Below are 57671 nucleotides of genomic sequence, written 5' to 3'. Positions count from 1 at the left end.
GAGAGCGGGATCCTCGGAATAACCTTCGTACGTCCGTCCCCAACGGATATCTTGAGGCGCGCACAGGCAAGGCGCGAAATCCCACTGGATGCCGGTCGTCCTTATTTCCTTGGCCGTCGCCGCCCCGATCCGGCGCACGAGCGACTCGTCTCCAGTCGCTCCGAGTCCGACATTATGCGGGAATATCGTGGCTCCGTACACGTTGTTATGGCCATGGACCGCATCGACGCCGTACAGGATCGGGATGCCGAGACGCGTGCCTAGCGCAGCGGATTGGTAGCCGTCGACCATGGCCGCCCATGCCTCCTTCGTATTGGGGGAAGGGTTGGACCCTCCCCCGCTCAATACGGAGCCGATGAAATGTTGGCCGACCTGGGCCGGCGTCGCCGCGAGCCGTTCCACTTGCAGCATCTGGCCGATCTTCTCCTGCAGCGTCATGCGTCCGAGCAGGTCCGATACCCTTTGTTCGACGGGCAAGGACGGATTCTGGTAATCGTTCGCATAGGCCGCGCCCGGAAACGCGGCTAACGTCGCCAGCAAAGCCGCCGCCAGCGCGGCCGAAACCCATTTTCGAAACATCGTTCCGCTCATCGCTTCCGTCCTCCCTACTCGAACACTCGGAAGTCGCTAATCGACCACCAGCTCGGTGACGCTTCCTTGAGCGTGACCCTGATATAGCGGGCTTCCGTAATCGGGAAATTCGCGGCGATCGCAGCCGAAGCGCCTTCTCCGCTTGCCACGGTTCTCCAGCTAGTGCCGTTCGAGGATACCTCGATCACGTACCCTCTTGCATAATCGCCCGTGCTTGCGCCCGAATCCATGACGATATGGTTGAACCAACGGCTTGCGCCCATGTCGACCTGGAACGTCTGGCCGCTTGCCTGCGGAACTCCGCCGCTCCATCTTGTCGACGCGCTAGCGTCGAGCGCATTGCCCGCGCTGCTTCCCGCTTCCGTCTGCGAAGCCGACGCCGTCCAGCCCGCTCGCGCCAGTTCCTTCTCTCCGTACACCTGCAGATCGGCGATCGACCACCAGCTGCTTGCCGTTCCGGTCTGCACGACCCGGATGTGGCGAGCCGTCTGTACCGGGAATTGCACAAGTAGGGCAGCATTCGCGTTCGTCCCCGAAGCGACGGTAGACCAGCTCGTTCCGTCGTTCGACACTTGAATCTGGTAGCCGCGCGGATAATCGCCAGCGGAAGCCGCCGTATCGAGCAGCAGCCGGTTAAACGTCTGAGCCTTGCCCATATCGACCGCGTAAAATTGGCCGTTCGCCTGCGCGGCTCCATTGCTCCAGCGCGTAGTCAAGCTGCCGTCAATCGCCCCGCCGACGGAATCTCCCGCGTCCGTCGAAGACGCGCTGGCCGTCCAGCCGCTCCGAACGAGCGAAGGCTCGGAATACACGTGAAATTCCGAGATCGACCACCACTCGTGCGCGTTCCCGGTCTGCGCGACGCGGACGTACTGCGCGTACTGAGGCCCGAGGACGATCGATTGCTTCCAGCCGAAGCCTTGGCCGCTTGCGACCGTCGTCCAGCTTGCGCCGTCGTTCGATATCTGCACCTGGTAGCCCCGCGGATAATCCCACTTGTTCGCCGTGCCCGTCTCGAACGAAATTTGGTCGAATGTTTTTTTCGCGCCCATGTTCACCTGGAACCATTGTCCGTTCGCCTGGGATACGCCGCTGCTCCAGCGCGTCGAGACGTTCCAGTCGATCGCGTTCGCCGCGGATCCGCTGGATTCGGTGGAGGAAGCAGTTGCCGTCCAGCCGGACATATCGATCGGAACGGTCGCCATCCATGGCTCTCCGGAAGCAAACCGGCTCACGACGTTAATGAATCTCGAGTTCGGCGAGAACTGCGACGTCCCGAATGCCCCGAGCTTGGAGGCGATCGTCGCGGAAGCGTCGTTATTGATCACCGGAAGCGGATTGGGATTCGAATTGTAGAAGCCCCAATAACCTCCCGCACCTTGGTAATGGTCTTGCCGCACCTTGTACGACCAGTTCGTCCACGAAATATTCATCGCGTTCAGCCCCGACATGAACTTGGCCCAAACATCGTCATTATGGTACAGCGAGTATTCGCCGAGCAGAATCGGCACGTTCCAATTCGGATCGTTCTGGATCGATCCGACCGACGCCAAGGTCGTCTCGACGAGCGCGTTCTGCGCGTCGACGTCCTTGCCGCCGGGCATGTCGTACGGATGCACCTCGTAAACGACGTTCTGCCAGCCGTAGACGCTTGGCGCATAGATGCTGTTAAAGTTGAAGAACGCCGCGATATAAATCGTATGGTCCGGATCGATCGCCCTGACGGCATCATACAGGCGGTCGTAATACGCGCTCTTCTGCGCGACGTCGTCCGCGTCCTCTGCATAATCGATCAGCGGCTCGTTGATCAGGTCGTAGCCCGCGACCGCCGGGTTGCCCTCATAGCGGGTCGCGATCGCCTCCCAAATATCGACGACCATATCCTGATAAGCAGTCGTCGTCCAGAAGGCGTTCGGATTCGGGCCTACGCGTCCGCAGCTCCCCCATGGACAGCCGCCTCCCGGCACCGTATGGAGATCAAGCAGGACATACATGTCCCTCTCCGCCGCTTCGGCTATGAGCCAGTCGATGTTCGTCCACGCGCCCGGCTTGACAGCGCCGCTTTCGTCCACGATTTCGAACCAAGCGATCGGAAGGCGGATCAGGTTCATGCCCATCGCCTTGATGTTATCGATGTCGCTTTCCACGATCCAGGTATTCTGATGCGTTGTATAGAGACTCTCCCTCGTCGTTGCTCCAAAACGTTCCCCAAGCGTGGAATACAAGGAATAATCGTCGTTGTTGAGACTGATGCTCAGTTCGCCGATCGACCACCAGTTGCCGGCGCTGCCCGTTTGGTTAATACGGATATATCTCGCGCCCACCGCCGGGAAGTTGATCGGCGTCGCCTTGCGGAGGCCCTGTCCGCTGGCTACGGTCGTCCAAGCGGTGCCGTTCTGGGACACTTGCACCGTATACCCGCGCGGGTAGTCTTGCTCGTAACCCGTGTTTTTGGCCGTGTCGAGCACGATTTGGTTAAATGTGATTTTGGCGCCGAGATCGACCTGGAACCATTGACCGCTCGTCTGCGCCGCGCCAGTGCTCCAGACCGTGCCCGCATTGCCGTCCCTCACGTTGCCCGGCGACGTGCCGGCTGCGCTTGAAGAAGCGCTCAGCGTCCAGCCCGAACGCTCCAGGCTGCCGCCGGAGAATACAGACACGTCCGCGATCGACCACCAGCTCGAGCTGCTTCCGGTCTGGACGATCCGGATTTCCGTCATCCAGTACGACCACCAGAATTCCGCATGGATGAACCGCGACGCGCCCGCACCGCTCGCGTATTTGGTCCAGACGCCGTCCGTCAAACCCCAGACCTCGTAGCCGCGGGCATAATCGCCGGCGGAGGCCGGTCCCGCATCGATCAGAATCCGGCTCACTTCCTTGTTCCCGCCAAGGTTGATCGTAAACGTCTGTCCGCCCGTCTGCGCCGTTCCGCTTGTCCATCTTGTATTCACGTTGCCATCGAGCGCATTGGCCGCCGAGCTTCCGGAACCGGTCGATGAAGCGGTGGCCGTAAAGCCGCCGTTATTCAGCACGGGGTCGTTAAAAAGGTTAAACTCCGCTACCGACCACCAATTCGATGCAGTTCCCGTCTGATTGATACGGACGTATTGCGCGACCTGCGGCGTCGTTCTGACGACCGTATTCGCGCTCGTAGAAGCTCCGCTCGCGATATCCCTCCACGTCGTCCCGTCATCGGACGCTTGAATCTGATACCCGCGCGGATAGTCGCCCGGTCTGCCCGCAGCGTCCACGTACAAACGGTTGAACAGCGTCGGCGCGCCAAGATTGACCTGGAGCCACTGGCCGCTCGCCTGGTTCGCTCCCGTGTCCCAATAGCTGGTGCCGCTGCCGTCCAGCGTGTTGCCCGCGTTTGCTCCGTTCGCCGAAGCCGACGCCGTCCAGCCTGTCCGATCCGCCGCGAATTCGCCGAGCGGCGACATCCAATCCTCCTGCGCGAGCCAGCCGCCCGCGTTTGTTCCTCTCAGCGTAACGATCTCCCCTGTGCCGCTGTTGTTTTTAATAAACCTCCCGTCCGTCTTCAAAAAATCGCCCGATCCGATGGCCGCCCCCGTCTGCTGCGCCGGACCCGCAAACAACGCGGCTTGTGCCAGCATGGCCAGAATTAGCAGCCTGACCAATTGCGGTTTGGCGGCGGCCCGAATCCCCGTGTTACCCATCTTGCATCATCTCCTCTTCTTTTTGGGTTGTCTCAAAGTATTTATGATAACGCTTTCATTTCCAACTATAGTATACTGCAAGAGCCGGTCCCGCTCATTCGATTCTTTTAACCTCGCCCATTGCATTTTATTGATGACAAGCGACTATTCCTCTATTACTCCGACTAGCGGCGCTGCGGTCCGTTAAAGATGGAATACGGGCGATGCGGATGTTACGATTGGAGGGGACGATAGTAGAATATGTACACAGCAGCAGCCGGTCATCACGACCGGCTGCACAGTTAAGTAATCCAGGTATGTTAATGCTTTCAACTTCTAACTGGGCATGCTATCGTTACTTCGAATTTTTTTGTACTCTGCTTTTTCCTTGATCATTCGGGTCGTTAGAGCGGGACGTGGTATGCTTTGGATTGGTTTTATCTGGTTTTGCTTTAGTGCTCAAGTTATCGTTCACCTCCCGTCTTATTCCGTAAAAAGTATTTCTCCAAACCGCTAGCCTTATTAGAAAATGTTTGTAGCACAGTTCCGAAAGTGGTGAACATGATTGACGGATTTAGAATACCGTATCATCGACGATTGGAATGAAGCACGGTGGAGCGCGGTCGAGCGAATCTACGAACAATCGTTTCCTCTTGACGGCAAAAAAAGCCGCGATATTATTCGCCGCATGTTTGAAAAACGGATGTGCCAACTACACACGATTGCCCAGGGCTCAGATATTGTAGGGATGGCGTTGACCGGAATTGATCAACAAGCTGGAGCTTTGCTAATTGATTATATAGCGATTCATAAGGATCTTCGCGGCAGCGGATACGGCCGACAATTGCTTGACCGTATCAAAGAATGGACTCGCACAGTTGCGAATTGCAAAGGGATCATCGTCGAAGTGGAATCCGAACCAACCGAGGAAAACTGCCGGCGAATCCATTTTTGGCAAAGAAACGGTTTCCATCTCGCTGCTTATGTTCATCAGTACATTTGGGTGCCGGAACCTTATCAAGCGATGTATTTGAACTTCGAAGAGAGTAATCGGTTGCCGGACGACGGGAAGTTGTTGTTTCGCAGCATTACTAAATTCCATGAAAAAGCGTATCGTCGTTCTAATAGGGAGTGAGCGCCATGAGAAAAACTCCTATCGAAGTACTTCGGGGATGTGCGACCGCGTTTAAGCGGAGGTTTTTATCGCCAATCAGAATGATCTTCTTTACGCTTTATCGCTGTAAAGCACTTAAACATTCTGATGTGGTAAAAAAAGAAGCGGCATGTCGCGATTCCCATGCCGCTTCTTCTTGTCAGGCTTTGCCCGTTTCGCCCGCGAACGCCCGATTGTAGCACTTCCGGCAGACCGGCTTGTAATCCTCGTTGCCGCCGATCTGGATCTGCTCGCCCGAATTAACGGGCTCTCCGTCGCGGAACCGGATCACCATCGTCGCCTTGCGGTCGCAATACCAGCAGATCGTTTTGATCTCTTCGATCTTGTCGGCATGGACCAGCAGGTTGTAGCTGCCTTCGAACAAATGGTTCTGGAAGTCGTTCTTCAGCCCGAACGCCATGACGGGCACGTTCAGCCCGTCTACCACGCGCGTAAGCTCCAGAATGTGATGCCGCTTCAGGAACTGCGCTTCGTCGATCAGAACGCAATAGATTCTGCCCGACGACGCCATTCGTTCCTTGACGCTCTCGTACATGTCCATGTCTTCGGCGACGGGAATCGCTTCCCGCTCGAAGCCGACGCGGGAGCCGACCCGATCGACGCTGCCCCTGGCGCTGACGGCCGGGGAATAGATCAGGACCGGCTTCCCTTGTTCTTCGTAATTATGGGCTACTTTAATGATTTCGAACGACTTGCCGCTGTTCATCGTGCCGTATTTGTAGTAAAGCTGTGCCAACCGCAATCTCCTCCACTGTCTTAACGAGGTTGTTCAAAAAGTCCACTTTTGATCACGATGTATTTTTTTGAACTCGAATTTATCGTGGATTTATTATACCGCTTTGACCGCTTTTTTGTCTTTACCCTCTTTGCTGCCGGACATGAACCAGCCGCAAGCCGCGATCAGCACGAGCACCGCGTAGAAGGTCAGCTTCCAAGCCGTCGATTCGGCAAAATCATGCGGGATGACATGCAGCGAAGGATGCGCGAGCGTGTGGACCGCCAGCTTGACTCCTACCCAGCCGACGATGCAGAACGCCGCAATTTCCAGGCTCGGCCTGCTCTCCAGCAGCTTCACGAACAACGACGCCGCGAAACGCATGATCAACAGTCCGACGAAACCGCCGATGAAAATAACCGCGAAATGTCCGCCGTCCATACCGCCGATCTTCGGCAAGCCCGATGCCGGCAACGCTACCGCAAGTGCCACGGCCGCCAGGATGGAGTCGATCGCGAACGCGATGTCCGCGACTTCGACTTTGAAGACCGTCATCCAGAAGCCGCTTTTTTTCTTCTCCTTGCCGGCCTCTTTATCGGCCGACTCCTCGCCTTTCTTGACGACGACCTTTCGGAAAATATGATTTAACGCGATGAAGAGCAAATACAAGGCGCCGATTGCTTGCACTTGCCATACGTCGACCAGGAACGAAATGACGAACAACGACAGGAATCGGAACACGAACGCTCCCGCCAACCCGTAGAACAACGCCCGCTTGCGCTGATCATCCGGCAAGTGCTTCACCATGATCGCCAGCACGAGCGCGTTGTCCGCCGCCAGCAGCCCTTCCAGCGCCACAAGTACCAGCAGCACCCAACCATACTCAAGCAATAAACCCAAATCCATTTTCATGCCCCCCAATTGGTTTAATGATTCCCGCTCACGAGCCCCTATCCACGCAAAAAAGACCTTTGCCTCTATGTCGTCATAGAAGGCAAAGGTCTCGCTAACAATGCCGTATAGACATTGCCGATAAAGCCGGAGAATTCGACATTCTCGTAATGACGACTTTATCGTGGCAGCTACTCCCCTTTGGAGGGTAATCATCGGTTTTCGTGTTGCACAGGGTTCTATACGCGCAGCGTTTCGATCGGTTTCAAAAAAATTTTTATTTTTTTGCGGCCCCTTTGATATGATGGATGCATGACCGCCGCGAAAGGAGGCGAAACCAAACATGCCGCTAAAAGAATTGGATGAACGGCAATTGGCGCTGTTGGCCGCGGCCGACGTCGGAAGAACGGCCGTCCTGTTCACGACGCCGTTATGCGGGACCTGCAAAGTCGCCGAACGGATGCTCGAAGTCGCCGAAGCCGCTGGAATCGACTATCCACTCTACAAGACGAACATCAACTTCTCGCCCCGTCTGCGCGACGAGTGGCGGATCGAGAGCGTGCCGTGCCTGGTTCTTCTTAAGAATGGACAATTGGCGCAAAAAGAATACGCGATGCGTTCCGTCGATTATCTTTTCGGACTATTAAAGAGCTAATGCCCGGCAATGGCTCACTCCGGCTTCTCATCCCCGTTCGGCGGCCGGAAACCGCGTCGGAGCTCGGAAATCGAATAACCGAAGTCCATTTGGAGATGGGGATAGTCCTTGAAGCTCTTCCAATCGCCGCCCCAGCTAAAGCCCAGCTTCTTGGCCGCGTCGACGACCTCGAGCCAATCCGGCTTCCCGTTCCGGTTGCCGTCATGCTCCATATCCCATACGATCCGGCCGCCTTTCGTGCGCAAAGCAAAATCGATAGCGAGGCCGTAATTGTGATACGAACCTCCGCCGCGCACTTGCGTCACGATCGGTCCTTTCTGCGTCCGGCCCTGCTCGTACAGCGCATTCTGATCTTCATGGCTGCGGAAGTCGTCGGTGATAACCACCGATATTCCGAGACGTTTCGCCTCTTCGATCAGCAAGTCCGTCTTCTCCATGACGATGGGATGCAATTCCGTGATCGGCGGAACTTCTTTGCGCAGGAAAGGCAGCAGCCTCTCGAGCCGATCCGAATATTCCATCATGACGGACGTCACGATCGTCAGGATGAATAAGATCAGCAATGCCGCGCGCAGCCGGCGGTTTCGCCGGGACGGGCCCCGCTCCGGCCACCCGGATGAAGGCTGAGGTCGCGGCAGCGGCTGGAATGGTGGCATGTCCCCTTCGTCCTCCTTCGAATAGATGAATTCGATCTGCAAACCCTATAGGGGGTGTTCAAATGACGCAAGTTCTATTTAAATAGTAATAGAGCTCGCCGCCGAAAGCAACGCAATCGGCAAGAGCGATACATTGGAGGAAAAACGATGAGCGAAACAAAGGCGCACGAAATAGCGGCTTGGATGTTTAATGAAATGAAACATGCCGGCATGTTGTACCAGGCCGACGCGGTGGAGCATATTCGGAAGCGGTACGGGGAGACCTATATTTACGTTAACGAGAGCGGACATGCTTCCATCGACAAGGAAGTCAAAAAAGCGTTCAAAAAAATGCACGGCGGCAAGGCTGCCTGGGATCGCGACTCGTTTTTCTGGGGATGGACCTCTGCGATCAAGGAGTAGCAAGCTGCTTGCATACCAAACAAGGTGAAACGGCTGTCGCCGTCCTTTGCGGCGCGGCGCGTTTCATTCCGAGAAATATAAGCCCAGTATAGAGAAAACTTATACTTTCTTATATTTAAATAAATCGGGAGGAGCGCCAGGATGCGTCCTTCCCGATTCTTTTTCACCGCAATATAGGTATTCTCACAGCCCCGCGATAATCTCGTAAGAACGTACGCGCGCCGCATGGTCGTAAATGTGGGCAGCGACCATGATTTCGTCGGCGCCGGTCGCTTCGATATATTGCTCGAGCTTTGCCTTCACCGTTGCGGGACTGCCCGCGATCGAAGAGCCAAGCTGTTGCTGCAGCATGTATTTCTCTTGCTGCGTCCACAATGCTTCCATGTCACGTACCGGCGGCGGCAGCGGCCCCGGGCGGCCCCGGACAAAGCCAAGGAAAAGCTGCTGCATGGAGGTCGCAAGATAGGCGGCTTCCTCGTCGGTATCCGCCGCCACGACGTTGACGGCCACCATGCCGTACGGTTCGTCCAGCACGGCTGAAGGCTGGAAGACGCTGCGGTACAGCTTCATTGCGGGAACCGTGTACGTCGGGGAGAAGTGGCCCGCGAAGGCAAAAGGCAGACCAAGCTTGCCCGCGAGCTGCGCGCTGAAATCGCTGGAGCCCAGCAGCCAGATCGGGATGTCCGCGCCTTCGCCCGGAATCGCCCTCACCGCCATCGCTTTATCGGCTCCTTCCGGATCGATGAATGCCCGGAGCTGCTCCAGCTGTTCCGGGAAGTTGCCGCCGTTCGTGCCCCGCTCGCCGCGAAGCGCGGTCGCCGTCAGCTGATCCGTGCCGGGAGCTCGCCCTAGCCCGAGATCGATCCGGCCCGGGAACAAAGCCTCTAGCGTCCCGAATTGCTCGGCGATGACAAGCGGTGCGTGGTTCGGCAGCATGATGCCGCCTGCGCCGACGCGGATATGCGAAGTGCCCGCGGCCACATGGCCGATGACGACCGACGTGGCGGAGCTTGCGATGCTAGGCGAATTATGATGTTCCGCGAGCCAATAACGATTGTATCCCCAGCTCTCGGCATGTTGTGCCAAATCAAGCGAGTTGCGGAGCGATTCCGCTACCGTCCCGCCTTGGATGATCGGTGCGACGTCCAGCACGGATAACGGAATGCCGAATGAGGAATGCAGCTTGTTCGGCTGCCGTTGCGGTTCTTTTTTTGCCATTATCATCACCTGCTGACTTTAAGATACTGTAATTTTATTATATACAGTTTCCGAAGTCAAACCCGTGCCGCAAAAGTTTTCGTTTGGCCGTTACTGAAGCGGTACATCGAAAGCAGCAACGACGGCACGCATTTCGTTCAAGCACCGGCGTTCTTCCCCCGCCAAATAATCGAACGCTTCGCCCACCGTCGCGAAGTCGAGGAACGGCTCCGCGAGCGGATAGTCAAGATGCCGTTCCGTCGCGTCGAGAATGTCGTCCTTCTGGATGCGAAGCCTTCGAAGCAATTCATCGAGAGAAGGAGGCATGACCGTCCAATTGCCCGGACTGCTCCCTTCCGGAAATAAAGTATGGTAATGCGGGGGCAGCCTCCACGAATCGCCCACTTTCGGGAAGAGGCCATGATCCCACACGACGAGCACATGCCCGATCAACCATCTCAGGCTGGCGGCCCGCCCGGCGGGAATGTCGTTCAGCCGTTCCTCCGGCGCATGCTCCGCAAGAACGATTGTCTCGTGGCGAAGCTTCATGAACGATCGTATCGAAGCAGGCAGTCCGCGATCGGCCAAATCCCTTGCCGTTCCATCTTCGCCCACCCGTTCCCGTTCATCGAACGTTGCCATTTGCCCTTCCTCCTCTTTGCCGTCCGGATGTACTATAATAATATTGACCGTAGTTTAACGTTTGTTCGGAAAAATTTCAAATCATTGCCAAAAGGAGATCAAGATGCCCGTTTCACTGACCCGCCGACAGATCATCCAGCTTTGCGGCCAAACCAACTACGACAGGGGAGCCGCTTACGTGCTTGACGGCAAAGTATCCATCGTGTTGTCCGGCGACGACCGTTACACGGCTACCGTGCAAGCCAATCGGCCATATGCGGTGCATGTCCGTCTAAGAAACGATGGACTCGTCGAACCGGAATGCGGATGTCTGTCCTTTCTAGCGGAAGACTTGTTCTGCAAACATTCGGCAGCCGCGCTGATCGCCATCGAAGAGCGAATGAACAGCGGATTGCTGCGTTCGCATCATCTTGAAAGCAAGGGCAAAGTTTATTTGAACAGCTCGCCGGATCGCGAAATCGTCGAAAATCTATTCGGTTTATTCGGCGATCAACCAAGAAGAGCGGGCGTCAGCCGAGCTCTTAGGGACGATCGGACGGCGCTGACAGCCGAATTCGGCTGCCATCTCATTCCTTCCGCAGACGGCCAACACAGAATCGGACTGGAGCTGAGAGTCGGACTACAAAAGCCGTATATCGTCCAGCGACTGCCGGAATTTCTAATGCATATCGACCAAAGAAGAGACTATCCGCTCGCGAAGCTTTTCCGCTACGATCCGAAGCAGCACCGATTCCTTCCCGAGGATGAACTTGTCATTCATAAGCTGATCACCGTCATCCGGCAAGACGAGCAGTATAAAACAACCGTGCTTCACGGCAAACTTCCTCCTTCCCATACGGTGCAAGATCAACGTTTGCTTATCGTTCCGCCACATGGTTGGGAGGAGCTCCTTTCCGCATTGCTGGCCGCGCGGGAGTTGAAGACGGAAGTGCATCAGGAGGCCAACCGGAGTCGTTCGAAACCCGCTTCTTACGGCAAGCCGCTCGTAAACCGGCCGGAGGAACGATTGCCCGTTAGCTTCGGACTGGACCGTTCGGAACAACAGGAAGGTTATGCGCTGACGTCTTCCGGCATAAAAGATTTGATCCTGCTCGAAGCTTACGGCATGGCGTTCCTGCGCGGAACGTTCTATCGAATGCCTAGCGCCCGGCTGATCCAACTCGCCAAGCTGAAGGAGCTTCTTTTCTCGGATCTGCGCGACACCTTGGAGGAGGAGACCGTCTGCATCGCCCCCGAACAAATGGAACGTTTCATGGAGAGGGTCGTTCCGAGCCTGATGAAGCTTGGGGAGCTTAAGCTGGCGGCGGCGATTTCGGATCGGATCTGGGTCCAGCCGCTCAAAGCCCGCATGTACTTGGACCGCATCCGTGGGCGACTGCTTGCAGGATTGGAATTCCAATACGGCGATATCGTGATCAATCCGCTTGAACAGGCGGATAAGCCGCGGGGGGCCGAACGCATTCTGATGCGCGACGCCGAGAAGGAATCGAACATTTTGAATTTGTTCGAGCAGGAAGGTTTCGTCAGGACGGAAGGCGGTTTCGTGATGGAGGGGGACGACGACGAGTTTCTGTTCCTCCACGAAATCGTGCCGCGGCTGGAGGAGCTGTTGACGGTCTACGCGACCGCAGCCGTGAAGCTTCGAATCGTCGCGGACCCGATTCCGCCGAAGATCTCGCTCTCGTGGGACGAGAGAACCGATTGGCTGGAGTTCAAATTCAACATGGACGGCATCGCCGAGAAAGAAATCAAGGCCGTCGTGCAAGCGGTCGAGGCCAAAAAGCCGTATTACAAGTTGGCAACCGGAGCGTTGTTGCCGCTGAAGACGGAAGCTTTCGAAGCGATGCTGCGCGTCATGAACGGTGTCGGCTTGCATCATCTTGCGCTTCACGGCGACATGGCCCGAGTTCCCATCGGCAAAGCGGCTGCGCTCCTGGACATGCCGCACGCGGGCTCGGTAAAGCTGAACCGTCCCCTGAAGGAGCTGCTGGACAGCCTGCGCGATCCCGAACGGCTCGATTTTCCTCTGCCGGCATCGCTCGGTCCCGTGCTCCGCGATTATCAGAAGACTGGCTTCCAATGGATGAAGACGCTCGCCGCCTATCGGTTCGGCGGCATTCTCGCCGACGAGATGGGGCTCGGCAAGACTGTCCAAAGCATCGCGTTTCTTTTGTCGGTCGTGCAGGATATTCGCGCTTCCGGAAAACCCGCTCTGATCGTTTCCCCCGCTTCCCTAATGTACAACTGGAGGGGCGAGCTAGAACGATTCGCCCCCGGGCTGGTTGCGGTCATCGCCGACGGCAGCAAGGAGGAACGGGAGGATGCGCTCGACTGGACGGCAGGCGGCCAAACGCCGGATGTCGTCATCGTATCGTATCCGCTGCTTCGCCGGGACAGGGATCTGTACGCCGCACAGCGTTTCCATACGCTTATTCTGGACGAAGCCCAGGCGTTCAAAAACGCGAACACGCAGACGGCTGAAGCGGTCAGGGCGCTGCAAGCCGAGTTTCGGTTCGCCTTGACCGGCACGCCGATCGAGAACCGGCTTGATGAGCTGTGGTCCATCTTCCGGGCGGTATTCCCGGGGCTGTTCCCCGATCTACGGCAATTCGGAGAGCTGACGCGCGAGGAAGTCGCGAGACGCAGCCGGCCCTTCCTGCTGCGCAGGTTGAAGTCGGACGTGCTCAAAGAGCTGCCCGAGAAGATCGAGACGCTGCAATCGAGCGAGCTGCTGCCGGAGCAGAAGACGTTATATGCCGCCTACTTGGCCAAGCTGCGCCAAGATTCGCTTAAGCATCTGGACAGCGACGACTTCGGCAAGGCGAGGATCAAAATTTTGGCGGGTATCACGCGTCTCAGGCAGCTGTGCTGCCATCCTGCTTTGTTCGTCGAAGGATACCAAGGAAGCTCGGCCAAGTTCGAGCAGCTGCTCGAGCTGGTCGAGGAATGCCGCAGCACCGGCAAACGCGCGCTTGTCTTCTCCCAGTTCACGGAGATGTTAGGCCTCATTGGCCGCGAGCTCGGCTTCCGGGGCGTGCCGTACTTCTACTTGGACGGCAGCACGCCTGCGGCCGAGCGAGTCGAGTTATGCAATCGATTCAACGACGGGGAGCGCGAGCTGTTCCTGCTGTCGCTCAAGGCCGGAGGCACCGGCCTCAACTTGACCGGAGCGGACACGGTCATCCTCTACGACTTGTGGTGGAATCCCGCGGTGGAGCAGCAAGCCGCCGACCGCGCCCACCGGATCGGACAACGCAACGTCGTGCAAATTATTCGCCTCGTATCCGAGGGTACCGTCGAAGACAAGATGGTCGAGCTGCAGCAGCGAAAAATGAGTCTCATCGACGAGGTGCTCTCTCCGGACGGCAACGCTTCGTCTTCGCTGACCGAAGCCGATCTTCGGGAGCTGCTTTCGATCGGAATTTAGCGAATCCAAGCGCCGGATGCGCAACCTCGTCCAGCAACCGCAGCGTCGATTCCGGCTAACAAAAACAAATGCAAAAAAGCCGCAGCATACACTGCGGCTAAGCGAGCGTCGCCTGGCAAAGCTCCGAGAACAACCCCGCCAGCTCCTTATAGCCCGCGACGATATGATGCGGACGGTCGTCCGTCTCGGGTACCGTTCCCCGATGGTTGAACCAGACGACGGTCCAATCGGCCGCCAAAGCGCCGATGACGTCGTTGCGCCAGGAGTCGCCGATGTAGACGCAGTCTTCCGGCTTCGTGCCCGTCACTTCGTTGATATAACGGAATATCCGCGCATCCGGTTTGTCCCAGCCCACTTCGCCCGATACGAAGATGTTCTCGGGGGCAATCAGCCCCTCCAGGCGCATGGCCTCGATCTTGCGCCGCTGATGGGGACCGGCGCCGTTGGTAACCAATCCGACGATCGTCCCCGTCGCCGCCAGCTCCGCCATCAACTCCCTGGCGCCCGGGAACATCTCGATGTCATACTGGCAGCCGATATAAGCCGCCTGTACTTCGGCCGACTCTTCTTCGGAGAGTTCAATCCCGAATTCTGCGAGTGTCAACTGAAATCGCCGTCTTCTCATGCCCTCCGTCGCATCCCCGGCTTCCATCATGCCCGCTCCCCCGAGCTCAAGCGAAAGGATGTCGCTATAATACCTAAGCCGGTGGTAAGCTTTCTCGTAAGGAAAGTCCGGCACGCGGGAAACCCACTTCGACACCGCCTTGCGGAAGGGGAGCAGATGGTCGTACAACGTATCGTCCACGTCAAAAAAAACCGCTTTGTTCATCGTCACAAATCCTATCTTTGCAGTATTCTGATATGGTAACAAAATTTCAGGCCGACATGCGAAGCGAATACGCGGATTGCGGATTCTGCCACGCCGGCTGCATGGCCGCTTGCCCCATCCGTCCCACGACGTGGAGACCATCCGCGGCCGCAGCATTCGAATAGAACAAGCTGATCAGATCGTCTACCCGGCCCTCGATATAGGCTTCGCGGACTTTGCGCGCCAGCTCTTCCGCGGCCCCGCCTATGCCCCCGGCCGAATCGTCTCCGTCCCGCTCCCGGATCAACTCGTCTCTTACGGCGGTTAACGCTTGACGCGCCCGATGCAGCGCCGCCTTCGCCGCGCCTTCGCTCGTCCCGAGCAGATCCGCCGTCTCGGCGGCCGAATACCCGAGCGTATCGCGCAGCATAAAAACCGTGCGCTGAATCGGAGACAGATGGCGATATAACGCCGAGATCGCCCGCTCGGCATCCGAAGCGTCAACCGCCGCACGCTCGTTAGGCTGCCGGAGGCGATCCAATCGATCCCGAAGCATCCGTCTCCGGCGGCATTCGTCAATCCACGTATTTTTGGCTACCCGTAGCAAGAACGCTTCCGGATTGGCATGCCCCCGCTTCTCCAGACGTACTATCGTCTTCTCCCATGTTTGTTGAACCAAATCCTCCGCGTCCTGAACGGTGCCCGTCAGCGACAGGCAATACCGTTGCAGCTTTCCCTGCAGAACGTCAACCTCCAAGCCTCTATCTTCCGTATTCAATCCCGCACCCCGTTCATGTGTCTTCATTGATTCGCCTCCTTCGCCCGCGACGGAGCGGATTCCGTAGCCAAAACATGATCGTGCTCTAGGGGTAAACGAATGAACAACTGTAAAAGTTACGCGATTTCCGCAAATTCATTATATGTTTTTTGCGGCGTATCTTTCCACTCTTCGGAATCGTTTACCCAGCGCAACCCATTCCAAACGTATTGGAGGCCAAACCTATGAACATCCCTATCCCCTATGTCGTGGAACAAACGAATCGCGGCGAACGATCGTACGATATTTATTCGCGCCTGCTCAAGGATCGTATTATTTTCGTCGGCTCGGAGATCGACGACGGAATCGCGAACAGCGTTATCGCGCAGCTGCTCTTCCTCGCGGCGGAAGATCCCGACAAGGACATCCACATGTATATCAACAGCCCTGGCGGTTCGGTGACGGCCGGCCTTGCCATCTTCGACACGATGCAGTACATCAAACCGGAGATCAGCACGATCTGCACCGGATTCGCGGCTTCCTTCGGCGCCATCCTGCTGCTAGCGGGAGAGAAGGGCAAACGGTTCGCGCTGCCGAACAGCGAAATCATGATTCATCAGCCCCACGGCGGCGCCCGCGGGCAGGCGAGCGACATCGCCATCACGGCCAAACACATTCTGAGCACGCGAGCGAAGCTGAACCGGATTACGGCCGAACGGACGGGGCAGCCGCTGGAGAAGATCGAACGGGACATGGACCGCGATTATTTCATGTCCGCCGAGGAAGCGCTCGAATACGGGATCATCGACAAAGTCATTACGCAGCGGTAATCTCGTTTCGAGCTCTATCGTGACACTCACCTTCGGGGCAAAAGTACAAGCAAATGCTATAACGCTTTCATAGCATGTAGTACTTTTAACAAGAAGAAGGTGTGAATATGGCCAAAAACAAATCGTTGTACAGCACGCCCGCCGAAGGCGTATCGCTTCGCCCCGGCACCGGCAGGGTGTTGACGCAGAACGACCACCACCATCATGATAGTGACGGTGACCATGAACATCATCATCATCACCACCATCACCATGATCCGGGCATCGACGTCCGCGAATACGCTACGCTTCGCCTTTTGGCGACGAACCGCGGCACTTCCGTCTCCAACGTTTATGTGACTCTACTAAGTACGCGGAACGGCGAAACCTCCTATACGCTTGGGAGAGTCAGGCTCGCTCCGGGAGAGTCGTACACGAACACGTACTCCGTTCCGGGCGATTACGTGAACATAAGAGTCTACGCGGCAAGATACGAGGGCGGATGCCGCCGAAGAGTCGACACTATTGACGTCCAATTGTACGGGCACAAATAAATCTGCAAACTTCATAATAGACAAAGGCCAAGCAGGGGAGCATTCCCCCGCTTGGCCTTTCATTCGTTAAACCTTTATTTGGACCAAAGCTCTACGCGATCCTTAACCATTTGCGAAAATTCTTCGTTCAGCTTGGCCACGCCAGCGTCCTCCAGATCCTTCAGGAACGCATCGTATACCTTGTCGAAGTCCGCCGGCTTCGCCAGAATTGCTTCCGGGATCCGTTTCTTCATGATGTCTTGCGTCTTCTGGAAAATAACGTTCGCTTCCGAGCCCGTCTCGAACGGCAGCGTCCATGCCGCGCCGTATTTGCGCTCAGGGAACGCGTCTTTCGCCGGCCACAGATCTCTGTAGGTCGTCGCGCCGTAAGCCGCGAGCGTCTTCTTGTCGGCTTCGGAGTAGCTGGTCACGATTTGCTCAGGGAAGTTCGTCGTGTAGTAGTTGCCACTAGGATCCTGAACGCCGTCGCCGTAACGCGCGGAGATCAGGTAGTTGCCGATGCCTGTCGTTTTCTTGAAGTTATTGTTGTCGTTCGACTTCTTCTCTTGCACGTCGGCAGGAATAACGCGTTTGTCGTTCTCGACGTTGTAATGTTTGCCTTCGATGCCCCAGTTCACGAGCACTTGGCCTTCGTCGGAAGCCAGGTAATCCAGGAATTTGATGGCGCGTACCGGATCCTTGGCATCCTTCGTGATGGCGATGCCGTAACCGGACAGGTACCCCGTTCCTTGGAAGGAATGGTCTTGATACTTTTCGTCAAGCGTGACAGGGAAGCGGGCGTACGTCGAATCGAATTTGCCTTCGGCTTTCAGCGCGTTCTCGGCGTCCGCGTAGTCCCATTGCTGGTCGACCAGGCCAAGGACGCGGCCGGAAGCGATTTTTGCCTTGTATTGGTCATATTTCTGAACGAAGCTTTCCGGATCCAGCAGGCCGATGTCATTCATGTGGTTCAGCCAGCGGAAGTATTCGCGCTCTTCCGGACGTTGGTAGTGCATGATGGCTTCGTGCGTTTCTTGGTTGATAAAGAACTCGCCGTCGTCCGGAGTGCCAGTCGCGTAGAATGCCGGATTCGTTACGGATATCAGAATCTGCCATTCGCCACCGTTCAGCGACATGCCGATCGTCGGTTGTCCGTCTTCTGTCGTCGGATTTTTTTCGATGTAGGCTTTAATCGCGTTCTCGTAGTCTTGAACCGTTTTGATTTCCGGGAAGCCGGCCGCTTCGAGCACCTTGTGCTGCAGCTGGAAGCCGCCGCCCGCTTCGAAGTACGTGTGACCGACGCCGTCTTGCGGCAAGACGTAGATAGCGTCGTCTTCTTCGCTCCAGCGCAGGCGGTTGAAGTAATCGCCGTATACTTTTTTCAGGTTTGGAGCATGCTCTTCGATCAAGGGACGAAGGTCGATCAAGGCGCCGGCGTCAACCAGCTTGCCAGCATTGCCCTTCGGCATGACGAGATCCGGATATTCGTCGCTTGCTACCATGAGGGCGAACATGTCGGCGTCGCTGCCGCCAACCGGGAATTCCTGCTTGAGGGTAACGCCTGTCTTGGCCTGAATTTCTTTGCCGACTTCGCTTTGCATGTCGTCCCAGTTGGCGTTGACGTCGCCCGAAGCCAGACGGATCGTAATCGGTTCAAGCGACTCCTCGCCTGCATTGCCGGCATTGCCGGAATTGCCAGCATTGCCGCCGTTCGCCGCGCCGTTATTGCCGGCGTTTCCGCCATTGTTGCCGGAACAAGCCGCGAGGAAGATAAAGATGAGGACAAGCAGCGTGCTGAACATCATTTTTGCGTTCTTTTTCATCTCTGGTATTGCCTCCCTTTTATAATGTGTCTAACTATATAGAACAGGATACCTGTTGCTATCGAAGGTAGTTCAAAAAGTCCGCTTGCTGTTGACTTTTTGTGTAACGGTTGCCACAGCGTCTAGTTGGTCACTTTCGCCGACTTTCTACATGTAACGGTTGTGAGCACGCCTATTTCTTGGAGTTCGTTCCGATTGAGCGCCTTTTGTGTTCGATAAGCTCCAAGGCAACCGTTAGCCGGTAAAAGCGAGCCCATTAAGCCGTTTAGGCGCTGTGACAACCGTAAGAATTCGCAGCAGCAAAAGCGGAGATTTCACAAATACGTATTCCATTTGGACAAGCCGCTTTACGCAACAGCCCGGTTGCGCTGCTCAACTCGGCGACCGCCCTTCAAATCAACTCTTTACCGCGCCGAGCGTCATGCCCTTCACGAAATAACGCTGCAGGAACGGATACACCATCAGGATCGGCACCGTGACGACGATGGTGATCGCCATCTTGATGGATTCCGGCGATACCGAGGCGATCGCTTGCTGCGCGTTCGGATCCCGGTAGTTGTTGCCCGATTGAGTCGACTGCAGCACCTTCATCAGCTCGTACTGCAATGTCGTATTCTCCGCTTTCATGTTGTTGAACAAATACGTATCGAACCAAGCGTTCCAGTGGCCGACGGCCACGAATAAAGCGATGGTCGCCAGCACAGGCTGACAGAGCGGCAGAATGACCCGCCAGAATATTGTCCAGTCGTTCGCACCGTCGATCTTGGCCGATTCTTGCAAAGCGATCGGCAGATTGTCGATATAGGAGCGCACGACGAACACGTTCCATACGCTCAGAATGGCCGGGATAATGTAGACCTCGAACGTGCCGATCAGTCCCAGATGCCTCATGAGCATGTACCCCGGAATGAGTCCGCCGGAGAAATACATCGTCATCGTGAACAGCACGGACATCCATTTTCTCGCCTGGAAGTCGCGGCGGCTTAACGTGTAAGCCAGCATAGAAGCGGCCAGAACGCCGATGACTGTGCCGACCACCGTCCGGATGACGGAGTTTTTGAAGCCGGTGAGCAAGCCATCGAAAGCAAATATCGTCGCATAGTTGTCGAACGTGAACTCCCGGGGGAAGATCGTGATGCCGCCTCGTACGGTGTCGATGGAATCGTTGAACGAGATGGCAAGCACGTTCAGGAATGGATATAACGTGACGATCGCGGCGATGATCATTACCAGATAGAGGCCGGTGTCGAACAACTTGTCGCCGTATCTGCGCCTCGTAATGCTATTCATGCATAGGCCTCCTTAAATAATCGATTCTTTCGTAACTCGTTTGTAGATGTGGTTCGCCGCGAATACCAGGATGATGCTGACGACGGAGTTGAAGATACCGATTGCCGTGCCGTATGAGTAGCGGCTTAGGTTAATGCCGTAGTTCAGCGCGTACAAATCGAGTACCTCGGAATAGTCGCTGACAAGCGGATTGCCCAGCAGGAACTGCTTCTCGAAGCCGATGCTGATCAGATGCCCGATCGATAGGATGAACAACACCATGAACGTTGTGCGGATACCCGGCAGCGTAATGTGCCACATTTTGCGGAACCGTCCGGCGCCGTCCACCGTCGCCGCTTCGTATTGCTCTTGATCGATGCCCGCCATGGCGGCTAGGAAGATGATCGAGTTCCAGCCCGTTTCCTTCCACGCGTCCGACGCGGTGACAATCGACCAGAACCACTCGCCTTTGGCCAAAAATTGAATCGGCTGGTCAATCAGGTTGAGTGACACCAGCAGCTGGTTGACCGCTCCGCCGTCCGTGGACAACATCTTGGATACGAGACCTGCGACGACGACCCAGGAGACGAAATGCGGCAGGTACGAGATCGTTTGGATGGATCGTTTGAAGAACTGATTTTTGATTTCGTTGATGAACAAGGCAAAAATAATCGGAATCGTGAAGCTCACGATAAGCCCCATGACGCTCATGCCGAGCGTGTTGCGAAGAACGAGATAGAACCGATCGTCCGAGAACAGTTCAACGAAGTTGTCGAATCCGACCCACTTCTGGTTCAAGATCGAGAACCGGGGCTTGTAATTTTGGAACGCCATAAGCCAGCCCCAGATCGGGACGTAGCTGAACACGATAATCCACACGACGAACGGGAGCGACATCAAGTATAAGTACCGGTGCTCGACCATCCGTCCGAGAAACCGCTTACGTTTGGCGGCAGCGGTGACGCGCCCCGCTTCTGCTGACAGGTTTGATTTCATCTGACTTGTTTCCCCCTCTGCTCACGCCATGACTGACCTGCTGTATTTGCTGTCCTAATCGTAACGGATAACCGCCTTCTTCCGACACCCGCCAAATCCGACATAAAATCATGTCAAAAATAGCGCTTCTACCACTAACCATATACCCCTAACTCCTCATCGAAGACATTGGGAGCAGCATACTAGCCGCGCAGCAATCTCACATAAGGAGCAGCACGAATGCTAATTTTTTTGCTCATACGAGAAAACGAATGGGAAAACCTCCAACTAATCTGCAAAGGTGAAGGTAACTCGACCGTTAGCTGGAATAACTCCAGCTAATTACGGGGCTGCGGCTTGATTGAGCGCTCATCCGAGACATTAGAGGGCATTTTTCCAACTAAATCGCATCTGTACGACGGTCGGATCTATTTAGAGGGAGGTTTTCCCATTAAAATCAAACAGGGTTCCCCTTTAGGCGCTGTTGATCAAGGCACATCAGCCGTCAGCCGGCTTGCGACCGTCTGCGAAAAGCGGGCTTAAACGCAAAAAGAGCTTGTCATCCGATACGGATGGCAAGCTCTCTCACGCAAGAACGAGAACGCAGACTTCGTCCCTTGCCGCTTTCATTATCGGGAAAAGGGCAACGCTACTAGATGCCGCTCCCCCCGCTCTTGTACGAGGATGGCGACACGCCCTTATACTTTTTGAACTTGCCGTGGAAATAATCGACGTTCGCGTAACCGACCCGTTCCGCGACTTGATGTACCTTGTGTCCCTCGCGAAGCAGCTTGATCGCCTGCTCGATGCGCACCTTGTCGAGATACGTGTTGAAGCTCTCGCCGGTGTGGCTCTTGAACAGCTTGCCAAGGTACCCGCTGTTGTAATTAAACAGCTCCGCCAGCGTCTCGAGCCTGAGCGGCTCGCTATAGTGGCGCTCGATGAAATCCGTTACGCGCTTCATCGTGACGCTGCCGTCCGCGCCCCCGATCTTCGCCGTCAGCTCGAGCAGCCTCGTCTTCAGCTCATCCATCATCTCGCCGTAATGATGGGCCATATACAGTCTCGTCACCATGTACAAATCCTCCTTCAGCGACAGCTGGGGATGGATTGCGGCCGCTTTGTTAAGCAGAAGGGTAAGCAGCTGCGCCCAGTTGCTCTTCAGCGCCTGCTCGGAGTCGCCGAGCCGAATCAGATCCGCTGCGAACTCGTCCACCTGTTGGAGCACATCGTTGCCGTTGCCGAGATCGACACGGTAGAACAGCAGCTGTGCCATGTCCTCGACGGACAGCGGCTCGCTCTCAGGTCGTTCAGCTCCCGAAGAAGCTTCCGCAGCCGCATCGTAGATGCAGCCTCCGGAGAGCAGAAACCGCCGCTTCAGCCGCGACTTCGCATTCGAGCTGGCCGCAGGCAGCTCTGCTAACGCTTTCAATGGCTGGCTGACGACCGCCGTATACCGAATCCGGCTGCCGCATGCCTCCTCCAGCGCTTCCCGGAACGGCTCCATGCCGCCGCGAAGCTGCGCACCGTTCTTCAGCAGCATGCCGATGTAGGGCTCGGCAGCGAATACCCAGCCGAGCTCGCGTCCTTCGATCAGCTCGGTCAGCTTCTTCTTCGCGACCGTTTTCATCGTCAAGGAATGCTCGCGGCTATATAGCTCGGCAAGCAGCAGCCGGCTGTTGGCAAGAGCCGCGACGGAGCCGAACAGCTCCCGCTGCTCTTTCTCCCCCATGCCGGCTTCCGGCGATTTCCCGTCAACCAGACTTTGCAGGAGCTCCTCGCGAAGCAGGGCAATGTTGCGAACGCCAATCCCCGTACCCGCTTCCTTCTGCATGCCAAGCGATTTGGACGCTCGTTCCACGTAGCTCTCCAGTTCATCCTCATCAATCGGCTTCACGACGTAACCGCCAACGCCGTAAACGATCGCCTGCTTGGCATAATTGAAGTCGGCATACCCGCTTAGAATCAAGATATGGCAGGAATCGTCGGTTTGCCTGATCTGTTCGATCGCCTGCAGCCCGTCCATGACCGGCATCCGCATATCGATCAGGATCAAGTCAGGGCGAAGCTCGCCGTGCTTCTGCACGGCTTCCTTGCCGTTTGCCGCCGTTCCGACGATCTCGAATCCGTGCCGCTCCCAATCGATCAAGGTTTGCAGCCCTTGCCGGATCATCGGTTCATCATCCACGATCATCACTTTATGCATGCCGTATCCCCCCAGTCGGTATATCAAACGTAATAAGCGTTCCCCGGCCGGGTTCGCTTTGGATGTTCAATCCGCAGCCGTCGCCGTATATCATCACCAACCGCTGGTGAACGTTGCGAAGGCCGATTCGATAATCTTCCTCTTCGTCCATATCGTCAAGCGCCCGATTGATCGCTTCCATCCGGCTGGCTTCGATGCCGGAACCGTTATCCTTGATTTCGATGCGAACATGATCGCCGGTTTCGTACGCGCGTACGGATACGAAGCCGCCTTGCTCGACATGGTCCAGCCCGTGCACGACAGCGTTCTCGACAATCGGCTGGATGACGAGCGGCGGAACCTCGACCGACGCACATCCTTCATCCACGTCAAGAAGAAAGGAAAGTCTGTCGCCTCCGTAACGGAATTTCTGGATTTCCAAATAACAGCGCACGACCTCGACTTCGTCGCGAAGCGCGATTTTGCGATTGCCTACCTCCAAGTTTTGGCGAATCATCTTGCCGAGCATCCGGACAACGACGGAAATCTCCTTCTGGCCGTTCAAATGGGCTTTCATCCGAATCGATTCCAAAGCATTGAACAGGAAATGCGGATTGATTTGGCTGGCCATCATCTTCAGCTTGATCTCCCTCTGACGAAGCAGCAGCTGGGCCTTCTGGCTCTCCGAGTCGGCGACGTCGTCCATTAGACCGCGTATGCTGACGACCATGTTGTTGAACTGTCTGGACAACATTCCGATTTCGTCGTTGCCGCTGACCGAAGAGATGACGTTCAGATCGCCCATTGCCACCTTGTTCAGGTCCTTGTGCAGGACGAGCATCCGCTTCGAGATCAGCGTTGACGTCATATAAATAAGCACCCATGCCACCGCTAAGCTGACCATCATGATCGCGAGCCCGAGCAGGCTGATCCGGTTCGCTCCGCCGACGATGCTGTCCACGGCGAATACCGATACGATCCGCAGCCCGTTGCGGCTGGAGGACGGGACCAGCTTCTCGATGACGACGCGGGAAGGTTTGCCCCCGTAGTGGAATTCGTACGTGCCCTCGGACTTGCCGGCGAGCTCGGTCGCGAACGTCAGGTCGTTCACGTTTTTCCCGACGAGCTCGCCGTCCTTCGCCGCCACGATGTAGCCGTTATCCTCGATGATCATCGTATCGAACGCTTCTTGCCGCATCATGCTGCCGAGCACGGTAGGGTCGATCGTAATGACGAGCACCCCGCTCGTGCGGTATAAGGGGAAGTTCACCTTGCGGACGAGACTTAGAAACTTTTCGTTTCCTTTGGTCTCGTCTTCGACGTACAACCAGCGGATGCCGTCTTCGTCCATCGCATGCTTGAACCACGGCTCCCTGGACTTCTCCGGCGTCACCCTAAGAAATTCCCAGTTATCGAGCATCGTGGGGTTCGTATAATAAAAACGCACGTTGTGAATTTCGTTGTACAGCTTGACGGAATCCCGGAAATCCCGGTATTCACGGTATGCGGCCACGACGGAGTAGGTCGTCGGATATTGCGTGTTGACCACGTTCATCAGCCTCGTGTCGCTCAGCAGGTTGTCCGAAATTTCCAGCGGCATACGAATGATGTCCGCCGTCTGGGACTTAACCCTGTCCACGTTGCTTCCGACTTGCTGAGTCGCCTGATCGAGCACGTTTTGCCGGAAAGCGGAAGTCAGGAACACGCCAACGATAAGGACCGGCACGAAGACGACGAGAATGAACGAAACAATCAATTTATTTTTGATCCGAATGTCGTTCGTACGGTTCGCGAGCTGCTTGAAGAAGTTGTTGAACATGGTCGTCCGTCTCCTTGCCGTAACCTCGGCTAATGATCCATTCATTTTAGCATACCCGGCGTCCGGCTGCTCCTGCCCGTTAGACAAGCAGGAACTGGCTTAGCTTCACGTCCCCGGTCAGATGGATGTATAGACTGCCTCCCGCTTCGCCTAACACGAGACCGCTTGCGAGCGGAATCCGAACATCCATCCACGTCCCGGAGCCGTCTGCGGCCAGGTCGCTGCTTCCAATCGTTGTCCCGCCTTGCGCGGCGTCCGTCAACAAGATCGTTCCGCCTCCGCGTCCAACGAGCGCGCGTCCAAGGAATGTCGCGATTTCGCCGCCGCTAACAATACGAGAATCGACACCATGGAACCCTATCCAGCCGGAGCCGTCCTCCTTCGCCATGACGCAGGTGCCGCCTTCCTTGCACTCATCCAGGATGATCCCCTCGTAATCGTCATAATTGGCCGCTCGGGTCGCGCGTGTCAGATCCCTCAGAGGAATGCTCTCCCCGCCTCGAAGTTCCGTCGCCGCCGTGACGCGGATATCCGAAGAAGAAGCCCCAATCATGAACACATATTCGCCTTGCTCCAGGCAGAAGCGTTCCCTCGTCACGTCCCACATCGCCAGCTCCTCCGCCGGCAATACGAATTCAATCCGCTCGCTTGACCTTGCCGCGATCGAGAGCCGGCGGAAGCCGACCAGCTTCTTGAGCGGACGCCGCGCGCGAGAACCTTCCACGCGCACATAAAGCTGCACGACTTCGTCCGCGTCGAAGGCCGAACCGTTGCTCACCGTCACCATGGCGCGCACTTGTCCGCCCGAAACGGCGCCATCGGTTGCCGCCTCCGTCTCATCGACGACGGCCAGCCCTCCATACGCAAACTCCGCGTACGATAAGCCGTGTCCGAACGGATACAGCGGCTCGTCTTCCAGATACAGATACGTCCGCTTGCTTTTCATAATGTCGTAATCCATGATGTCCGTCAGCTGCTCCGCCGACCGGTACCACGTCATGTTCAACCGCCCGGCGGGCGAATAGTCGCCGAATAGCACATCGCTCAGCGCGTGACCGAGCTCTTGGCCTGCATGGGACGAGTACAGAATGGCCGGAATCCACTCCGCCAGCTCGCCTAGCGCGAACGGATAACTGCCGACGATGACGACGACCGTGCGGGGATTCGCATCCAGAACGGCGCGAATCAAAGCCTGCTGCGAGGAAGGCAGCTCAAGGCCTTGGCGATCGATCTCTTCTTTGCCGTTGATGAGCGGGTTATTGCCGACGACCACCACGGCCGTATCCGCCGCTTTGGCCGCCGCGACGGCTTCCGCCAGACCATCCCGCAGCACTTGCTTGCGGATCGGATAAGCGGCATCCGCTTCTTGTTCATCGATCGTCAGCGCGCCTTCTCCTTCCGGCACGCGCACCTGCTTGCCATTCCAGGTTCGAAGCGCATAACCCCGCGTTTCCTCTCCCGCCAGCCCGACGATCTCCTTCACGAACCACCCGAACGCTTCTTCCGCGCTCGCCGCGAGATGGGTATCGTCCGCGCTCGACAGCAGCTTGCCGTTCGCCAAGCTGCGCAGCGTCAGGCTGCCCCAGCCCCAATCGGTCAACTCGAAGGCGTCCGGCGCGGCGTCCTCCGCTCCCGCCAGCAACCGGCTGCCGTCCCCTGCTTCCAAAACGAGCGGGCGCCCGCCTGCCGTTCGCAGCGCAACCGTGTCGTTCCCACTGCAAAACGTAACGCGCGCCTCGCCTAGCGCCGCCTTCGCGCCGTCCAGCGGCGTCACCTTATAGGGCAGCGTTCCCGAATACCAATCCCGGTAGACGACGTCACCGAGCGGTCCGATGATCGCGACATCGCCTGCGGACGACTTACCTAGCGGCAGCAGCCCAGCGTCGTTCTTCAGCAGCACCATCGCTTCTTTTGCCGCCCGGCGCGACAGCTCCGCGTGCTCCGGCGCGCACAGCTTCGACTCCGGCGTATTCGCGTACGGATTTCCTTCCTCCGGATCGAATTCGCCGAGCCTGAACCGGACGCCGAACGTATTGCGAAGTGCCTCGTCGAGGTCGGATTCGGCAAGCAAACCTTCCGCAAGCGCCTCCCGGATCGCTGCGCAGCTCTTCTCCTTGTCGTCCGTAATGCTGTCGATGCCGGCTTTGATCGAATGGGCAACCGCATCCTTGTAAGTCTCGTAATAACGATGATCGTTCACGATGCCGAGCAAGTCGCCCGCGTCGCTGACGATGAACCCGTCCATGCCCCATTCCTCTTTGACGACCCGCTTCACGTCCTCGTGCAGAATGGTCGGCGTGCCGTTGACGGCATTGTAGGACGTCATCATCGACTTCGCTCCGCCCTTCACGAACGCCGGCTTGAACGCGGCCTGGTAATATTCCTTCATGTTGCGCGGATCGATGCTGGCCGAGCAGCTGCCCCGATTAATTTCGTTATTGTTCCCGATAAAATGTTTCAGCGTCGCCACCGCTTTGAGATAACGCGGATGGTCGCCTTGAAGCCCCTGCGCGAGCTCGGCGGTCAGCTCGCCCGTCAGAACGGGGTCTTCGCCGTACGCCTCCTCCGTTCTTCCCCAGCGAGGATCGCGCTCCATGTCGACCGTCGGCGCCCACAACGTAAGCCCGTTGATTTCCGGATTGCGCTGGTAATAAACGCGTGCTTCGTCCCCGATTGCCGAACCTATTGTCCTCATCAGCTCCGGATTCCACGTGCAGCCAAGGCCGATCGGCTGAGGGAACGTCGTCGCCTCCCCCAGCCACGCCATGCCGTGGGCGGCCTCCGTCCCGTGTTTGTAGGCGCGTACGCCAAGCCTCTCAATGGCCGGCTGGTATTGCACCATGGATTCGATTTTCTCGTCAAGCGTAAGACGCGACACCAAGTCGGCAGCCCGTTCGCCCACGGAAAGCTCCATGTTCAGGTATGGATAAATCGTCGATTTCGTCACTATCGAACCCCTCTTTTCTTCCTTTGAATGTCCAAAATACAGCCCTTTGCGGTCGTCAGCGGCTCACGGTGATCACGCAATTCGCCGCCTTCTCCGCGAACCTCGTATTCGTCCTCCAGGTTCAGCTTTAGCTTCAGGGTGGAGCCGTATAGAGACCGGATGGACGCCGATTGCAGCAGCCCTTCCCTCCACGTCATCCCGATGACGAAACCTCCCCTGGCGACCAGGCCGGTCACCTTGCCTTCCTTCCAAGCGGACGGAAGCGCAGGCAGCATACGAACCGTTCCGCCATGGCTCTGCACGAGCATCTCGGCGATGCCGACCGTTCCGCCGAAGTTGCCGTCGATCTGGAAGGGCGGATGGTTGTCAAGCAAGTTCGGCAGCGTGGAACGGGACAGCAGCGTGTTCACGTAACGATGCGCTTCATCCCCTTCCCCAAGCCGCGCGTACAAATTAACGAGCCAAGCGCAGCTCCACCCCGTATGTCCGCCGCCGCTGCGGATTCTTTGGGCTAACGACGATCCCGCAGCGGCGGCGAGTTCGGGACTTACGTCGATCGTAATGGAATCGCCCGGGTACAAGCCATATAGATGCGAGACATGGCGATGTCCCGGTTCATGTTCGGGGAACGGCCGTCCCCATTCCGCAAGCGTCCCTTCCGGCGTAAGCGCCGGCTCAGGCAACCGCTCGAGCGCATCGCGGATACGGGCGATCAGCTCGCCGTCCGCAAAACCTTCGCCGCCGAGAATATCCGCCGCCTCCCGCATGTGGCAGAACAGCTCGCGAATAAGCGCCATATCCATGGCCGATGATTCCGCGACGCTCGCGGCATTCCCGTTCGCGGTCACGAACTTGTTCTCCGGCGAGGTCGATGGGCTGGTCCCAAGCCTCCCGTCCGGCATCACCTGCAGCCAATCGAGGCAAAACATAGCCGCCCCGCGCATAATCGGATAGGCCTCCCGGGCAAGATAGCCAACATCAGGATGATGCAGAAAGCGTTCCCAACAATGGCGAGCGAGCCATGCGCCCCCGAGCGGCCAGAACGCCCAACTCGGATGGCCGCCGGACGGACTAGTCATCCGCCATAGATCGATGTTGTGATGAGCCGTCCACCCCCGGCAGCCGTAATGGATGGCCGCCGTCCGCGAGCCGGTGTCACTAACCTCTTGCACCAGACGCAGCATCGGCTCATGGCATTCGCTCAGATTGCATGGTTCCGCAGGCCAATAGTTCATTTGCGCATTTATGTTTGTCGTATAATTGCTGTTCCAGGGCGGCTGGACATGTTCGTTCCATATCCCCTGCAAATTCGCGGGCTGCGTCCCCGGTCTGGAGCTCGAGATGAGCAAGTACCGTCCGTAGTGGAAGTAGAGCGCTTCAAGTCCCCGGTCTCCGCTTCCATTCCGGTAGGCAGCCAGCCGCTCATCGGTCGGCAAAGCCGAGATCTCCGCTCCGGAATCCGCATCGTGCGCATCGCCTAAACGCAATGTCATCCGCCCGAACAACGAAACATAATCGGCGAAATGCCGATTCTTAAGCGTTTCGTACGAAAGACGGCCCGCCTTCTCATGGCAGTTAGCATTGCTCGCGATCAATTCCTCCAAGCTTTGCCCCGGCTGCTCGCCATAACCTCGAAAGCTGCTCGCGACGCTGAGGCGCAGCTCGACGAAGGTGGCGCCTTCAACGCTAAGGCGCCCCTCGGCATCGCGCGACGCCGTTCCGTCCGTCCGAACGTCCAGCCTCGCTTGGAAGCGGATGCCGCGATAATGTTCGTACTGGACGGCCATCGGATGATCACCATGATAATTATCCGCCACGTGGACGGGACATCTCCCGTTTAGCTGAAGCATGCCCGGAAGACTAACCGACTGCTCCGACGGATGAGGGCAATCGAAGGCGATCGCAAGCGCAACGACCCCATTCTTCGTTGCCGAATAACGGCTGACGAGCAGGTTGTCCGGCGCGCTGATCCAAGTCTCGTGCGAATAGGTTACGCCGCCGGCTTGGAACCGGACGGTCATTACCGCCGCATCGAGATCAAGCTCCCGCAGGTAGCCGCTCGCGTCCATTTCGCCCGAGATCCCGGCTGGAAACCGCTGTTCGATAAGCAAATCCCCCAGAGGCTGGTACGCCTGCGAATTGACGCCGAGCATCTTGCTCTCGATCAGCTTCTCGGCTTCCTCGTACCGCTCTTCCGCCAGCAGCTCGCGAGCCCGCTTCAAATGCCTTAGCGCCTCGTAGTTGTTCGTATCCCTCGGAAAACCCGACCATAACGTATCCTCGTTTAATTGTAGCCTCTCTTCTCCGATGCCCCCGAAGACCATCGCTCCTAATCGGCCATTGCCAAGCGGCAGCGCTTCGTTCCATGAAACCGCCGGCTTCCGATACCAGATCGCCATCGGCCGTGTCTCGCCGCTTACGCCAGCCTTCCGGCTGCGGCCCGCGCCGTCATCCCCCAAGCGCACCATTTTGTTCATCCCCTTTTGGCGATTCGTTTATCCTGTCTATCCGCGCGTGATTTCCTTATCTCCAAGCGATAAGTCTTCTTCATTCTCCATCATACCGAATGCCCGCGAGCCGGAGTACCCAAGCGATTTCACAAAAAATCATATGGAAATTAGACATTCTCGGGCCGACCGCGCCGACACGGGCCTTCCGCGTATCTAACGGACCGCGAAGCCGCTATTTGCTCGAAAAACAGCCGATTCGAAAAATAACGGACCCAGTCGCCGTTATTTGCGCGTTTTGACTGGATTGTTCCTCTCCAGCCGGCGAATAACGTCACTCAGGTCCGTTACAATTAATAGTCAACTATAAATCCCGAAATAGCGGCTGTGGAGTCCGTTACCGCATGCCGCTCGCTTGCAAGGCGTCCTTCTACAGCGTGATGACGAACGTTGTCCCGCCGCTTCCCGCAGGCACCGACACCAGTCCGCCCGATGTGTTGACGTCCGCGCCCGCTACGTTCAAGCGGCTCTTGTGGCCTGCTATCTCGAACGTAAACGGTTTGCCCGCCGACGATTCCGCTTGGACCGCGATCTCACTGCCGCGACGCGTAGCTACCGCTCTTAGCGTGACGGCGCCCTTCAGATCGTGGACGACGGCTTCAGCAGACTTTCCGTCCTCAAGCGCGTACAGCGACAGCTTCACTCCGTCGGCGTAATCGTAGTCCGGCCGCCGGTCGTCGGCTCCGATCGCCAGAAGCGTATTAGGCCTCACGTAAAGCGGCAAGCTCATGAAATCATGTGTTTCCTTCCGCCACGAGCCGCCTTCCGTCGTTTCGCCCGTAAGGAAGTTCGTCCAGGTACCCTGCGGCAAATAATACGTCACCTTGCCGTCTTCGCTGAAGATCGGCGCGACGAGCATGCTGTCGCCAAGCATGTACTGTCGATCCAGCATCTCGCAGGTTGGGTCCTCCGGGAATTCGAGCACCATCGCTCGCATCGAAGGAACGCCTTGCTCCGTCGCCTGAACGGCGGTGCGGAACAGGTACGGCATCAGCGTGCATTTCAGCTTGGTGAAGAAACGCGTCACATCCACCGCTTCCGTATCGTACGCCCATGGCACGCGGTACGACTTGCTGCCGTGCAGCCGGCTATGGCTGGAGAGCAGTCCGAACGCCAGCCAACGCTTGAACACATGCGTCGGAGCCGTGTTCTCGAAGCCGCCGATGTCGTGGCTCCAGAAGCCGAAGCCCGATAAACCAAGCGACAATCCGCCGCGCAAGCTCTCCGCCATCGATTCGTAATCCGCGTAACAATCCCCGCCCCAGTGAACCGGGAACTTCTGTCCGCCAGCCGTCGCCGATCTGGCGAACAACGCCGCCTCGCCTCGGCCAAGCTTCTCTTCAAGGACGTCGAACACCACTTGGTTATAGAGGTATGTGTAATAATTGTGCATTTTGTACGGATCGGAGCCATCGTAATAAACTACGTCCGTCGGGATGCGCTCGCCGAAGTCGGTCTTGAAGCTGTCGACGCCCATATCGACCAGCTGGCGCAGATACGACGCGTACCACTCGCAGGCCGCCGGGTTCGTGAAATCGACCAGCGCCATGCCCGGCTGCCATAGATCCCATTGCCAGACATCGCCGGTCGGGCGTTTCACGAGATAACCGTTCTTCATGCCTTCCTCGAACAGCCTGGAGCGCTGGGCAATGTACGGATTGATCCACACGCAGATCTTGAGCCCCTTCTCCTTTAGCCGCTTCAGCATGCCGACCGGATCCGGGAATACTCGCTCGTCCCACTGGAAGTCCGTCCAATGGAATTCCCTCATCCAAAAGCAGTCGAAGTGGAAGACGTGCAGCGGCAAATCCCGCTCCGCCATGCCGTCGACGAACGACATGACCGTCGCTTCGTCATAGTCGGTCGTGAACGACGTCGTCAGCCACAGGCCGAACGACCAGGCGGGCGGCAACGCGGGCTTGCCCGTCAGATCTGTATACCGGCCGAGCACGTCCTTCATGCTAGGTCCGTCTACGATATAATAGCTCAGCGATTCGCCTTCGACGCTGAATTGTACCTTTTTCACCTTCTCCGATGCGATCTCCAGCGAGACGAGCTCCGGATGGTTGATGAAAACGCCGTAACCTTTGTTCGTCAGGTAGAACGGAATGTTTTTGTACGATTGCTCGGAGCTTGTGCCTCCGTCCTTGTTCCAAAGGTCAACCGTCTGCCCGTTGCGGACGAACGGCGTGAACCGCTCTCCGAGTCCGTACACCCACTCCCCAACGCCGAGGTCGAGCTCCTCGCGCATATACGCTTTGCCGTCGCCGCTCGACGTAATGTACGCCATCGACTTCTGCGCGCTGCCCGTCAACCGTTCGCCGTTCCGGTAGAAGTCGACGCGCCACTCGCCGCCCTTGCGGATGTGGACGCTAAGGTTGCCGGTCGTAAGCATCGCTTCCGCTTCATTCTCTTCGATGACGGCATGGCCGCCTTCGCCCGCGAGCTCGAATGCGGGTCCGCGTTCCACGACGCCGGCATGGTGAATGAGCTTCACACCGATGACGCCTTCGATCGGCGAATGGAATTGCACCGTCAGCAGCATCGTATCCAGCATGTTCGATCGCGATACAATCGGCCGCGGCGACGCGTAGGCCGTCAATCTCCCCGCCGATTGCTCGAAATCATGGGCCTGAACGGCGCCAAGCACTCCAAATCCTTCGCGAATCAACCAATTACCGTCTGTAAATTTCATTAATATACACCAACCTTTATTTTAAAATGTTTGCGGCATTGCTATCGTATATACTTGCAGTATACTGATAAGTAAGCGGTTCAACTAACAGAATCATGCTCGTTTGTAGCACAATTCTGATACTTTTGAGAAAATCGTGTATGGATGGAGGCGCATGGCCGAATGGAACGCGCGGAAAAACAATCGCTGAAGGAAAACCGCCTTCACGGAACCGACCGCTTCCCTCTCGCCGCGTATTGGATCGGGCCGATCGCGCCGGGCGAGCCCGTGCTGGAATGCCATTGGCATTCGGAGGCGGAGCTGTTCTGCGTGCTGGAGGGCGAGGTGCTATTCCAGGTCGGCGCGGACTACTTCCCGGTAAGGGAGGGCGAAGCCGTCTTCATCGACGGAGGCGACATTCACGCGGGACATGCCTTGGGCGGGTCCGGCTGCTCGTATTGCGCGATCGTATTCGACCCGGAGCTACTCGCCAGCGCGAGCTTCGATGCCGTTCAGGAGAAATACGTCGCCCCGCTTCTAGACAAGTCGCGAACCTTTCCGCGCCTGCTGAAGCCGAGAACGGATTGGGGAGACGATTCCGTTCGTTATTTGCGAAGCCTGATCGACGTTTGCGCCAAGGAGCAAGGCGGCTATGAAGCGGCCGCCAAGGGATTGCTCTACCTGATGCTGCATGTATATGCCGCGAACGGGCAGCTTTGCAACCGAAGCGATCGCGACGGCAGGTCCCCCATGCAATTCAAGATCGAGCGGCTGAAATCCGTCATCTCGTATATGCACGACCACTATCGGCGTCCGCTTCGAATCTCGGAGCTGGCGGAGCAAATTCCGATGAGCGAAGGCCAGTTCAGCCGTTTCTTCAAAAGCATGACCCATCAGACGCCCGTCGAATACCTGAACGGCTACCGGATCAAAAAGGCCGCCGAGCTGCTTCTGCAGCCCGACGCCAAGATCGCGAGCGTCGCCATGGACGTCGGCTTCGACCATATCAGCTACTTCGTGAAGGTGTTCCGGGCGAGAATGAAATGCACGCCTTCGGAATACCGCAAGGCGAATGGCAAAATAAGCTCGGCTACTACAATGGAATGAGGGATTGGGATGAAACAAAACAAATACGACGACGCGGATTTTTTTACTGCGTACGGCCGGATGGAGAGATCGATCAAAGGACTGGAGGGTGCCGGGGAATGGCATATCCTGAAGACGCTGCTCCCGGAGCTTCGGGACAAAAGCGTCCTGGATCTAGGCTGCGGCTACGGCTGGCATTGCCTGTACGCCCATGGTCAGGGAGCGCGGGACGTGACAGGCGTCGATATTTCGGCGAACATGCTGGCTAAGGCGGAGCAGCTTGCCGACGGAACGGGCATACGGTACATTCGTCAGCCGATCGAAGACATCGCGTTCGAACGCGAGACATTCGACGTCGTCATCAGCTCTCTCGCCTTTCATTATATCGAGGATTTCCATGCGATTTGCAGCAAGGTATACGAGGTTTTGAAGCCTGGCGGTTCGTTCGTGTTCTCGGTCGAGCACCCCATCTTCACCTCCCGTGAAGAGCAGGATTGGTTCGCCGACGAGGAAGGCAACCGGCTGCATTGGCCGGTCGACGACTATCAGTCGGAAGGGCGCCGCGTCACGTCGTTCCTCGCAGACAACGTCGTCAAATACCACCGCACGGTCTCGACCTATATGAACGCCGTAATCGGCGCGGGCTTCGCGATTCGAGCAGTCAACGAACCCGTGCCGGCAGATCGCGTGCTGGAACAGCCGGGCATGCGGGACGAGCTGCGGCGGCCGATGTTTCTGATCGTATCGGCAGAGAAGCCCTCCTCCGTCTGATGGGGTACGTTGCGCCGCGTTTGGGCGTGATGTATACGATTTTTCGTACACATTTGGCACGTTGCACCCCAGTTGGGCGTCATGTGTACGATTTTTTGTACACATTCGGCACGTTGCGCACCAGTTTGGCGTTGTGAGTACGATTTTTCGTACACATTCGGCCCGTTGCACCTCGATTGGGGGTTTGGAGTACGATTTTTCGTACACATTCGGCCCGTCGCACCCCGGTTTGGCGTAATGTATACGATTTTTCGTACACATTCGGCACATGGCACCCCAGTTGGGCGTTGTGAGTACGATTTTTCGTACACATTCGGCACGTTGCGCCCCGGTTGGGCGTTGTGAGTACGATTTTTCGTACACATTCGGCACATTGCAGCCCGGATGGGCGTTGTGAGTACGATTTTTCGTACACATTCGGCCCGTTACGCCCCGGTTGGACGTAATGTATACGATTTTTCGTACACATTCGGCACATGGCACCCCAGTTGGGCGTTGTGAGTACGATCACTCAATTTCTTCTAGTGAGAATGGTTGAAAACAGCAAAAACCCGTCTCGGCCATAGAGCCGCAGACGGGTTTTTGACATAATGTTACACCATCACTTTGCAAATATCGTTCGTGAACTCGACCGGATCCTGAATCGGCAGCCCTTCGATGAGAAGAGCTTGATTGTAAAGCAGCTGCGTATACAGGTTAAACTTCTCCTTGTCCGAACCATAAGCGTTCTTGAGCGACTGGAACACGTCGTGACCCACGTTGATTTCCAGCACCTTGTCCGCTTTTACGTCGCCGCTGTCCGGCATCGCCTTCAGGATCTTCTCCATCTCGATCGAGAGCTCGCCTTCCGCGGATAAGCAGACCGGATGGCTTCTCAGACGTTTCGACGCCTTGACCGCCTTCACCTTGCCGCCCAGCAGTTCAAGCATGCCGTCGAACAGCTCCTTATTGCCGCTCTCTTCCGAATCGGCAGGTTTGTCCTTCTCGTCCGCTTCGAAACCGAGATCGCCGCTGGAGATCGATTTGAACTCCTTCTCCTTGTAATTCATGATCATCTTGATCGCGAATTCGTCGATGTCGTCCGTCAGATACAAAATTTCATAGCCCTTCTCAAGCACAACCTCGATTTGCGGCAGCTTCTCGATGCGCGCGATCGACTCGCCCGCGGCGTAATAGATGTACTTCTGATCTTCAGGCATACGGGATACGTATTCGTCCAGGCTGACCAGCTTGTTCTCCTTGGAGGAGTGGAACAACAGCAGATCCTGCAGGTCGGCTTTATTCATTCCGTAGTCGTTGTACACGCCGAACTTCAGCTGGCGGCCGAACGATTTGTAGAACTTCTCGTAGCTTTCGCGGTCGTCCTTCTGCATGCTTTGGAGCAGGCCTTTGATTTTGTTCTTGATGTTCTTGGCGATCAGCTTGAGCTGGCGGTCGTGCTGGAGCAGCTCCCTGGAGATGTTCAGCGACAAGTCCTCGGAGTCGACCATACCCTTCACGAAGCTGAAGTAGTCCGGCACAAGATCCGCGCATTTGTCCATGATCAGCACGCCGTTGGAATACAGCTCCAGACCTTTGGCGTACTCTTTGGTATAGTAATCGAACGGCGCGTTCTCCGGGACGTACAGGATCGCGTTGTACACGACGGCGCCGTCCGCGCTAATGTGGACATGCTTCAGCGGCTTGTCGAAGCCGTACCGTTTCTCCGCGTAAAATGCCGCGTAATCCTCGTCCGTCAGCTCGTTTTTGTTGCGGCGCCAGATCGGCACCATGCTGTTGACCGTCTGCTCTTCCACGATTTCTTCGAGCTCGTCCTCGCTGCCTTCCATCGGACGCTGGCTTTTCATATCCATCTTGATCGGATAACGGATGAAGTCGGAATACTTCTTGATGATCGCCCTTAAGCGATATTGCTCCAGAAACTCGTCGTACTGCTCGTCCTCGGTGTTTTCCTTGATCTTCAGCACGATCTCCGTGCCCACGGATTCCTTCTCTGCCGGCGTGATCGTGTATCCTTCCGCGCCTTCGGACACCCATTGGTACGCTTGCTCGCTACCGAGCGCTCTTGTTGTTACCTTCACTTCGTCCGCCACCATAAACGCGGAATAAAAACCTACGCCGAACTGGCCGATAATGTTATGGCCTTCCTTCGCTTCGTTCTGTTGTTTGAACGCAAGCGAACCGCTCTTCGCGATGACGCCGAGGTTGTTCTCGAGCTCCTCCTGCGTCATGCCTATGCCGGTATCCGTTAGCGTCAGCGTGCGCGCCGCCTTATCCGCCGTCACTTTGATGTAATAATCTTCTTTATTGAAAACCAGACTGTCATCCGTCAACGCTTTGTAATAAATTTTGTCGATGGCATCGCTTGCGTTGGAGATCAGCTCCCGAAGGAAAATTTCCTTCTGCGTATAGATCGAGTTAATCATCATCTCCAGCAGACGTTTGGATTCCGCTTGGAATTGTTTCATAGCCATGAATATGCTCTCCTCTCAAATGTGGAACTGGGTCCGTCATCGGCCTATCCGACGCATCTCATTAGCACTCATCATATACGAGTGCTAATCCCTCTTTTTATATACCATAACCTTAATTTTGGTGTCAACTCCAAGCCGGCGTAAATGGATAGAATGTTCTACTCTCTTTCAGCCAGCGCCTGCCTGGAACTGCTTCCTTGCCCACTCGATATAGGAAGGATGAGTCTGCAGCAACTGTTCGTGCTTGCCGATTCCCGTTACTCTGCCATGCTCAAGCACGATAATCCGGTCAGCCTCCACAACCGTGGATAAACGATGCGCGATCACGATCGTTGTGCGGTCGTTCATCAGATGATTCAGCGCCTTCTGCACCTCATGCTCGGAATCGCTGTCCAGACTTGCTGTCGCTTCATCCAGAATGAGCAGATCGGGCTGTCTGAGCAATGCTCTCGCAATCGCGATTCTTTGTCGTTGTCCGCCTGACAATTGAATTCCCCGTTCTCCGACTTCGGTATCATAGCCTTTCGGCAAGGTTTTAATAAATTCATGCGCGTAAGCCTGCTTGCTGGCTTCGATCATGTCTTCCTCCTTCACGTCCGTTCCGCAAGCATAAATCATATTCTCCCGGATTGTTCCGGACATCAGCGTACTATCTTGCGAGACATATCCGATCTTGTTTCTCCACGAGTCCAGATCGAACGAGCGAATGGCATCGTCACCGTACGCAATCATGCCCCCGGTTGGGACGTAGAATCTTTCGATCAAGGAGAACACGGTCGTCTTCCCGCTTCCGCTCGGCCCGACCAGGGCCGTTATTTGATTGGCGGGCACCGTAAACGTGACGCCTCGCAGCACAGGCTCATTGTCCAAATAAGCGAACGATACGTCGCGGAAATTCAAATCACGCTGCTCTCCCGGAGCAGGGACGCCCGCGTCATCCGATTCGGATTGATATTCAAGGATCAGCCGCAAACGCTCCGTCACCCCCATTACCTTCTGCAATTGGGAGTAGAACGTCGCGAATTGGCTGAAGGGGAACATTATTTGGAACAGAAGCAGAATAAACGACACAAGCTCCCCTGCGCTGAGCGCGCCCGAGGAAACTCTAACGCCGCCATACCCGATAATGACAACAAGCAGCGCAACCATCACCATCGACATGAGAGGACCGAGCACCGCGTTTATTTTGGCCTCTTTCATTCCAAATCGGAACAAATTGTCCATCTTCTCATACCCGCCGCTTTGTTCCTTGCTTTCTGCGTTGGATGCTTTCACCAGTCTGATCTCGCTAATGACCTGCGTCAGCAAAGAAGCAAGATTCGCAAGCTGTTCGTACATGCTGATCGAAATTTTGTACATCTTCCCTCCGATCGGCATCAAGATGCCAAATCCAAGCGGCACCGCGAGCAAAATAACCAAGGTCATTTGCCAGTCGATAAAGAACAAGATGGCGACGGCGCCTAATACCGTTAGCACATTCGAGAAAAACGTAATCAAATGATCGGTAATCAACGTCTTGATTTCATTCGTGTCGTTGGTCACTCTGCTCATCGTATCCGCCGACCGATACTGATCGAAGAACGGAACGGGCAGCGACAGAACTTTGTCCCAAAGCCGCTTGCGCAGCTTATTGACCATCCGGTTGCCTACGAATGCAAGCATATAATACGATATTCCGCCGGTTATGGCCTCCAAGACGAATATGCCCGCCAATGCTGCAATAGAGGTGACGTTCAACTTATCTACCGAGAAATTGTCGATCAAATCGCCTGTTATGAGAGGCACAATCAGCCCTATTAAGGAAGAAATGATGCTTAAAGCTATGGCCGCGCCAAGCACAAGCTTCGGAATGCCTGTTTCTCGAAGCAGCTTGATGAAGTAGGCTACAGTCGTCCTTTGAATCTTACCTTTTCCGTCTTCCTGTTTGTTCATGTCCAATTCGATGACCCCTCCGAATATTAAGTTTATTGCAAACATTTTCCTCCCTGTACAATCATTATAGTACATTCATGCAAATGGAAAGGTTTCAAGCATTATAGCTAGAAAATTTGCTTTATCCATACAAATTAACCGTCAAGTACCTTTAAACTTTGGTTTTAATGTTTTCGAACCCTTCATAGTCAAAAAAAAGCCGTCCCGGAAAAACATTCTCCGCAGACGGCTTTCTCGTATTCCTATTAGTGCGAGTTCAAAAAGTCCGGTTTTCAGCACATGAGCGTATGCTTACGATGCTGCGTTTTTTTCAAAAACGCTGTAGAAGATTGGATGAAGCTAGAAAATGAGGAGCGGAGCGTGATAGCTACGTGAGCACATCACCGGATGTTTCGGCAAACTCGGGCCCCGCGAAAGTAATCGGAATTGGCATCGAAGCTTCCCTTCACTTTCGTGGGCATCAGGAAATATTCGATGTCGAATACGCTGCCTGGTATACTTCGTGATCAAAAGTGGACTTTTTGAACATCCTTTTTAAGCCTCTTCGCTACCCGAAGGTTTGATTCCCCGTTCCTCGAATACCCGCATCGCCACGAACAAACCGCTGATCGATTTGGGGAAGCCGGCATACGGCAAACAGTTCATAATCGCTTCTATGATTTCATCCGGCGTAAGTCCGGCGTTCAGTCCGGCATGAATGTGGAAGTCGAGCTGCGCGTCGGAGCCCGAAGCAATCAGCGCAGAGATCGCGACGAGCGCCCGCTGCTTAAAGTCTAGACCCGGTCTTGAATAAATCGTGCCATACGGGAACGAAACAATCATATCCGCGAAATCGGGGCTGAACTTCCTTACCTTGTCCACGGTTACTTGCAGGACATCCGGGCCGACCATCTTGCTTAACATCTCGATGCCTTTGTCGTATGCGTTCGAATTCATTGCTTTCCTCCCGTTTCTGTTGCAATCAAGCCATCGTCAGCAGCCGTGTCAGAATCGGCGGAATTTCTTGCGGGTCGACCATCACTTCGATGACGGTAGGGCCGCTAGACGTTAAAGCCGCTTGGACTGCTTCTTGAATATCCCTTGGATGGTGGCAGCGATACGCGGATGCGCCCATGGACATCGCAAATCCGCTGACATCGAGCGGATGCTCGTAGACGGCTCCCACCGAACGGCCGGTATTGTATGACATGCCTTTGTCTACCATGTCCAACCGTCCGTTATTCAGGACGAAGAAGATAACGGGAACGCCGTGATTGACCGCCGTCGAAATTTCAGTACCTTGCATCAGAATGCAGCCATCTCCTGTAATGCAAACCACAGGCCTGTCCGGGCATGCGATCTTCGCGCCGATCGAATAGCCGATGGCCGCTCCCATGGCGATGAACACTTCATCGAAATAGAACGTTCCGACTTGCGGCATCTCCAGATGCTGCACGGCATAGAAGGAATGGCTTCCCGCATCGCCGAACATAAGCGCGTCTTCGGGCAGGGAAGCGCGCAGCGCGCGGAACGATTCGCCTGCCTGCATGATCTTCCCATGGTACCTGTCCGCATCATACTGCGGCAGCGGACGCAGCTTATATTCGTTCGGACGCCCTTCGGCGCCGGCCGCTTCGATCACTTGCCGAAGGTTGGACTTCAGATCGCCAAGCACGATCTCCGTATATACATCCACCGACTTGCCCGCGAACGTCAAATCGTATTCGAATTGCAGCATCTGCTTCGGCTTCATCTCATCCGTAAAGCCCGACAGCTGCATGTCGCAAAGCTTGCTGCCGATCACGATCATCAGATCGATGCCTGACACCATATAGTCCATCGCGACCGGCGAACCGCCAAGCCCATACCCGCCGTGGCACAGCGGATGAGTGGAAGGAAAGGCGCTCTTGCCCCCCGGAGCCGTTACGACGGGGATGCGCCAATGTTCGGCGATCATCCGGATCTCCTCGAACGCTTCCGCCATAATGGCGCCTTTGCCCAGGAATAACACGGGACGGTTCGCTTGGTTCAGCATCGTTACCGCTCTGTCCACGCTCCGCGCTACGACCGGCGAAGCGTATTCCGGAAGCGGCACCCGGAATTCCTCGATCTCTTCCATCAGCACGTCGAACGGGATGCATAAGTGGACAGGACCTTTCTCTCCGTAATAGGCACGCTCGATGGCATGTTTCAAGTAAAGCGGAAGCAGATCGCCTCGCTCGACGCGGGCGCTGAACAGCGTGACCGGCTCGAACATCTTCACCAGATCCATTCCGAATTGGCTGGAATCTTGGCTAAGCGCTTTGCCCGTATCCTGCATGGAAGGCTGGCCCGTAATGAATAGGACGGGAAGCCCGAATTCTTTCGCTTGTCCCGCAGCCGTTATCATATTCGTGCCTCCGGGACCGGATGTCGCGATGGCTACGCCTACCGTTCCGCTGCCCAGCGCATAACCGGACGCTTCGAAGCCGCAGCCCGTCTCGTGGCGTCCAAGCACGTACTTGATTTCCTGGCTCTCGAGCTCCAGCATCAGCGGCGAAATCGACTTGCCGGGAATGCCGAAAACATGTTTGACTCCCCAGCGTTTGAAGTGCTCTACGATAATCGAATATAGCTTTTTTTTCATTTTGTCTCCTTCATCAAAACTCGTAATAGCCGTAAGGCTTTAAGATTCGATTCAGTTGCTCGGCGGGCAGCGGACGATGAAAGTAATACCCCTGCACCTCTCGGCATCTCAATCGTTTCAAATAATTCAGTTGGTCCTCCGTCTCCACGCCTTCCGCAATAACGTCAATTCCCAAGTTGTAAGCCATGGCGATGATCGTAGACACAATGTCGGCATCGATCGAATCGGTCATAATGTCCCGTACAAAAGATTGGTCGATCTTAAGCCGGTCGATCGAGAATAACTTCAAATAATACAAGTTGCTGTAGCCGGTGCCGAAGTCGTCGATGCAGACGTGAATGCCGAGCTTCTTCAGCTCCCCCAGCACTTCGATGGCAAAGTCGACGTCCATCGTCATCGATTCGGTTATTTCGAGCTCCAATAATCCAGGATCAAGGCCCGTCTCGACAAGAATCCTCTGAACGGTGTCGACCAGGTCCCTCTTCAGGAATTGGCGGGTCGAGAGATTCACCGATATCTTCATAGGCGTGACGCCCTGATCGATCCACTGCTTGTTCTGCTTGCATGCGGTCCGCAAGACCCATTCGCCGATCGGCACGATCAGACCGGTCTCTTCGGCGATCGGAATGAACTTGGAAGGCGACACGAGACCCAGCGTCGGATGGTTCCAACGGATCAAAGCTTCCGTGCCGATGATCAGGCCGGTCTCCAATTCGATCTGAGGCTGGTAATGCAGAACGAACTCATTGTTCTGAAGCGCCTTGCGAATGGAGTTCTCCAGCGTGAGCTGCTCCATGCCGATGCTGCTCTTGGCGGCCTTATAGACGGCATAATTGTTTTTTCCGCTGTCCTTGGCGAGGTACATCGCGATATCCGCCCGTTTCATCAGCGTCTCCGCATCCGTGCCGTCCTGCGGGTAGAACGCGATGCCGATGCTTGCCGTGATATAGAATTCGTAGTCCTCAACCACGAACGGCACTTCGAACGCCTTGATGATGTTATCCGCGACCTCAATAATCTCTTCTTGGTTCTTCATGTCCTTGACCACGATGGTGAATTCGTCTCCGCCCATTCGCGATACAAAATGTTTAGACGTGCGGCAGCAGTTCTTCAGTCTGCCCGCGACCAGCTTAAGCAGCGCGTCTCCGTTGTTATGGCCCAGATTGTCGTTGATTTTCTTGAAGCTGTCGAGATCCAGGAACATAAGGCCGAACGGGTTTCTCTCTCCTTCTTGCGAATCCAGCAGCTTGTTCAAGTGCTGCGTGAAAAAACGCCGGTTAGGCAATCCGGTCAGATCGTCGTGATAGGCCAAATGGTTGATTTGTTTCTCCGCCTTGGATCGCTCCGTAATGTCGCGGAACTGGGCGAAAGCTCCCATAATGGTGCCGTTCTGGTCGTAGATCGGGAAGGCGTCGAACAGGCAGACCAGCTTCTCGTCCTGACTCTTCTGCTTGATGCTGATCTCCATATCCTCATAAACGATGCCGTAATGGAGAACTTCATTTATATATTGGCTGATCTTCAGCTCGACGATCGACTTGTGAAGGACGTCTTGCTTCTTCAGATCGGTGATGTATTCGGCGAACTGGTTATATTCCGTAATTTTGCCGTCGCGGTCGGTAATGATGATTCCGTTCCTTGTCGTCTCGATCACGACCTGGTTCAAAATATGCAGCCTTCTGTTCTGTTTCTTGAGGAGAAGCTCTCTCTCGATGGAATCCACGACCGTGCATAACATGGCAAGCAGGAACGGATTATGCTGGTCGATCGTAGTCATGATCGTGATTGTGCCGAGAAGGTTGCTGACATCCGTGTATTGGAACGGGACGGAATAACAGGCGCTGGCTTCCAGGAAATGAAAGTAGTGGTCTCTCCCGATCAGTTGGAACGGCTCGCGGTGGTCCAGCGCCAGATTGATGCTGTTCGTGCCCGCCTCCTGCTCCGTGAAGACCAGTCCCACTCGAATCCCGGATTGGCTGACGATGGTCTTGATCGTCTCGTCTCCCGCCATCTCGAGAATGCATCCGTTCTCGTCCGAGATCAAGATCAGGAGCGGCAAGCCCTTCATCAGCTCCAGCATCTTGTTCACGAAAAAATTAATGACGGACAAGATCTCCTCGTATTCCATTCTCTTGCTTGCTAGTTCCGCTTCCGTCAACACGGTCGAAAACGCAGGCACGACACCCGGATTAATTCCGAGCCTATAGCACCTGTCTTGCGATTGCCGCAGCCAAATCTCGTTATTCATCATAATCCTCACTTCCAACGATCCATCTCTATGAAATCAAGTAAAAACGGCACTTGCCGTACTCTGACAACTTAAAAAAGCCAGCACAAAAGACTATACAAGGGTAGTCGCTCTGGCTGACGGTTCTTCACAGAAAAAAAAGGAATTTATAGGTACCTTCCATCTATTTTACTTCAGCAGTTCTCAACGTTCAACAGAAATATGCAGGAATATGGAGGATTTGACGATTTTTTCGGATAGAATCGACTCTTATCACACAATATAGGTTAGGAAGGTCTTAGATGCCGTCCAACTCGATAGAACGATAGGAGGATTTATCGATTGAAACAGGTCCAGGAATTGATGTCGAAAAACCCGAAAACCGTCACGTTAAGAGACAATGTTCATGAAATTGCCGTCATGATGGCGGAGCATGATATCGGATTCGTCCCGGTCGTGGAGGTCGGAGACAGCGGCAAGCTGCTGGGCATGGTCACGGATAGGGATTTGGTCGTACGGGGTTATGCGAGGAAACGTCCCGGATCGTGTCCCGTGCAGGATGTGATGAGCGAATCGCCCGTGACCGTCTCGCCGGACACGGACGCGGAAGAAGCCGCGTCGCTCATGGCCACGCATCAGATCCGCCGGCTGCCCGTAGTCGATAACGGCCGCCTTGTCGGCGTCATCGCGCTCGGCGACCTCGCTACAGCCAAGATGACGGACGAAAAGGCAGGCCAAGCGCTCAGCGAAATTTCGGAAAACCCCGCAACCCCCTTGCATTAAAGCGGCGGGATGATGGTTCGCCAAGGAGCGGCAAAACGCTTTATTGCGCTTTCCGCTCCGCGGCGTAACCTATTTGTAATCGCTCGGACTGACGCCTACGTATTTCTTGAACACCTTGGAGAAGTAGGTCCGGTCCGAATACCCAAGCCTCCCCGATATGACCTCGATGGTCGCTTCCTTGTTCTTCATCATCTGCGCCGCGATGCCCATCTTAAGCCGATGGACGTAGTCCGTGTAGTTCATCCCCGTCAGCTTCTTGAAATAACGGGAGAAATAGCTTGGATTCAGGAACAGGTAGTTCGCCATGCTCACGGAGGAAATATTTTCAGACAGATGGCTGCGCACGTAGCTTTCGATCACTTGCAGCTTCGGCGTCTTCGAGAAGGCCATCGCCTCTTCGGTCATCGAATCCATGATTTGTTCGATTCGTCCGACCGCCAGCTCGATCGTTTCGTTTAGGTCGCCCGATCGCAGGAGACATTGATGGAAGAGATCCGAATCGCGCGAATATCGGGACTCGAACTCTAGCATCCGGATGAATTGGGAGCAATCGCCCAGCCACTTCGCCGGATCGGCTTTCGCTTCCGCCGCTTCATGGGCGATTCGGCGCAAAATGTCTTTCAGTCCGGCGGCGTCGACTCTGGCGAACGCATCCATCCATTCGGTTTTGGCCTGCAAGGCGAAATAGGCCGCTTCCTGCCACGGCAATTCTTTATATTCCCGCATAACGGCGTCGGGTTTACGCTCGTAATAACACCCTTGCCGGAACGTCCTTAGTTTCCCGAACATCGGGCCGATCGTTTCCATCCCTTGGAAGGAACGGCTAATAACGAAACGGATCTCGATTCGGATATAGTTTTTTGCCGCTTCCCCTACTTGCCTGATGAAGTCGGCCAATCGTCCGTGCGCGTTCAGGGCGAGGTTATTCTCGAAGTTATAAACGATGCCGATGTCGCCGTCCTCCCCTCCGATGACCGATAGGCCTTCTTTCGCTTCCGCGAAATCATCCATGATGTTGGACAAAGCGTACCGGATCAGCTTCAGATCCTTCAGCGCGTATTGCCGAATGAATGAAGCGTAATCCATCCGGAGGATCCCGGCGATAAACTGCGGTTTGTTCCAATCGATGCCGATTCGGAGACCCAGCTGCCTGACGGAATCGGACGTCTCGCCCGATTTGATCCGGTTCATAAAGGATTGCTTCAACACATCCTTGTTCCTCTGGACTTCGACGCGCTTCTCCAGCAGTTCCTTCTGCTTGACCGTTTCGCTGAGCAATACGACCGACTTGTTCAAGCTGTCGCTCAGCTTCTCCGGAGTCAGCTCGTCCTTGATCAAATAATCGTCCGCACCGACCCCGATCGCTTTCCGCGCATAATGGAAATCTTCGTGGCAGGTCAGGAAGATGACGCGCAGCTCCGGCTTCAGCCGCTTCATTTCGGCGGTTAGCTCGATGCCGTCCATATGAGGAAGCCCGATATCCGATATGACGATTTGCGGGTTCTTCTCCTTGAACAGCTCCAGCGCCTTCTGGCTGGTTAAAGCCGAACCGGCTAGCCGCAGACCGTGCTCCTCCCATGGAAGAACCCGCTCCAAAAATTTAAGCATCGGATAATCGTCGTCCACCAGCATCACGTCATAAACCATCGCGTTTATCTCCTTCCACGTCCAAGCTGTATTGCGGAATCGTTAACGTGAACGACATGCCGGCGCCCTTGCTCTTCTCTGCAAGAAGCCTTACGCCCGCCCCGTAAGTCAGCCTTAATCTTCTCAGCGTATTCGCGAGGCCGACGCCCTTGTTTTCTTCGCCAAGGTCCTCAGATTCGAGCCTGGCATTAAGCTTCTCGGTTTCCGCGGAATCCATGCCGACGCCGTTGTCGGTTACGCCGACCGTCAACAAGCGGTCGTTGGCGCTGATTCCGACGCCAATGACGGCCTCCGGCGGCAAGTCCGAGAAACCATGGATGATCGCGTTCTCGACGAACGGCTGCAGGATCAGCCTCGGCACCTCGAAGTTCTCCAATTCGGCCGGCAGCTCGATGACAAGCCGAATTTGCAGGCCGCTGCGCACTTTCATGATGTCCACGTAATCCTGGAGAAGCTTGCACTCCTGCTTCAGGGTGCTGTTCTCGTTCATTCGCATATAGGCGCGCAGCAGGCTCATCAACGAATCGATGTGCTTGCTGCGGACCATATCCCCTGCGAGATACAGCTCGCATTTGATGGAATTAAGCGTATTGAGCAAGAAATGCGGCTGGATTTGGGAGAACAGAGCCTGAAGCTCGATCACCCGTTTCTCCTCTTGCTCCTGTTCGACGCTAGCAATGAGCTCATTAATTTGATCCAGCATCGTGTTGAAGGCGCGCCCCATGACGGCGAACTCGTCGTTGCCCTTCACTGGAAACCGGACGAGGCGGTTGCCTCCGCCGAATTGCTCCGCCGTATTTTTGAGCTTGAAGAGCGGACGGTGCAGACGCCTCGACAACGCGATCGAGATGAGAATAAACACAAGTACGAAGACCGATAGAAACATCGCATAGAGCTTGAACGTCCGAGTAATCTGATCCGTCATCTCCGCCGACGAGAACCGATGCGTCAGCTTCCACCCCGTCTTCGCCACGGAAGCGGCCAGCTCGATCGCATCTCCCTCCCGTTCCCCCGAATCCGACGCCAGCCGGTAGATCGTCTCGCCCGACTCCTCCCGAAGCTCGATCGTTCCCGTTCCGACTCCGCCAAACAACTTGTCGAAATACGAATGCGGAAGACCAACGTACAACACGCCGAAATATTCGCCGCCCTCGCCCTTTACTGCCTTCACGAAAAAAGAGTAGGATTGCTCTCCCGAGGAAATGTCCATCCAATAAATCCGGCTCGGGCTCGCCTTCCGAATCCATGCGTCGTCGACTTGCCGCTCCAGTTCCCGAAGAAGCGCGCGATTCTCGCTCTCTTCGACTCCGGCGAGCGAGATCGGGAGATGTCCCCGATTGACGTAAATCACGCGGGCATCAAGCCCCGTCGTCTTGGAGAACGCGAGATCCAGCAGCTCCGTTATCCGGTTATATCGTTTGTATTCTGCGCCCGAGGCCAGCTTGCCGACATCCCTGAACGCGAGCAGATCGCCGTATGACGCGCTGTGAGGATAACTGAACAGATTGGTCGCGTAAATAATGTCTTCGATGTTTTTGCTCAGATCCATCGCCATGACGTCCAACACGTTCTGCCGGGAGCTCTGGACCTTATCGATGACCACGTCCTTAATGACGAAATAAGTCATGGCCGACACGGCCGCGAGCGGAACGATGATAAACAGAAACATCGACAATTGATTGCGGATATAAAAAGAACCCATGGATAGCCTGCGCATTGTCATCCCCCTAGCTGATACCTCTATTGTAAATGGGGACAGGCCGACACGCCATCGGCGTCCTTTTGGAGAAAACAGGAGGAAAAGGCAACCGACCGGTCGCCTTTTCGCCCTACTATTATTTTGCGGATTCGATTACCGTCTTCGCGGCTTCCGTCATGGCGGCCTGCGCATCCTCCGCCGACTTGTTATCCAGAATATAACCGCTGAAGCCGTCTTCGATCACTTTCTTCAGCTGGCTCGCGTAGCCCGTCGTGTAGTTCGCGTCGTAAATCGTCTTCACTCTGCCGTCGAACGCGGTCGCGATCAGCGACGCTTCGTCGATCAGATTGCCGTTGTCGCCGATCAACGCCTTGGTCACCGTAGCGCCGTCGATGCTTCTGGAGCCTGGGAAATCGCGGATGACGTCCGTCTGCTGCGCCATGTAGCGAATGAATTGGTACGATTCTTCCTTATGCTCCGACGTTGCGCCGACCGAGAGGAAGTTGCCGCCGATATAAGATAAACCGATCTCGACTTCCTCGGACGAGCGCGGCAGCGGCGCGAACACCGTCTGGAAGTCGTGCGGGTATTTCTCTTTGTCCGCGATCATGCCCAGGATGAAAGTAGCCGTCGGAATCATCGCCGCGTCGCCGTTCAGAAACTCCGTCGCGTAATGCAGCTTCGCTCCCACGATGTCGGAGAACGGCTTCACCGACTTGTCTTCTTGCTCCATCGCGCGGCGCAGCTCAAAAAATTGCTTGTAGCTTTCGTCGCCGAAAATCGGGCTTTTATCGGCATTCAAATACGGGTGTGGTTTCTCCGTATACGTGATGAGGTTGACGTATTCGCCCCAGGTATGGAAGTAGGCGCCGTACTGTTTGTCTTGGCCTTTGCCTTTGGTCAGCTTCTTCGCGTATTCGCGGAAGTCGTCCCATGTCCAGCCCCACTCCGGCACCGGCAAGCCCGCTTCGTCCAGAGCGCTTTTGTTGAGCGCAATGAGCCAAGGCGAAGCCATGTCTTGAATGCCGTACATCTTGCCGTCGTAGCTCGGGCTTACGTAAAATTCCTTGGAAGCGTCGATCTTATCCTTCGCCAGGAAGTCGTCCAGCGGCTCGAGCACCCCGCGGGCCGCACGCTCGACGATAAAGTCGACGTTGGAGAACTGGACGACGTCGATCGGCTCGCCCGTCGCGGCCATGATATCCAGCTTCTTGTAGAAGTCCGTGCTGTTGCCGTTATCTACCAACTGGATAGGCTCCACGTCGATGGCAGGATTTGCCGTCTCGAAGTTGCCCGCGATCTTTTGGATGTTCTCCCAAGTAACGCCGTTCGCCCAGGTATAGTACTTGACCGTGACCTTGTCCTGAGGCTTCTCCTCTCCCTCCTGCTTGCCTTCGTTGCCGCTCCCCTGGTTCGTTGCTGCCGGCTTGTCGCCCTCGCCCGATTGGTTGCCGTTGCCGGAACCGCAGGCCGCCAGAAGCAGCATGACGAGCGAACAAATAAATACCAGTTTCATAGCTTTCATTTTGAAGTTCCCCCTATGGATTCGTTTGATTAGGAAATCGCTGACAACTTGATTGTAGGGGCTGGCGGCCGATTCCGGTGTGAACGATTTTGCTCTCTTCGTGCACAATTCTGTCCTACCGCCGCCATTCCCGTCACCCTTTCACGCCGCCGACCGTGATTCCTTTGATCACCTGCTTCTGCAAGAGGACAAAGATAAGCAGGATAGGCACGATCGTCGACACGGCGGCCATCATGATCGCGGCGTAGCTCGTCCCGTATTGATCGGAGAACGACTGCAAGCCGAGCGTAACGGTGTAGAGCGGCTTGCTGATCAGGAAGATCAGCGGATTCTGGTAATCGTTCCAGGTCCACAGGAATTTCAAGATGCCTACCGTTGCCAGAATCGGCTTCGACATGGGAAGAATCATCTGCCAGTAGATCCGGAAGTATCCCGCGCCGTCGATTTTGGCCGCCTCCATATATTCGTTATGAATCCCGATGACGAATTGCCGCATCAGAAACGTTAGCGGAATGGAGAACGCGCCCATCAGAATGATCGCTTCATGCGTATCGTATAACCCGAACCACTTGATCAGGATATATCTCGGCACGAGGGTCGATTCGGACGGAATCAGGAAGAACGACAGCAAGAGGACGAAGAAGCCGTTCTTGAACGGGAAGTTTAGCTTCGCGAACGCAAAACCCGCCATGGACGAGAAAATGAGCGTAAGGAACGTCATGAGTATCGCAAGCTTAAGCGAATTAAGGTAATACAGACCGAACGGCACGTTGCCCATCCAGACGGTTTTGAAGTTTTCGACGATATTCCAATGCCGCGGAATCCACTCGATCGGGAAGGTCAGCACATCCGCTTCCCGCTTCGAGGCGGCGGATAACATCCATAACAGTGGCGACATGAAGAATACGGCCAGCGCGCCCATGAAGAGGGTAGCCAGCAGTTTGACGATCGGTATTTTTTTCATCGTGCTCCCCCTTAATATTGGCTTTTCTGCGCGCGCCACGTAATGGCGGTGATAACGGCGATGATGACGAACAACGCCCAAGACAGCGCCGAGGCGTAGCCCATCCGGAAGTTCTGGAACCCTTCTTCATAGAGGTAATACACAAGAACGTTCGTGGCGTTGTTAGGTCCGCCTTCCGTCAGGAACGCGATCAGGTCGAATACTTTGAAGGAGGATACGATGGCCGTGATGCTCAGGAAAAACGTCGTCGGCCCTAACATCGGGATGGTGATGGACACGAATTGCTGGAATCTCCCCGCGCCGTCGATCTGGGCGGCCTCGTATAGCTCGTCCGGGATGCTCGTTAATCCCGCCAAGAAGATAATCATGTTATAACCGATTACCTGCCATGCGGCAATGACGATAATCGCCCACAGGGCAAAATCCGTGCTGCCCAGCCACTTGGGCGGGTCGCTGACGCCGAACGTCATCAGGACTTGGTTCACGACGCCTAACGAGGGATGGAACAGCGCCGAGAACACGGTGGCCACCGCTACCGTCGTCGCGATATAGGGAATGAAGAATACGACCTTGAACAACTCTTTGGCAACGACGGCCGAATGGATGATGACGGCAAGCACGAGCGCCGCAGCCATGCTGACGGGCACCGTGATGACCGTGTAGAGCAGGTTGTTCGATAACGATTTGTAAAATTTTTCGTCGCGAAGCAGCTTCTCGTAATTGTCGAGGCCAATAAACTTGATCGCGTCGAAGCCTCCGACGAGATTCCATTCCGTGAAGCTCAAGTACAAAGAGAATACTAACGAAAACACGCCGAGCAGCAGAATGCCGATAATCTCGGGCGCAATGAACAGAAAACCGAATGCCGCTTCCTTCCGCTTGTTGGTCCAGAACGGCTTGCGCGGCTCCGCTCCGGCTTGCTGAATCTTGGCTGCCATGATCTCTCACCTCAATGTTGTAAAGTTAAGATAATCATAGACAACCGGAAGGGACATAGCCGCTAATGATTTGTACCTAAATGTGCACTATTTTTACCTTGCGTTCGTTACAGGTCCCGGACCGAAATTCGTCGATAAGCTTCCTCATGGACGATAACCGCAAGCCGGCCGGCTTCTTCCGCTACCGCGGCTTGGTACCGCTCGTTCAGCACGACGGCCTTGACGGTTTCCTTCATTTCCTCGAAGCTTTTTGGCTCGCCAACTTTGCGGGACTCAACGAACATCAGGGAGTACCTTCCTTCGCCGCCCTCGATAATGCCGCTCCACTCGCCGCTCCGCTGTTCCAAAGCCGCTTCATAGAAGGGGTCTCCGCCTTCCTTGGCCGCTCGATTGTCCTTGCCGTAATGCAGCTTCTCCGCGACGGCATCCGGGTGCAGAGAGACAAGTTGTTCCGGCGACGCCCCTTGCCCAAGCTCATGCATAACAGCCTCCGGCATCGGCGAGTAGCCCGGCGGGAACGCAACCCGTACCGCATCGATCTCGTCAGCGGCGCGATACTCCGGCAATAGGCGCAGCTGCTCGTACTTTTGCTGCAATGCGTCGTCCGTCAAGGACCATTCCCGTTCAAGGAGGCGAAGCAGCGCGATCCGGTTCCCTTCATGTTCGTGCTGAAAAAACATGTTTAGCGTCAGCTGCTTCGGGCCGAATACCGGCTCCCCTTTCTCGAGCGCCTTCGCCCTTCGATGGTTCTCCGCCTTGAATCGGCGGAGGAACGACTCGTAGTCCGTACCCTCGAGCACGCCGAGCCGCTTCATCATGGTTTGTTCCGCTTTGATCCGTTTCAGCTTCTCCAGCGTCTGTTCCTTCAACCGCTCGATCGGAATTTCCCCGCCGTACGCCGTCGTCCAAAAATCGGCGTTGTCCTCGGCACCGTAACGCTCGTGGAAGTAACCGTATACCTCGGCGACGGAATCATTGGCCCATAACATGAATTCGTCCATAAAAACAGACTCTCCCCCAATAGCCAAGACGGCCTCGCGTTCGTTCCCCGTCCCGTCGGAAGCCGCGGCTACGACGAATATAATCGCCGCAGCCGCGGCAACTGCGGCAAGCACCGCGGCGGCGACAGGATGCAGCCGCCTCTTCTTGCCCGGGCTCATCCCCATCCGAAATCCCTCTCTTTCTATTGTTTTACGATTTCGATGCTGCAGATGACCGCGTTATCCAGGCTCGCGACAAAATCCAGATTCAGCTCGCCATCGGTAACGGTAATCGAGAAGGTACGATCCGCTGCGATGTATCTACCGCCCGCCGCATGAACGCGGTCGTGCCGCCCGCGTCGATCCGCACGGCCGAAGACGCGCCGCCCCCGGAGAGCGCCAGCACGGGACCGATGCCGACGGCTTCTCTTGTCCCGAACGAGACGTCGCCCGTCGAAGCGAACGGTCCTTCGTTGACAAGCAGGAACGAAACCCGCTTATCGGCCATCTGGCCGTTGACGTAAGCCGTTACGTCGAATTCGACCCATTCTCCTGCCGTGTTGCCGATTGCAGCGCTGCCGATGAAAGTCGTTCCGGCCGGGGCATTGTTCCAGGTAATGCCGGTCTCCGTCCAATTCTCGTCCGTCGTGCCGTACAGGCTGACCGTGCGCGTCGTCGCCGCGTTCACCGACGATACGTATAACCGGAGCTTGGCGGATTCCGCCGTCGTTCCGGCAAAGCCGCCGAAGTCAACCTTGACGTACGCCTTTCTTGCGTATCCGCTTGCGTCCGACTTCACCGTCATGGAAGCAGCCGTTCCGTAATTCGAAGCCGCGTACCCTCCATCTCTTACGTAGCTGTCGGCTTCAGCCGGAATATTGAGCGTGGCGGGCGCGTCAACGTCGGATTCGTAAGCGCCGATATCGGGGCTGCCCGTATACAGCGCGTTGCCCCAGAAGTCCTTGCCCCCGTTGCTTCCCACATACATCCCGCTGTTAATGAGCGACGATGCGCTCTGCAGCTTATAGCCGGGCAGCCGGTTCGCGTCCGTCATGTCGATATTCGAGCCGCCGCTCCCTGCGGCGACAAGCAGCGGATCGGCCGAGACGAGCCCGGGATGGGAAGCAGGTCCGTTCGTAGCCGCGATGGATGCCGGATAAAAGCCGTTGTTCCGGAATTCCGTCGAAGCGCTCCATGTACCCGAGCTCGCGAACGCGGACACCGTGCCATCCGCTTTGATGATATTGTTGTAGAATTTGGCGGTTGCCGTGCCGCTCCTTTTGAAAATTTGCGTTGTTACGCTAGGGCCGATATAGATCGTGTTGTTATAGATTTGATTGCTCGCGACGTTATTGGGATAATGGAAAATTTCTTGCCCCGACCGGTAACCGTCGTTCTGGCTGATATTGTAGCGGAATTTTAAATTTTTCGCGTTCGGCATGACGAGCAGCAAGCCGCCGGAATTGTCGTGGCTGTAGTTGTATTGGAACACGTCGCCGTCGCAGTTAATATCCGAGTCGAACGCCTCGCCGTCGCAGTTAATATCCGAGTCGAACGCCTCGCCGTCGTTATACCCGCCGGTTCCGCCGTACACTTCGTTGTATTGGATAAGCGCCCCCGTCGTATAATGCGTCCAGAGACCCGCGTAGTTCGCGGTGTTCGTCTTGCTATGATTCTTGATGATGTTGTATTCTGCCAGCGCGCCCGATGCCACCTCCGCCAGCACCATGCCGTCGCCGAATACCTCTTCCACGAAGTTACCCCTGAATACGATGTCCGTATTGATGCGCGGATACTGGTTGTTGCCCGCGTCAGACTTGATCCGGATGCCTTCCTTGGTCACGTTCGCCACATGATTGTTCTCGACCAGCACGTCATTGAACCCGGCTTGCACGCCGAGCGTCGCCACGCCGTCCTTGTCGATATGGGTACCGAAAAAGATAATGCCTCCCGTTATTTTGTTGCCGTTAACGTTCGAGTTGACGTCGTGCACGTAACAATCGCGCACGTAAATATGGGAATTGACGCCTGCCTGACTATTATAGGCCAAGATGCCGGCCCTCGCGGAGATCACCGTGGTGCTATAATTCGTTACTTCCAGGTTGTTGATTTCCCAGTGCTGTTGGTTGTACAACATGACGGCCCCCGACACGTTGACGGGATACGTTGTGCCCGCGCCGTTAATGATCGGCTTGCTGCCCGCGCCGTATTGGTCGATGATGATCGGGTTCCCGGATACGCCGGATCCCTTCGGCCACAGCTGGCCCGTCCAGACCCGATCCGTGCGGAACAAGATGCGATCGCCTGGTTGGAATGTCGTTGCGTTCACCTTGGCCAGCGACTTCCATGGCGAGGATTGGGTCGTGCCGCCGTTCGCGTCGTCGCCCCCGATCGAATCGACGTAATACGTCGTATTCGCTGCACTCGCTTTCTCGGGACCCGGGTACGCGTAAAAGACGCTTGCCAGCAGCAAGCACGCCAGCAACAGTGCCGTGTTCCTGGTTAAACCTTGCATCATAATCATTTTCCTCCCTTATAAATGATAACGCTTACAACAATTAGTTTAATCGAACCTATTGCTGCTCGCCGTGAACGATTTTGACTCATCGGTGCATATTTTTGACATCGACCGCTCGACCTATGATACCATGGATGAAAGTCCCGTCTTAGCGACATTTCGACTTTTTTCGACCTAACTAACCCCGACTGGAGGGCCTCCATCATGCAGTCAGAATTGACGCCGTATATTACCCTGGTCACCACCTCGGGCGTGCTGAACACGTTTCTTTGCCTCTATGTATTTTTCAAAAGACGGGAGTTTCCCGAGGCTCGCCTCCTCGTATGGTGGACGGCTTTGCAATCGGTCTATATTTTCGCCTTTGCGTTCGAGCTCGCCAGCGAAACTTTGGCCGAGATCAAGCGGTGGGGCGTCGTGGAGTACGTCGGCATCGCCTTCGCTCCGGTCGTCGGCTTACTGCTCGTCCTCCGGTATATCGACAGAAGGATTCCGCCGGCGCTCGCCTATGCTATGTTCGCGATTCCGGCCGTGACGATGCTGCTTGTCGCGACCAACGACAGCCACCATCTCTTCTATAAGGATGTTTATCTGCGCCCGGATACCCCGACCCCGATGGCCGACATCATTGTCGGACAATGGTATATCGTTCACGGAGCCTATACCTTCGGCTGCCTGCTGGCGGGCGTCGTTCTGCTTCTTCGGCAATGGCTGTCCACAAAAAATTCGTTCCGGGTACAGCTCTTCACGCTCATCTGCGGCCAATGCCTGCCGATGATCGGTTCATTCCTCTATTTGATCGGCGTAACGCCGCATGGCATGGATCCCGTTCCTTTTATACTGAGCGTCACGTCGGCCTTGTATATTTGGGCCATCCTTTCCACGCGTTTGCTGATGATCGTTCCCATCGCGAAGGAGAATATTTTCGAGAGCATGAAGGAAGGCGTTATCGTACTGGACCGTGCCGGACGGCTAATCGATTACAACCGGTCGGCCACCGGCATGATTCCGTCCTTGCGGAGAAACCTTCTTGGCAAGAAACTCGGCGATATATGGGAGAACCTGACCGGACTGCCGTTTCAGGGCCTTCGCATGAAACGAGAAGAAGAGACGATTATGGAGCTTGCGTGGGAGACCGGCGGAAAATTATCGGTTTATCAAGCGCGGCTGTCGACCGTGAGGGGGCGCGGCGGGGATCCGATCGGCGATTTGCTCATGCTCATCGACGTCACGGAACAGAAGAGGCTGGAAGAGCAGCTTACACGAATGGCGTATTACGACGGTTTGACGGGCTTGTGCAACCGGACTCAGTTTATGATCCGGAGCAAGGAGCAGCTCGATCTCGCCGCTCTTCGGGAACGTCCGACCTCCATCGTGTTGTTCGATATCGATCATTTCAAAGGCTTTAACGATGTTTACGGCCACGAGACCGGCGACAAAGTACTGATACACACGGCTAACGTCTGCCTCGGCGTTCTCGCGACGGACATGCTGTTCGCACGGTACGGGGGCGAAGAATTTGTCGTCGCGCTTCGAGATGTCACGATCGAGCAGGCCGGAGAGCTGGCCGAGCAGCTGCGTTCGGCGCTAGCCGCGACGCCGTTCTCGTCACCGGCGCACGGCATGCTCGCGGTTACGGCAAGCTTCGGCGTCGCCACCTCCGAAGCCAGCGGCGATAGCCTGGAGACGCTGCTTCGGCTTGCGGACGCGGCGCTGTACAATGCGAAGCGGAGCGGCCGCAACCGCGTCTGCTTGCATGAAGCAGCGGGCGCTGTGCGCTAGCAAGGAGCGGTGGCGGCGGGCGCGCTAGCAAGGCGTGGCGGCGGTAGCGGCGGGCGCGGCGGTGGAACGCGGCAGCGGGCGCGGCGCGCTAGAGGAAGGGCGCGGCGGAGCGGCTGCGGGGCGGGCGCAGCAGTGGAGGCGGCGGCGGGCGCAGGCGCTGTGGTGCATCCCATACTGTGGTGCATCCCCTACAAACACGTGACAAGTAGATCGCTCCGATTTTAATGTGACCATTCCATGCTCTAACGGAACTCCGCGCTCTTATTATGCGATTATTAGCCTCATCGGATTTCTAACGGAATTCTCAGCTCTTATTCTACTAAAAATAGCAATTTTTCAGGTGAAAAAACAAAATAAGGCCCCTAACTTCCGTTAGAAATGCAAATCGATTAAAATGAGCCGAATAACCGGTTAGACCCCCTAAATCCGGAGACTTGCCCATGTAGAGAAGGTTTCTTGCAGTATTACTTTAAATATCGCAAGTTTTCGTCCATTTTCTTGGCTACACAACTCGGTTGTATGGTTCCAATTCTGCGGGCAGCTTCGTTTTGGCCCAGGCCATGAATGCGGCGGGAGAGCGTTTTCCGAGATTCCTGTGCATCCGCCGAGTGTTGTAAAAATCGATGTA

General features: G+C 55.9%; 39 protein-coding genes (1 of these 39 running past the window's edge). 10 read left to right on the top strand and 29 right to left on the bottom strand.

Translation table 11 applies throughout. The features are described from left to right. Window positions 1-591, bottom strand: the beginning of a protein-coding gene (locus RB620_RS25040) for a glycoside hydrolase family 3 N-terminal domain-containing protein (RefSeq protein ID WP_308099174.1). Its footprint begins 2538 nt before the window's first position; only the first 591 of its 3129 coding nucleotides appear in the window; its start codon is at window positions 589-591; its stop codon lies off the left edge, out of view. A 14-nt stretch (window positions 592-605) separates the two neighbouring features. Further along, a complete protein-coding gene (locus RB620_RS25035; RefSeq protein WP_308099172.1) occupies window positions 606-4271 on the bottom strand; it encodes a discoidin domain-containing protein in 3666 nt (1221 codons plus the stop codon). A gap of 544 nt (window positions 4272-4815) precedes the next feature. Between RB620_RS25035 and RB620_RS25030 the strand changes: the two genes are divergently transcribed. After that, window positions 4816-5385, top strand: coding sequence for a GNAT family N-acetyltransferase (locus tag RB620_RS25030; RefSeq protein WP_308099170.1), 570 nt, complete (start codon window positions 4816-4818; stop codon window positions 5383-5385). A gap of 178 nt (window positions 5386-5563) precedes the next feature. Here the strand turns inward: RB620_RS25030 and RB620_RS25025 are convergent, their stop codons facing one another. Continuing rightward, window positions 5564-6160 (bottom strand): thymidine kinase, encoded by a 597-nt coding sequence (locus RB620_RS25025; RefSeq protein WP_308099168.1) that lies wholly within the window; start codon window positions 6158-6160, stop codon window positions 5564-5566. 93 nt (window positions 6161-6253) lie between these two features. After that, window positions 6254-7045: a TerC family protein gene (locus RB620_RS25020; RefSeq protein WP_308099166.1), complete on the bottom strand. Its 792-nt coding sequence runs from the start codon at window positions 7043-7045 to the stop codon at window positions 6254-6256. A gap of 328 nt (window positions 7046-7373) precedes the next feature. Between RB620_RS25020 and RB620_RS25015 the strand changes: the two genes are divergently transcribed. Continuing rightward, a complete protein-coding gene (locus tag RB620_RS25015) occupies window positions 7374-7685 on the top strand; it encodes a thioredoxin family protein (RefSeq protein WP_308099164.1) in 312 nt (103 codons plus the stop codon). 14 nt (window positions 7686-7699) lie between these two features. On the opposite strand, the gene RB620_RS25010 is transcribed toward RB620_RS25015, so the two are convergent. Continuing rightward, entirely contained in the window at window positions 7700-8341 is a 642-nt protein-coding gene (locus RB620_RS25010; protein ID WP_374121455.1) for a M15 family metallopeptidase, read from the bottom strand. 147 nt (window positions 8342-8488) lie between these two features. Here RB620_RS25010 and RB620_RS25005 point away from each other — a divergent pair, with 147 nt between their 5' ends. Then, on the top strand, window positions 8489-8743 hold the full coding sequence (locus RB620_RS25005) for a DUF6953 family protein (RefSeq protein WP_308099162.1): 255 nt from the start codon (window positions 8489-8491) through the stop codon (window positions 8741-8743). A 183-nt stretch (window positions 8744-8926) separates the two neighbouring features. Here RB620_RS25005 and RB620_RS25000 read toward each other — a convergent pair whose 3' ends face one another. Both RB620_RS25000 and RB620_RS24995 read right to left on the bottom strand, forming a co-directional pair. After that, a complete protein-coding gene (locus tag RB620_RS25000) occupies window positions 8927-9961 on the bottom strand; it encodes an LLM class flavin-dependent oxidoreductase (protein ID WP_308099161.1) in 1035 nt (344 codons plus the stop codon). Between the two features lie 90 nt (window positions 9962-10051). Then, on the bottom strand, window positions 10052-10582 hold the full coding sequence (locus tag RB620_RS24995; RefSeq protein ID WP_308099160.1) for a DinB family protein: 531 nt from the start codon (window positions 10580-10582) through the stop codon (window positions 10052-10054). A 103-nt stretch (window positions 10583-10685) separates the two neighbouring features. Between RB620_RS24995 and RB620_RS24990 the strand changes: the two genes are divergently transcribed. After that, window positions 10686-14009, top strand: coding sequence for a DEAD/DEAH box helicase (locus tag RB620_RS24990; RefSeq protein WP_308099158.1), 3324 nt, complete (start codon window positions 10686-10688; stop codon window positions 14007-14009). A gap of 97 nt (window positions 14010-14106) precedes the next feature. Here the strand turns inward: RB620_RS24990 and RB620_RS24985 are convergent, their stop codons facing one another. Together RB620_RS24985 and RB620_RS24980 are read right to left on the bottom strand one after the other, a co-directional pair. Further along, a complete protein-coding gene (locus tag RB620_RS24985) occupies window positions 14107-14838 on the bottom strand; it encodes an HAD family hydrolase (RefSeq protein ID WP_308099156.1) in 732 nt (243 codons plus the stop codon). 46 nt (window positions 14839-14884) lie between these two features. Further along, the gene (locus RB620_RS24980) at window positions 14885-15622 is read right to left on the bottom strand and encodes an RNA polymerase sigma factor (RefSeq protein WP_308099153.1); all 738 of its coding nucleotides are present in this window, start codon (window positions 15620-15622) and stop codon (window positions 14885-14887) included. A 197-nt stretch (window positions 15623-15819) separates the two neighbouring features. Here RB620_RS24980 and clpP point away from each other — a divergent pair, with 197 nt between their 5' ends. After that, window positions 15820-16404: an ATP-dependent Clp endopeptidase proteolytic subunit ClpP gene (gene clpP / locus RB620_RS24975; RefSeq protein WP_308099151.1), complete on the top strand. Its 585-nt coding sequence runs from the start codon at window positions 15820-15822 to the stop codon at window positions 16402-16404. Between the two features lie 107 nt (window positions 16405-16511). After that, window positions 16512-16937: a hypothetical protein gene (locus RB620_RS24970; RefSeq protein ID WP_308099149.1), complete on the top strand. Its 426-nt coding sequence runs from the start codon at window positions 16512-16514 to the stop codon at window positions 16935-16937. Window positions 16938-17011: 74 nt separating this feature from the next. Here RB620_RS24970 and RB620_RS24965 read toward each other — a convergent pair whose 3' ends face one another. The 8 genes from RB620_RS24965 to yicI all read right to left on the bottom strand — a co-directional run bounded on the left by RB620_RS24965 (window position 17012) and on the right by yicI (window position 33136). Then, window positions 17012-18739 (bottom strand): ABC transporter substrate-binding protein, encoded by a 1728-nt coding sequence (locus RB620_RS24965; RefSeq protein ID WP_308099147.1) that lies wholly within the window; start codon window positions 18737-18739, stop codon window positions 17012-17014. 396 nt (window positions 18740-19135) lie between these two features. Beyond that, window positions 19136-20029, bottom strand: coding sequence for a carbohydrate ABC transporter permease (locus RB620_RS24960; RefSeq protein ID WP_308099145.1), 894 nt, complete (start codon window positions 20027-20029; stop codon window positions 19136-19138). A gap of 12 nt (window positions 20030-20041) precedes the next feature. Beyond that, complete coding sequence (locus RB620_RS24955; protein ID WP_308099197.1) at window positions 20042-20932, bottom strand: ABC transporter permease; 891 nt, start codon at window positions 20930-20932, stop codon at window positions 20042-20044. A 703-nt stretch (window positions 20933-21635) separates the two neighbouring features. Next, window positions 21636-23189 carry a response regulator transcription factor gene (locus RB620_RS24950; RefSeq protein WP_308099143.1) on the bottom strand — a complete coding sequence of 518 codons (1554 nt, stop codon included), beginning with the start codon at window positions 23187-23189 and terminating at the stop codon, window positions 21636-21638. Beyond that, window positions 23182-24987 carry a sensor histidine kinase gene (locus RB620_RS24945; protein ID WP_308099141.1) on the bottom strand — a complete coding sequence of 602 codons (1806 nt, stop codon included), beginning with the start codon at window positions 24985-24987 and terminating at the stop codon, window positions 23182-23184. The genes RB620_RS24950 and RB620_RS24945 overlap by 8 nt, the downstream gene beginning before the upstream one ends. Window positions 24988-25066: 79 nt before the next feature. Further along, window positions 25067-27934 (bottom strand): glycoside hydrolase family 3 C-terminal domain-containing protein, encoded by a 2868-nt coding sequence (locus RB620_RS24940; protein WP_308099139.1) that lies wholly within the window; start codon window positions 27932-27934, stop codon window positions 25067-25069. Then, window positions 27934-30402, bottom strand: coding sequence for a glycoside hydrolase family 95 protein (locus RB620_RS24935; protein ID WP_308099137.1), 2469 nt, complete (start codon window positions 30400-30402; stop codon window positions 27934-27936). The genes RB620_RS24940 and RB620_RS24935 overlap by 1 nt, the downstream gene beginning before the upstream one ends. Before the next feature lie 409 nt (window positions 30403-30811). Next, window positions 30812-33136 (bottom strand): alpha-xylosidase, encoded by a 2325-nt coding sequence (gene yicI / locus RB620_RS24930; protein WP_308099135.1) that lies wholly within the window; start codon window positions 33134-33136, stop codon window positions 30812-30814. 162 nt (window positions 33137-33298) lie between these two features. Here yicI and RB620_RS24925 point away from each other — a divergent pair, with 162 nt between their 5' ends. Then, on the top strand, window positions 33299-34222 hold the full coding sequence (locus RB620_RS24925) for an AraC family transcriptional regulator (protein WP_308099133.1): 924 nt from the start codon (window positions 33299-33301) through the stop codon (window positions 34220-34222). A gap of 9 nt (window positions 34223-34231) precedes the next feature. Next, complete coding sequence (locus RB620_RS24920; RefSeq protein ID WP_308099131.1) at window positions 34232-34972, top strand: class I SAM-dependent methyltransferase; 741 nt, start codon at window positions 34232-34234, stop codon at window positions 34970-34972. 593 nt (window positions 34973-35565) lie between these two features. Here RB620_RS24920 and htpG read toward each other — a convergent pair. The 5 genes from htpG to RB620_RS24895 all read right to left on the bottom strand — a co-directional run bounded on the left by htpG (window position 35566) and on the right by RB620_RS24895 (window position 44234). Then, a complete protein-coding gene (gene htpG, locus RB620_RS24915) occupies window positions 35566-37446 on the bottom strand; it encodes a molecular chaperone HtpG (protein ID WP_308099129.1) in 1881 nt (626 codons plus the stop codon). A gap of 168 nt (window positions 37447-37614) precedes the next feature. Then, on the bottom strand, window positions 37615-39378 hold the full coding sequence (locus RB620_RS24910; protein ID WP_308099195.1) for an ABC transporter ATP-binding protein: 1764 nt from the start codon (window positions 39376-39378) through the stop codon (window positions 37615-37617). Window positions 39379-39912: 534 nt separating this feature from the next. After that, window positions 39913-40314, bottom strand: a complete 402-nt coding sequence (locus RB620_RS24905) for a carboxymuconolactone decarboxylase family protein (protein WP_308099128.1) — start codon at window positions 40312-40314, stop codon at window positions 39913-39915. A gap of 25 nt (window positions 40315-40339) precedes the next feature. Beyond that, window positions 40340-41983 (bottom strand): thiamine pyrophosphate-binding protein, encoded by a 1644-nt coding sequence (locus RB620_RS24900; protein WP_308099126.1) that lies wholly within the window; start codon window positions 41981-41983, stop codon window positions 40340-40342. 13 nt (window positions 41984-41996) lie between these two features. Then, the gene (locus RB620_RS24895) at window positions 41997-44234 is read right to left on the bottom strand and encodes a putative bifunctional diguanylate cyclase/phosphodiesterase (RefSeq protein ID WP_308099124.1); all 2238 of its coding nucleotides are present in this window, start codon (window positions 44232-44234) and stop codon (window positions 41997-41999) included. Between the two features lie 318 nt (window positions 44235-44552). Between RB620_RS24895 and RB620_RS24890 the strand changes: the two genes are divergently transcribed. Beyond that, window positions 44553-44993, top strand: coding sequence for a CBS domain-containing protein (locus tag RB620_RS24890; protein ID WP_308099122.1), 441 nt, complete (start codon window positions 44553-44555; stop codon window positions 44991-44993). A gap of 69 nt (window positions 44994-45062) precedes the next feature. Here RB620_RS24890 and RB620_RS24885 read toward each other — a convergent pair whose 3' ends face one another. The 7 genes from RB620_RS24885 to RB620_RS24855 all read right to left on the bottom strand — a co-directional run bounded on the left by RB620_RS24885 (window position 45063) and on the right by RB620_RS24855 (window position 55264). Further along, window positions 45063-46640 (bottom strand): response regulator transcription factor, encoded by a 1578-nt coding sequence (locus tag RB620_RS24885; RefSeq protein ID WP_308099120.1) that lies wholly within the window; start codon window positions 46638-46640, stop codon window positions 45063-45065. Then, window positions 46630-48357 (bottom strand): sensor histidine kinase, encoded by a 1728-nt coding sequence (locus RB620_RS24880; RefSeq protein ID WP_308099118.1) that lies wholly within the window; start codon window positions 48355-48357, stop codon window positions 46630-46632. The genes RB620_RS24885 and RB620_RS24880 overlap by 11 nt, the downstream gene beginning before the upstream one ends. Before the next feature lie 118 nt (window positions 48358-48475). Then, on the bottom strand, window positions 48476-49864 hold the full coding sequence (locus tag RB620_RS24875) for an ABC transporter substrate-binding protein (protein ID WP_308099116.1): 1389 nt from the start codon (window positions 49862-49864) through the stop codon (window positions 48476-48478). A gap of 133 nt (window positions 49865-49997) precedes the next feature. Beyond that, window positions 49998-50828, bottom strand: coding sequence for a carbohydrate ABC transporter permease (locus RB620_RS24870; protein ID WP_308099114.1), 831 nt, complete (start codon window positions 50826-50828; stop codon window positions 49998-50000). Between the two features lie 11 nt (window positions 50829-50839). After that, entirely contained in the window at window positions 50840-51766 is a 927-nt protein-coding gene (locus RB620_RS24865; RefSeq protein ID WP_308099112.1) for a carbohydrate ABC transporter permease, read from the bottom strand. Between the two features lie 107 nt (window positions 51767-51873). Continuing rightward, window positions 51874-52932: a peptidylprolyl isomerase gene (locus tag RB620_RS24860; RefSeq protein ID WP_308099111.1), complete on the bottom strand. Its 1059-nt coding sequence runs from the start codon at window positions 52930-52932 to the stop codon at window positions 51874-51876. Between the two features lie 82 nt (window positions 52933-53014). Further along, entirely contained in the window at window positions 53015-55264 is a 2250-nt protein-coding gene (locus RB620_RS24855; RefSeq protein ID WP_308099109.1) for a CBM96 family carbohydrate-binding protein, read from the bottom strand. A gap of 204 nt (window positions 55265-55468) precedes the next feature. Here RB620_RS24855 and RB620_RS24850 point away from each other — a divergent pair, with 204 nt between their 5' ends. Continuing rightward, window positions 55469-57043: a histidine kinase N-terminal 7TM domain-containing diguanylate cyclase gene (locus RB620_RS24850; protein WP_308099107.1), complete on the top strand. Its 1575-nt coding sequence runs from the start codon at window positions 55469-55471 to the stop codon at window positions 57041-57043. The last annotated feature ends 628 nt before the right edge of the window (window positions 57044-57671 follow it).

The organism is Paenibacillus sp. LHD-117 (assembly GCF_030929555.1).
Taxonomy (GTDB): Bacteria; Bacillota; Bacilli; order Paenibacillales; family Paenibacillaceae; genus Pristimantibacillus.
The sequence above is the reverse complement of the archived record's forward strand: the minus strand, read 5'-3'. Positions and strand labels throughout refer to the sequence as shown.

Bases quoted from the DNA above. Each gene is read 5' to 3' on its own strand.
- RB620_RS25035 (WP_308099172.1), bottom strand. From the start codon at position 4,271: ATGGGTAACACGGGGATTCGGGCCGCCGCCAAACCGCAATTGGTCAGG.
- RB620_RS25020 (WP_308099166.1), bottom strand. From the start codon at position 7,045: ATGGATTTGGGTTTATTGCTTGAGTATGGTTGGGTGCTGCTGGTACTT.
- RB620_RS25015 (WP_308099164.1), top strand. From the start codon at position 7,374: ATGCCGCTAAAAGAATTGGATGAACGGCAATTGGCGCTGTTGGCCGCG.
- RB620_RS25010 (WP_374121455.1), bottom strand. From the start codon at position 8,341: ATGCCACCATTCCAGCCGCTGCCGCGACCTCAGCCTTCATCCGGGTGG.
- RB620_RS25005 (WP_308099162.1), top strand. From the start codon at position 8,489: ATGAGCGAAACAAAGGCGCACGAAATAGCGGCTTGGATGTTTAATGAA.
- RB620_RS25000 (WP_308099161.1), bottom strand. From the start codon at position 9,961: ATGGCAAAAAAAGAACCGCAACGGCAGCCGAACAAGCTGCATTCCTCA.
- RB620_RS24995 (WP_308099160.1), bottom strand. From the start codon at position 10,582: ATGGCAACGTTCGATGAACGGGAACGGGTGGGCGAAGATGGAACGGCA.
- RB620_RS24990 (WP_308099158.1), top strand. From the start codon at position 10,686: ATGCCCGTTTCACTGACCCGCCGACAGATCATCCAGCTTTGCGGCCAA.
- RB620_RS24985 (WP_308099156.1), bottom strand. From the start codon at position 14,838: ATGAACAAAGCGGTTTTTTTTGACGTGGACGATACGTTGTACGACCAT.
- RB620_RS24980 (WP_308099153.1), bottom strand. From the start codon at position 15,622: ATGAAGACACATGAACGGGGTGCGGGATTGAATACGGAAGATAGAGGC.
- clpP (WP_308099151.1), top strand. From the start codon at position 15,820: ATGAACATCCCTATCCCCTATGTCGTGGAACAAACGAATCGCGGCGAA.
- RB620_RS24970 (WP_308099149.1), top strand. From the start codon at position 16,512: ATGGCCAAAAACAAATCGTTGTACAGCACGCCCGCCGAAGGCGTATCG.
- RB620_RS24965 (WP_308099147.1), bottom strand. From the start codon at position 18,739: ATGAAAAAGAACGCAAAAATGATGTTCAGCACGCTGCTTGTCCTCATC.
- RB620_RS24960 (WP_308099145.1), bottom strand. From the start codon at position 20,029: ATGAATAGCATTACGAGGCGCAGATACGGCGACAAGTTGTTCGACACC.
- RB620_RS24955 (WP_308099197.1), bottom strand. From the start codon at position 20,932: ATGGTCGAGCACCGGTACTTATACTTGATGTCGCTCCCGTTCGTCGTG.
- RB620_RS24950 (WP_308099143.1), bottom strand. From the start codon at position 23,189: ATGCATAAAGTGATGATCGTGGATGATGAACCGATGATCCGGCAAGGG.
- RB620_RS24945 (WP_308099141.1), bottom strand. From the start codon at position 24,987: ATGTTCAACAACTTCTTCAAGCAGCTCGCGAACCGTACGAACGACATT.
- RB620_RS24935 (WP_308099137.1), bottom strand. From the start codon at position 30,402: ATGGTGCGCTTGGGGGATGACGGCGCGGGCCGCAGCCGGAAGGCTGGC.
- yicI (WP_308099135.1), bottom strand. From the start codon at position 33,136: ATGAAATTTACAGACGGTAATTGGTTGATTCGCGAAGGATTTGGAGTG.
- RB620_RS24925 (WP_308099133.1), top strand. From the start codon at position 33,299: ATGGAACGCGCGGAAAAACAATCGCTGAAGGAAAACCGCCTTCACGGA.
- RB620_RS24920 (WP_308099131.1), top strand. From the start codon at position 34,232: ATGAAACAAAACAAATACGACGACGCGGATTTTTTTACTGCGTACGGC.
- htpG (WP_308099129.1), bottom strand. From the start codon at position 37,446: ATGGCTATGAAACAATTCCAAGCGGAATCCAAACGTCTGCTGGAGATG.
- RB620_RS24910 (WP_308099195.1), bottom strand. From the start codon at position 39,378: ATGAACAAACAGGAAGACGGAAAAGGTAAGATTCAAAGGACGACTGTA.
- RB620_RS24905 (WP_308099128.1), bottom strand. From the start codon at position 40,314: ATGAATTCGAACGCATACGACAAAGGCATCGAGATGTTAAGCAAGATG.
- RB620_RS24900 (WP_308099126.1), bottom strand. From the start codon at position 41,983: ATGAAAAAAAAGCTATATTCGATTATCGTAGAGCACTTCAAACGCTGG.
- RB620_RS24895 (WP_308099124.1), bottom strand. From the start codon at position 44,234: ATGATGAATAACGAGATTTGGCTGCGGCAATCGCAAGACAGGTGCTAT.
- RB620_RS24885 (WP_308099120.1), bottom strand. From the start codon at position 46,640: ATGGTTTATGACGTGATGCTGGTGGACGACGATTATCCGATGCTTAAA.
- RB620_RS24880 (WP_308099118.1), bottom strand. From the start codon at position 48,357: ATGCGCAGGCTATCCATGGGTTCTTTTTATATCCGCAATCAATTGTCG.
- RB620_RS24875 (WP_308099116.1), bottom strand. From the start codon at position 49,864: ATGAAAGCTATGAAACTGGTATTTATTTGTTCGCTCGTCATGCTGCTT.
- RB620_RS24870 (WP_308099114.1), bottom strand. From the start codon at position 50,828: ATGAAAAAAATACCGATCGTCAAACTGCTGGCTACCCTCTTCATGGGC.
- RB620_RS24865 (WP_308099112.1), bottom strand. From the start codon at position 51,766: ATGGCAGCCAAGATTCAGCAAGCCGGAGCGGAGCCGCGCAAGCCGTTC.
- RB620_RS24860 (WP_308099111.1), bottom strand. From the start codon at position 52,932: ATGGGGATGAGCCCGGGCAAGAAGAGGCGGCTGCATCCTGTCGCCGCC.
- RB620_RS24855 (WP_308099109.1), bottom strand. From the start codon at position 55,264: ATGATGCAAGGTTTAACCAGGAACACGGCACTGTTGCTGGCGTGCTTG.
- RB620_RS24850 (WP_308099107.1), top strand. From the start codon at position 55,469: ATGCAGTCAGAATTGACGCCGTATATTACCCTGGTCACCACCTCGGGC.